The following is a 57671-nucleotide window of genomic DNA, read 5'->3' as shown; positions in this document are numbered from 1 at the left end:
CCGCGACGCCGGCCACCGGGCCGCACGGACCGCGCTGGCCAGTGGTCTGGTCCCCGGTCCGCCAATCGACCTGGTCGCGGTGGCCCCGACCACAGCGAGTTGGTCCTCGCCCTGCGAGGTGGATCCGCTCGGCGTCTCCCTCGCCGCGAAGGGTGACCTGCTGGTAGCGGCCACCAGCCTCATGACCGAGCACGGCGCCGACCTCACCGAGGGGCTCTACCAGATCTGGGACACCGCGAAATGGTTCGTCTCCAGTGAAGGGCACCGCATCGACCAGCGCATCCGCGAGTGCGGCGGCGGCATCTCGGCCACCTCCGTGGGTGACGGCGAGACCCAACGTCGGTCCTGGCCCAGCTACCGTGGCCAGTACGGCACCACCGGATGGGAACTGGTCGACTCGCTGGAGTTGACCGCGCACGCGGCACGGATCGCCGAGGAGTCGCGGGCGCTGTTGACCGCGCCGCTCTGCCCCACCGGCGAGACCGACCTGATTCTGGGTGGCGAGCAGTTGGCCCTGCAGATCCACGAGTCGGTCGGGCACGCCATCGAACTGGACCGCATCCTCGGCTGGGAGGCGGCCTTCGCCGGCACCTCATGGCTGGATCTCGCACAGCTCGGTTCACTGCGGTACGGGTCCGAGCTGATGAACATCACCATCGACCCGACCATCCCCGGCGCGCTGGGTAGTTTCGGCTACGACGACGAGGGTTCACCGGCGGTCAAGCGCGACGCGGTGCGCGACGGCCGCTGGGTGGGCGTGCTGGCGGGTCGGGACTCGGCCGCTGTGGCGGGTCTCGATCACGGCGGCAGCGTCCGTGCCGACGGGTGGGCGCGGCTGCCGATGGTGCGGATGACGAACGTGGGTCTGGAACCCGGCCCGCACACCCTGGAGGAGATCGTCGCCGCCACCGACGAGGGGGTGCTGATGGATGTCAACCGGTCCTGGTCCATCGACGACAAACGGCTGAACTTCCAGTTCGGCTGCGAGATCGGCTGGGAAATCCGTAACGGCCGCCGCGGACGGATGCTGCGCAACCCGACGTACACCGGCATCGGCCCGCTGTTCTGGCGTTCGATGGACATGCTCTCCTCCGAGACGGTCCCGTGGGGCACCCCGAACTGCGGCAAGGGCCAGCCGGGCCAGGTCGGGCACACCGGGCACCCGGCGGCACCGGCCCGCTTCCGCGACGTCCGGGTGGGGGTACGCGCGTGACCGAGCGCCAGTGGGCGAGTCGTCAACGCGGGGTGGGGGCGCCGGACGACATGGCCCATCACGAGGAGGCGGCGTGAGTGGCGCGCCGGCGCGAGCCGGTGCCGAGGAGTTGGAGATCGCCAGCCGCGTCGTGGATCTGGTCACCCGGCTGGCCGGATCGGCCGCGCAGGCGGAGGTGACGGTGACCCGCACCGAGTCGGCGTTGACCCGGTTCGCCAATTCGACCATCCACCAGAACGTGGCCGCGTCCTCGGTGGATGTCCGGCTGCGGGTCCACCTGGCCGGGCGTACCGCCGCCGGCAGCGGCGACACGATCACCGCCGACGGGCTGCACACGCTGGTGGAGCGGGTGCTGGCGGCGGCCCGGATCATTTCGCCGGATCCGGCGTGGCCGGGACTCGCCCCGTCGGCGCCGGTGACCGCCACGCCGGAGTGGGATCCGGCCACGGCCCACGCCGGGCCGGATGAGCGGGCCGCCCTGGTTCGGGCATTCGTCGACGCGGCCGACGGGTTGGAAACCGCGGGCTACTGCCGCACTGGTCACCGCGTGGCGGCGTTCGCCAACTCGGCCGGCCACTCCGCGCAGGGGCAGGCGGCCGAGGCGGCGATGGACGGGATCGCCCGGACCGGTGGCGCGGACGGCACCGCTCGGCAGCACGTCGACCGGCTCGCCGATCTCGACGGCGCCGGCCTGGGGTGGCGGGCCGCGGCGAAGGCGCGGGCGGCGACCCGACCGGTCGAGCTGTCACCGGGGCGCTACCCGGTGGTGTTGGAGCCGGCAGCCGTCGCGGACCTGCTGAAGAACCTGGCCTGGTACGGCTTCAACGGGCGGCGGTACGCCGAACGGCAGTCGTTCGCCGCCCCCGGGGTGGCCCAGTTCGACCGCACGGTGACCCTGGTCGACGATCCGCTGGCGGCCTCGGGCCTGCCGTTCGACCTGGAGGGCACGCCGAGCCGGCCGCTGACCCTGGTGGACGCGGGCACCACCAGCGCCGTGACCCACGATCGGCGCAGCGCCGCCGAGCTGGGTGTCGCCTCCACCGGTCACGCCTGGGCCGGCAGCGCGACCTTCGGCCCGATCCCCCGCAACCTGCGGCTGCGGCCCGCCGGGATGGCGGCCACCGCGATGGCGGCCACGGCAACCGTTCCGGCCGGCGCGACCGGGGGCACTTCGCTGGGCGACGCGATCGGCGATCCGGACACCGCCGCCCTGGTTTCCCGGATGGAGCGTGGGCTGCTGGTCAGTGACCTCTGGTACACCCGGGTCCTGGACCCGTTGAGCCTGGTCGTCACCGGTTTGACCCGCAACGGACTGTGGCTGGTCGAGGACGGTCGGGTCACTCGGGCGGTCCGTGATCTGCGTTTCACCGAGTCGTACCCCCGGGCGCTCGCGCCCGGCGCGGTGCTGGAGACGGGCCGGCACGCGGTACGCCTGCCGGACCACGTGGACGGTGTCTGGTGGGAGGCACCGTCGCTGCGGCTGGCCTCGTGGAACTTCACCGGCGGGGCGTCCGGCTGACCATCCGTCCGCCGCTGAACGATCTTTTCTGCGCACTCACAGATTGATCTTGGCGGGAGGCTTTCCAAAGAGCGGGACACACGGGACACTGCCTTGCGCGGACGGCCCGCCTAGATCGGCGTAACGTGTGTCACTTAGCTGCTCCGGTACGCCCGGTGCGGTCGTTGGTGTGCGCATGACGCGGCACGCGGAGGTGGGTTCGCCCGGTCCGTGCGCCGTCCGGAAGTGTTCCGCCCGCCCGTGACAGGGCCCCGTCAGGGAGACGACGCGAATGACATCATCGGCAACGAGACCGCAGGGTGTGCGCGCACGCGCCGCCATCGCGGCGAAGACGTTGCGGACGGACCGTTGGTGGTTTGCCCCGCTGATCACGGTCATCGGGCTCAGCGCGTGGGTTGCGTACGCGACGGTCCGGGTCTTCATGCACAAGTGGTACTGGGTCGAGGAGTTCAGCTACCTGACCCCGTTCTACTCCCCGTGCGTGACCGACCGGTGCATCCCGGAGGCCTCCCACTTCGGGCAGTACCTCCCCGGCTGGTGGATCATCCCGGACGCCGCGTTCACCCTGCCGTTCCTGCTGCTGTTCCGGCTGACCTGCTACTACTACCGCAAGGCGTACTACCGGTCGTTCTGGCTCTCGCCGCCGGCCTGCGCGGTGCCCGACGGCCACGCCTCCTACAGCGGTGAGACCCGGTTCCCGCTGATCGTGCAGAACTCGCACCGCTACTTCTTCTACTTCGCGGTGATCATCTCGCTGATCAACAGCTGGGACGCGATCCTCGCCTTCAACACCCCGCAGGGCTTCGGGATCGGCCTGGGCAACCTGATCCTGCTCGGCAACGTGATCATGCTCTGGGCTTACACGATCTCCTGCCACTCCTGCCGGCACATCATCGGCGGGCGACTCAAGCACTTCTCCAAGCATCCCGTCCGCTACCGGGCCTGGGGCTACATCTCCTGGCTCAACGTCCGGCACATGCAGCTCGCCTGGATCACGCTCGGCACGCTGGCGCTGACCGACTTCTACGTCATGTCCGTCGCCGCCGGGTGGATCTCCGACCTGCGGTTCATCAACTGAGGGCCCCTGACATGACGACCACTACCACTCGCATCGAACGACACCACTACGACGTCGTCGTGATCGGGGCCGGCGGCGCCGGCCTGCGCGCGGCGATCGAGGCGCGGCTGGCCGGCAAGAAGACCGCCATCATCTCCAAGTCGCTCTTCGGCAAGGCCCACACGGTGATGGCCGAGGGCGGGGCCGCCGCGGCCATGGGGAACGTGAACAGCCGGGACAGCTGGCAGGTGCACTTCCGGGACACCATGCGCGGCGGCAAGTTCCTCAACAACTTCCGGATGGCGGAGCTGCACGCCAAGGAGTCGCCGCAGCGGATCTGGGAGTTGGAGACGTACGGCGCGCTGTTCGACCGCACCAAGGACGGCAAGATCTCGCAGCGCAACTTCGGCGGCCACGAGTACCCCCGACTGGCCCACGTCGGCGACCGGACCGGCCTGGAGCTGATCCGTACCCTGCAGCAGAAGATCGTCTCGTTGCAGCAGGAGGACAAGCGCGAGCACGGCTCGTACGACGCCCGGATCCGGGTCTTCGACGAGACGACCATCACCGAGCTGCTGCTCGACGGCGATCGGATCGCCGGCGCGTTCGGCTACTACCGGGAGTCCGGCGAGTTCATCCTCTTCGAGGCGCCCGCCGTGGTACTCGCCACCGGCGGCGTCGGCCGGTCCTACAAGGTCACCTCGAACTCGTGGGAGTACACCGGGGACGGCCACGCGCTGGCGCTGCGCGCCGGGGCCACTCTGATCAACATGGAGTTTCTCCAGTTCCACCCGACCGGCATGGTCTGGCCACCGTCGGTCAAGGGCATCCTGGTCACCGAGTCGGTCCGCGGTGACGGTGGCATCCTGAAGAACTCCGAGGGCAAGCGGTTCATGTTCGACTACGTCCCCGACGTCTTCCGCAAGCAGTACGCGGAGACGCCCGAGGAGGCGGACCGCTGGTACACCGACCCGGACAACAACCGGCGCCCGCCGGAGCTGCTGCCCCGCGACGAGGTCGCGCGGGCGATCAACAGCGAGGTCAAGGCCGGTCGGGGTACGCCGGCTGGCGGCGTCTACCTGGACATCGCCTCCCGGCTGCCGGCCGAGGAAATCCGGCGTCGCCTGCCGTCGATGCACCACCAGTTCAAGGGACTGGCCGACGTCGACATCACCAAGGAGGCGATGGAGGTCGGACCGACCTGCCACTACGTGATGGGTGGCATCGAGGTCGACCCGGACAGCGGCGCCGCGTACGGCTCGGTGCGCGGCCTGTTCGCCGCCGGTGAGGTCTCCGGCGGCATGCACGGCTCCAACCGGCTGGGCGGCAACTCCCTGTCCGACCTGCTGGTCTTCGGCAAGCGGGCGGGTGGCCACGCGGCCACCTACGTCGACCAGCTCACCGGTCGGCCTCGGGTGGCGGTGACGGCGGTGGAGACCGCCGTGGAGACGGCGCTGGCGCCGTTGCACCGGGACACCGGCGAGAATCCGTACACCCTCCAGCAGGACCTGCAGGCGGTGATGGGGGATCTGGTCGGCATCATCCGGCGGGAGGCCGAGCTGGAGGACGCGTTGGTCCGCCTGGCGGAGCTGCGCGAACGGGTGGCGAAGGTCAGCGCCGCCGGCGGCCGGAAGTACAACCCGGGTTGGCACCTGGCGCTGGACCTGCGCAACATGCTGGTCGTCTCCGAGTGCACCGCGAAGGCGGCGCTGGAGCGGCGCGAGTCGCGCGGCGGCCACACCCGCGAGGACTTCCCCACCATGGATCCGCAGTGGCGGCGGGTCAACCTGGTCTGCTCGCTCGCCGGTGACGTCGTCCGGTTGGCGCGCAAGCCGCTGCCGAAGATGCGCCCGGAACTGGTCGGCCTGTTCGACCGCGCGGAGTTGGCCAAGTACCTCACCGACGAGGAACTCACCGAGTTCGACGCCCTCGTCGCGACCGACGCCGCTACCGGTGCCGCTGCTGACACCGCTGCCGACGCCGACGCCGAGAAGGAGCGCTGAGGAATGGGTACTGAAACGTCTGGGGCGCCCGGCAAGCCGGCCGCGAAGCGCCAGTTCCGGATCTGGCGGGGCGACGCCGAGGGCGGCGACCTGCAGGACTACATGGTCGAGGTCAACGAGGGCGAAGTGGTCCTCGACGTGATCCACCGGCTCCAGGCCACCGATGCGCCCGACCTGGCCTGTCGGTGGAACTGCAAGGCGGGCAAGTGCGGCTCCTGCTCCATGGAGATCAACGGGATGCCCAAGCTCGGCTGCATGACCCGGATGTCGACGTTCGAGGAGAACGAGACGATCACGGTGACCCCGCTGCGGACGTTCCCGGTCATCCGGGACCTGGTCACCGACGTGTCGTTCAACTACGAGAAGGCCCGGGAGACGCCGGCCTTTGCTCCCCCGACCGACCTGGCCCCCGGCGACTACCGGATGCAGCAGGTCGACGTGGAGCGCTCGCAGGAGTTCCGCAAGTGCATCGAGTGCTTCCTGTGCCAGACCGTCTGCCACGTGATCCGGGACCACGACGAGAACAAGCAGGCGTTCTCCGGACCCCGGTACTTCATCCGGGCCGCGGAACTGGACATGCACCCGCTGGACGCCCGGACCGACCGCAAGGACTACGCGCAGACCGAACAGGGCCTCGGCTTCTGCAACATCACCAAGTGCTGCACCGAGGTCTGCCCCGAGCACATCAAGATCACCGACAACGGGATCATCCCCATGAAGGAACGGGTCGTCGACCGCAGGTACGATCCACTCGTGTGGCTCGGTAGCAAGATCTTCCGGAGGGGTCAGGTGCCTCAGACCAGCGTGACCAGCGAACACTCCCCGGGCGCGGTGCGCTCCAGCGCCGCGGGTGGCGGTGTGCACTCCCACGCGGGCGGCTCGCACGACGCCCAGGCCGAGGTACAGGCCCAGCAGGGCGTCAACTGGCACCGCGAGGTGCCGCACCCCACCGCCCCGGCGGTCGACGCCAGCGGGAAGCTCCCCCTGACGGAGCTCACCTTCGACCGCGCCGCGGCGCCCTCGCCCTTCGGCGACGACGTCACCTTCCCCCTCCCCCCCGAGCACCTCAACTTCGCCCACCCCACCCAAGACGAGCGCAACCACTAAACCCACCCAGCACCACCCGCCTTTTTGCGCGTTGATCATGAGGTTGTTGCTACCGACACGCCGTACCGAGGGCGACAACCTCATGATCAATACGCGTTATCCACAGGGAGTGGGCCGGCCGCCCACGCGGTCCACGGGAGCGCCGCTGAAATCCTCGGCATAGCCCGCCCGCCCCTCCGCTTCACCTGGCGGGACACCCTCGACCCGGCCTACCTCCCCTGGGTCGTCCGCCAAGCCCTCTCCCCGTCCCAGCGCCGTTGATCATGCAGTGACGGCAGTTTGAGATCAAGACTGCCGTCCAGCTCATGATCAACGTGGTGGACGGGCAGAGTGGGAGGGGGTGGGTCAGGCGGCATGGGCCAGGATGGGACGGAGGGCGGCGACTATGGGGGCGTCGGCAGGCAGCCAGGTGACGGTGTCCAGCTCGGCGGCGGAGAGCCACCGTAGGGCGGAGTGTTCGAGGGCCTGCGGTTGGTCGTCGTGCAGCAGGCGGGCCGCGTACACCTTGAGCACCGACCGGCCGTGCGCCATCCGGACGTCACGGCCGATCCGCTCGCCGATCTCCACCCGTACGGCCAGTTCCTCGACGCATTCGCGGGCCAGCGCCGCCGTCTCACTCTCCCCCGGCTCCACCTTGCCGCCGGGGAACTCCCACATGCCCGCCACCTCCGGCGGGGCGGATCTGGCACAGGCCAGCACCCGCCCCTCCCGGATGATGGCCGCGCCGACGATCACCTTGGGATCGCGTCGTACGGCGTTTCCGCCGTCGTTCGCCCGTTCGGTCCGCACGGGCGTCCAGAGTGCCAGATCAATCAGCGGTTTGGGTAGCTTGGTCATCCGTCAGGCCAGGAATACCCGGAAGTGTGGGCGTGGACACACCCTCCGTGCGACGTAAGACTAGAAGCACCGACAAAGACACGGGGCGGCGACGATTTGGCCACAAGCCGGCAACGAAGCCTGGGAGGTGCGGTGATGCGTGCGCTGTTCGGCGGTCGGACGAAGCACGACTACCTCAGCGACGCTCTCACCCTACTGTCCGGTTGGACGCGTGAGGGTGAGCAGATCAGGCGCACTCTCCACATCGACGACACGCAGCACGCGGCGCTGACCGAGCGAGTGAAGGTGGTCGCCGACGCGCTGCACTTGCGGCCGGAGATCAGTCGGCGCGCCGATCACACCCAGATCCGGGTCGGGCACGGTCACGAGCCCCTCTCCGAGGGCGAGGTCCTGCTGGCCGCCCGCATCGAGGACGCCTACCGCGCGGTCACCGAAGGCTGACGCGAGCCCCACTCGGCGCAGGTGGCGGGTCCGAAAACACCTCCTCCGACGGCGGTCGTCCGCCGAGGCGATCCAGGAGTTGTCGCGCCCGAGCCGCCGCCTCGGAGACGACGAGCCAGTCGCGGCCTCTGCCGCGAAGCAGCAGCAGCGCCCAGACGTCGTCGCGAGTCAGTTCGGCGAAGGCCAGACCGACGGCCAGCGCGTGTGCACACGGCACCAGCCAGTCCGCGCAGTCGCACGTCGCCTCCAGGTCGGCCGGGTCGGGCACGAGCCTGGAGAGGATCTCCTCGACGTCTTGCGTACGGGCTGGGGCCTGGCTCTCCAGGAGTGCCTCCATGGTCACCGGATCAGCGTGGATCTCGCGCTCGATCTCCGCCCACCCGGCCTCGTCGATCGGTGCGATCCGCCAGTTGACGTGCCAGATCTCCGCGCCGTCCTGCACCACCCCGGACAGGGCGCCGGGTACCGAGCCCACCGAGCGGATCATCCCTCTGCGCTTGTGACGTCGCGCGCCCTTGACCACGTCATCATCCAGGGCGGTGCTGTTGAAGGCATCGCGAAGCAAACCGGGCCAGGCCGGGTAGGTCATGACGAGACTCCGTTGAACGTGACGAGCGAGGCGAGTGCGGCGTCGTCGAGGTCGGCGATCCGGAGCCCCGCGTCGTCATCGAGGATCGACTCCGACAGGGCCCGTTTGGCGTGCAGGATCGCATCGATGCGCTCCTCAAGTGTCCCTTCGCAGACGAGTCGATGGACCTGCACCGGATGCGTCTGGCCGATCCGGTGCGCGCGGTCGGTCGCTTGGTCCTCGACCGCCGGATTCCACCACTGGTCGTAGTGGATGACGTGCTCTGCGCGGGTGAGGGTGAGCCCGGTGCCGGCGGCGTGGGTGGAGAGCACCAGGTTGGCGAGCTCACCGCGCTGGAAGGCGTCGATCAGGTGCTGCCGTTGAGTGATGTCGAGTCCTCCGTGCAGGAAATCGACTCCGACACCTCGGTCGCGTAGGTGATCGACGATCAGCCGGCCCATCGCCACGAACTGGGTGAAGACGAGCGCCGGTGAGCCCTCCGCGCTGGTGATGTCGATGATGTCGGTGAGCGCGTCGAGCTTGCCGGATCTACCGGCAAGGTGCGGGCCGGTCTCCTTGAGGTACTGGGCGGGATGGTTGCAGATCTGCTTGAGCGCGGTGAGCAGGGCGAGTATTCGCCCTCTCCGGGCGTTCTCGTCGAGATCAGCGATGCGCGTCAGACTGTCGTCCACCACCGCCTGGTAGAGACCGATCTGCTCGTTCGTCAATGCGACCGCCTGGTGGGAGACGGTCTTCGCGGGCAACTCGGGAGCGATGTCGGGGTCGCCCTTACGCCGCCGGAGCACCACCAGGCCCGTGAGCCTGGCCAATCGGAGGCGAGGTGCCTCCGCACCGTTCCTGATCGGCCCGGAGTAGTGGCGCCGAAATGCCGACTTGCTGCTCAACAGGCCGGGTGTCGTCCAGTCGAGCAGTGCCCACAGGTCGTCGAGGCTGTTCTGGATCGGGGTGCCGCTGAGCGCGAGCCGGTGCGCGGTGGGAATGACGCGCAGCGCGCGCGCCGTCTTCGAGGAGTCGTTCTTCACCATCTGTGCCTCGTCGGCGATGACGAGACCCCATCGGGTGGCCTTGAGCAGGGCGTGGTCGTTTCGTACGGTGGCGTAGGTGGTGATCACCAGATCCGCGTCCTGATCGAGGGCCCGCGCCGCTCCGTGGTATCGGACCACGCGCTGGGTGGGGGCGAACCGTCGGGCTTCGAGTTCCCAGTTGCGCAGGACCGATGCGGGGCAGACGACCAACGTCGGCGCAGTGCCGCCACGTTCCCGCAGCGCGAGATGGAACGCGATGGCCGAGACGGTCTTTCCGAGGCCCATGTCGTCGGCGAGGCAGCTTCCGAGCCCGAGTTCGGCATTGCGCAGCAACCAGGCCAGACCGTCGAGCTGGTAGTTCCGCAGCGTGGCGCTCAGGGCCGCCGGTGGGGCGACGGCGGCCGGTGCGGCAGTCAGCACGGCGAGTTGCCGACGGGTGGCGGCCGATTCGGTGAGCGGCGCGACCTCGTCACCGCGGATCAGGCTGCCGGACAGGATCGTCGCGGCGCGCTCGCCCGGGGTCAGCCTGCGCGGCTTCTGTCGCTGGAACCTGGCCAACTGGCAGGGATCGTTGACGACCCAGTCGCCGCGGACCCGTACGAGAGGGCGCTGGGCGGCGGCGAGTTCAGCGATCTCCTGACGGGTCAGCCGGCCGGACGGGATGCGGAGCTGCCAGTGCAGGCCGTCGTCCTCGTCGACGCTGACAGCCACGGTGGCACTGGCGACACCGGACGCCCACTCGACCTGAATGTTCGCCTCGGACAGCGCGCCACGCCGCACCGGATCGAGCAACTCGGCCATTTCGGCACCGGTCAACTCGGTACGAGGGGTGCCGGCGGCGAGCCGCGCGACCGGATCCCAGATTTCCGCTGCGCGGCGCAGCGTGCCGCTGGTCTGACGATCGCTCGACCATCCGCTGAAGCAAAGTTGCGCTCGCCCGTCGTCGCTGACGTCAACCGACAACGTGAGCACCGGCCCGTCGCCACCGGTCTGGTCGGCCCCGGCCCCGGTCACGAAGGCGTCGACGAACAGGTCGACAGTCTCGCTGCCGCCGGCGTCGACCTGGTGCCAGCTGCCGCTCGCCGCGTTTCGCGCGATCCGGCGGGCGGCGACGGCCTGCAACGCCTGTAGCGCAGCGTCGCTCAGATCGAGGATCGACCGGGTGGCGATGCGCCCATCCCGGCGGGCCGTCACGAGTGGTTCGAGGAGTTGGGCGAGGGGCACCCGCCGCTGTGCGCCGTCGCTGGCGATCGTCGCCCACCGGCCCGCCACCGTGACGCGGGAGTCCGACCCGGCGAGCATCTGGTCGAGGTCGCTCACTTTCCCCCCTTTCGGAATCGACGAGCGGCCAGCGGCAGGTACACCGCGGTGAGCAGCAGCGGCCAGAACGCCGCCATCGCCACAGCCTGGTCCCCGGCGAAGCTCTGGGTCGGCCATGAGGTGGCGCCCAACAGGTCTCGAAGGGCGGTGGCCGTCGCGGAAATCGGGTTGAGCTCGGCCAGCGTGCCCAACCAGTCGGGCATCGTCGCCGGGTTCACGAAGACGCTGGAGAGGAAGGCGATGGGCCAGGTGACGATCTGGATGTACGCGACGGACTCCACCGACCTTGCCCCGTAACCGACGAAGATCCCGATCCACAGGAGCGCGAATCGCAGCGCGAGCAGCAGCATCAGCGCGAGGATCGCCCCCGCCACGCCGACGACGGGTCGCCATCCCATCGCGAGGGCGAAGGCGGCCATGAGCGTGAGGCTGATCAGTGAACTGATCAGGTCGGCGGTGGCTCGGCCCAGGACGATCGCGGCACCGTTGATGGGGTACGAACGCAGCCGGTCGTTGAGGCCACGGGTGGCATCGGCAGCCGCCGACAGCGTGGTGGACTCCAGCCCGAAGAGCATCGTGACGGCGAACATCCCCGGGATCAGGAAGTCGACGTAGGTCGAGTCGCCCGGCACGTCGAGTGCGCCGCCGAACAGCCCGAGGAAGAGCAGCGTGACGAAGATCGGGAAGAGCCACCCGGTTGCCATCGCCCCGAGCTGCTGACGCCAGGAGCTGATGCTGCGCCGGGCGATGATCCACGAGGCAGCGAGCAGCCGGGGAGCCGCGATGGCCGGGGCGGTCGTGACTGGTGCGGTCGTGGTCATGCGGCCTCCTCGGTAGCGGGCCCATCGCCCGTCAGGGTCAGGAACACTTCGTCCAGGGTCGGCTTGCGCAGGGTCACCTCGATGGCGGCGAGCCCCGCCACGGTCAGCGCGTCGACGGATCGGGCCAGCGCCTCGGGCGCTGTGGCGGGGAGGATCACCATCGACCCGGAGCTGTCCAGCCGCGCCCTGGCGTCGACCCGTGCGAGCGCGGGGAGCGCGGTGTCGGCGTCGTCAGCGGCGGCGAAGCGGATCTGGACTATCGGTGGGCCGACCATCGCCTTGAGGTCGTCGGAGGTGCCCTCGGCGACGACCTTTCCGCGAGCCAGCAGCACGATCTTGTCCGCTAGCTCGTCCGCCTCTTCGAGATACTGCGTGGTCAGGAGGATCGTCGTGCCCTGTCGGACGAGTTCGCGCAGCGCCTCCCACAGGTCGCGGCGGGCGGCTGGATCAAGACCGGTGGTGGGTTCGTCGACGAAGAGGACCTGCGGGGTGACGATGAGGCTGGCCGCCAGATCCAGCCGCCTGCGCATCCCACCCGAGTAGCCGCTGACCGCGCGGTTTGCCGCTGCGATGAGACCGAACTGCTCAATCAGCACCTCGGCCCGCGCGGCCGAAGCCGCCCGGCCCAGTCCCCGCAGGCGACCGAGGAACCGCAGATTCTGTACCGCGGTGAGCTGCTCGTCCACCGCCGCGTACTGACCGACCAGACCGATCCGCTCCCGCACCCGCTGGGCCTCGCGACCGAGGTCGTAGCCGGCGACGCGAGCGGTGCCGCGATCGAAGCTCAGCAGCGTCGCCAACCCGCGAACGGCAGTCGTCTTGCCCGCACCGTTCGGCCCGAGCAGGGCGAGCACCTGCCCCTGCTCGGCCTGCAGGCTGAGGTCGTGCAGGCCCACCTCGCCGCCCTTGCCGGCGTACAGCTTTCCGACCTGCTCGGCCTCGATCGCTCGGGTCATCGTTCCCGCCCTTCCCCTACAGCGTTCAGTACACCGTACGATACGTCGTACCGTAACGTAGGGTGGGTGGCGGTTCATTCCCGTACGGCAGGAGGCAACCGAGGATGGCCGAGCACACCGGAACGGGCGACCCGTTGCTGAGCATCGCGCTGCTGTGGCGGACGAACCCGAAGACCGGGCGTTCCGGCCTCACCCTCGACGGGATCGTGGAGGCCGCCATCGCGGTGGCCTCGGAGATCGGGATCGACAAGCTCTCGATGCGCAAGATCGCTGATCGCCTCGGCGTGGGAGCGATGTCCCTCTACGCCCATGTCCCGGGCAAGGGCGAACTGATCGACCTGATGGTCGACCACGTCAACGGCACCCTCTACCAGTCGCCGGACGACCTGCCGCTCGACTCGGGATGGCGGCCCGCACTGGAAGCCGTCGCCGAGCGGAACTGGGAACTCTTCGCGGCACACCGCTGGCTGCTGGGCATCGACGTCACCCGCCCGCCCCTGGGCCCCGGCACCACGTCAAAGTACGACACCGAACTACGACCCCTCGTCGGAATCGGGCTCAGCGATGTCGAGATCGACCAGGTGCTCACCCTGGTCCTCGATCACGTCAGGTCGGTGGCCCGGCTCTCCCTCGGGGTCGCGGAGACCACCCGGGCCACCGGGCACGACGATCGTGAGTGGTGGGCCACCGCCGGCCCGCTGCTCGCCGCCCTGATCAGCCCGGAGCGGTACCCCAACGCCGCCCGGATCGGCAACGCGGCCGGCGCCGAGTACGACGCCGCGATCGACCCCGACCGGGCGTACAGCTTCGGCCTACGCATGATCATCGACGGCGTCGAGCGCCTGGTCGCGAGCAAACAGACGTGAGACCGTCCCTGGCCAAGCTCGCGGCTGGCGCGCGCTGCCTACCGTGGGCACCATGGCCAACGCGACCTATGACCGCAAGGAACAGTTCCAACAGATCCAGAGCGGCCTGCTCGACGGCGAACAGATCATCGCCGTCTACGACGCCGTCGGCACCGGCACCGGGTTCATCGGGCTCACCGACCGGCGCGTGATCATCCAGGATCGTTCGTTCATCGGCAAGAAGTACGCGATCACCAGCATCCCGTACTCCAAGATCACCAGCGTGAGCGTGGTCAGCAACAAGTCGTGGGGCGGGTCGTTCTTCTCCACCGGCGCAATCGCCATCCACGTCGGTACGCACACCTACGAGGTGGAGTTCCGGGGCGACCAGAAGAGCCACCACGTGCACAACGTGATCCTGCACTACATCAGCTGACCAGCCCCAGCCCACACAGCGCGGCGTCGGGAGCGTCGCCGCGCTTCGCGCGGCGACGACCAGCGGAATCAGATCTTGGTGCGACAGCGCCCCCGGGAGGGCTCTTTCGCACCAAGATCTACTGCGCCTGGGTTCAGCTCACCACCACTGGCGGACCGTGACGGAGGGGCCGCCGCCATTGTCGCCGATTTTCGAGTCGTTGATGCTGAACTGGAGTTTCGGCGTTCCGGAACCGGCGAAGACGACGATGCCGAGGCAGCCGCTGTTGGCACCCACCGGGAACCACTCGTTCGGCACGTAGTAGCGCTCCCGCGCGTCATGCCAGACATAGCCGGTGGTGACCCGGGCGATCAGCATGTACTGCCGCTCGCCGGGTAGCGGCCACCCGGCGGGAGCCAGGGCGGTGTCACCCTGCACATTCTTGTTGGCGCCCCAGTGGTCGATGCGCGTGGTGCCCGTCGCGCTGACGCGCAGCGCGTCCAGACTCTCGATGCCGTACGGCGCCGGCCACGCGTCGATGTGGTTGCCCCTGGCCTGCCACGGGTTGACGTCCACATAGCTTGGCCGACTGTCGGCGCGACAGGCGTCGAGATTCGTCGGGTCCGCCGAGGCCGGCGCGGCGGGCAGGACAGCGAGGGCTGACGCGGTGAGCGCGGCGGTGACGGCGGCGAGGGTCCTCGCGAGCCGGCGTCCACGCCGCTGAGAAGTTGTCATCAACGGGAGCCTCCTGGGATGTGATGTCGATCGGATCTGTGGCGACCGCGTCACGCACCGTCGGCCGCCGTTCAGGCCGGAAGGTAGCTCCCTGTGTCAATCCCTCGATGTCCTGTGCCGTCAGGCAATCCGGTTGCCACCCGGCCAGCGAGGCCGGTTGACTGACGAGCAGGCTCGTGCGGTGTCCAGAGAGGTTCACCGGGCCGCGCCGGCCAACGCCGCACCAGACGAAGGGAGCGACGACATGAGGTACGCCACGGCGTCCGTCCAGCGAACAGCCGTCACCGACCTCTTCGAAACGAGGCTTCGTGCGTATGTGCACAGCGACGAACAAGGCGCCGCGCGGCGCCGGTAGCACCAACGGAGGCCGCTGATGTCGGTCTTCGATGATCCAGGACACTTCGGCCGACTCTGGGCCGACACGTACGACCTGCCGGGTGGGCTTCCCGACCCCACGGCAGCGGTGGAGTTTCTTGCCGATCTGGCCGGCGACGGTCGGGTGCTGGAACTTGCCATCGGCACCGGTCGGGTCGCCCTTCCACTGGCCGCCCGCGGTTGCGCCGTGGAAGGTGTCGAGGCGTCACCGGAGATGGTCGCGAAGCTGCGTGCCAAACCCGGCGGCGAGCATCTTCCGGTGGCCATCGGGGACATGGCCGACGTGCCGGACGCCACCGGTCCGTACCGGATGGCGTACCTGGTCTTCAACACCCTGTTCAACCTGACCCGCGAGGAGCGGCAGGCGGACTGCTTCCGCAACGTCGCGCGGGTCTTGGAGCCGGGCGGGGCGTTCGTCATCGAGACGTACGTGCCCAACCTTGCGGACATCGACCGGGACGAACAGGTCCGGCCCTGGTCGGTGACCGAGGACTCGGCCGCCATTCGGCTGCACCGCTACGATCGTGCGGCGCAGACGTTCCTCCGACAGACGATCACCTTCGACGGCACCGGGGTGCACCTGCACCCGTTCGCCATGCGGTACATGTGGCCGGAGCAGATCGACGAGATGGCAGGGCGGGCCGGTTTCCGCCTGACCGAGCGGTACGCCGACTGGGATCGATCGCCCTTCGACCCGACCAGCACCTCGCACATCTCGGTGTACCGGCTCGGGTGACGACAACGGTGTGACGCGGTGCGTGTGCCGAGCCTGGCACACGCACCGCCGCACGGTGGCGTCGACCCGGGATACTTGTACGCATGCCGAGCCGTACCGCCATCGTGGCCCGACTGCGACACATCCGCGACCGGGGTCGAGGGCGGTGGCTCCGCCGGACGCTGTTGGCCGGTGCGGCGGTCGCTCTGCTGCTGGCCACCGCCAGCTGGGCGAGCGTGAGCTGGCTCCGCTCGGGTGCCGAGGGGCGGACGTACCCGGTGGCGACGGTCCCCGAGGCACCGGTCGCCTTGGTCCTGGGCACCCGGGTGCAACCCGACGGCACTCCGGCACCGTTCCTCGCCGCCCGCCTGGAGATCGCCCGCGAGCTGTACGTCACCGGCAAGGTGCAGGCGATCCTGGTCTCCGGCGACAACATGCGCCATGACTACAACGAACCCGAGGCCATGCGGCGCTGGCTCGTCGATCGGGGCGTACCGACTGACAAGATCGCGCTGGACCATGCCGGCTTCGACACGTACGACTCGTGCGCCCGGGCGAAGCAGATCTTCGGGGTCGAGCGGGCAACCGTGGTGACCCAGCAGTTCCACCTGGCCCGCGCGGTCACGGTCTGCCGTCACCTCGGCATCGACGCCGTCGGCGTCGGCGACGAGACGGCCCGGGAGTACAGCCGGCCCTGGCAGGTCGCCTCCGCCCGGGAGTACGGTGCCGGCCTGAAGGCCGCGCTGGACGTGCTCTCCGGCCGCGATCCGGTGCACCTCGGTCACCGGGAGACCGCCGTCGACGACGCCCTCCGCGCCCGCTGAGCCCCGGGCCTCGCACGATCCGGCAGGACGCACTCAGACGTTGAAGCGGAACTCCACGACGTCGCCGTCCTGCATGACGTACTCCTTGCCCTCGATGCGGACCTTGCCCGCCGCCTTGGCCGCGGCCATCGAACCGGCCTCGACCAGGTCGGTGTAGGAGACGACCTCGGCCTTGATGAAGCCGCGCTGGAAGTCGGAGTGGATCACCCCGGCGGCCTCCGGGGCGGTCGCGCCGATCGGCACGGTCCAGGCCCGCGCCTCCTTGGGGCCGGCGGTGAGGTACGTCTGGAGGCCGAGCGTCCGGAAACCGACCCGGACCAGCTGGTTCAGCCCGGGCTCGGACTGCCCGATCGACTCCAGCAACTCCCGGGCCTCCTCGTCCGGCAGGTCCACCAGCTCAGACTCGATCTTGGCGTCCATGAAGACCGCCTCGGCCGGTGCCACCAGCGCGCGCAACTCGGCGAGGAACTCGGCGTTGTTCAGCTCGGCCTCGTCGACGTTGAAGACGTAGAGGAACGGCTTGGTGGTGAGCAGGTGCAGCTCACGCAGGTGCTCCAGCTCAATCTTGGCCGCTGCCGCGCCGGCGTAGAGGGTGGTGCCACCGTCCAGGACCTCAACGGCCCTACGGGCGGCGTCCACCGCGGCGGCCCGGTCCTTGCGGAGCTTGGCCTCCTTCTCCAACCGGGGCAGCGCCTTCTCCAGCGTCTGGATGTCGGCCAGGATCAGCTCGGTGTTGATCGTCTCGATGTCGTCGGCGGGGGAAACCTTGCCGTCGACGTGCACCACGTTCGGGTCGGAGAACGCCCGTACCACCTGGCAGATCGCCGAGGCGTCGCGGATGTTGGCCAGGAACGCGTTGCCCCGCCCCTGTCCCTTGGACGCACCGCGCACCAGACCGGCGATGTCGACGAACGAGACCGGGGCGGGGATCACCTTCTGCGAGCCGAAGATCTCGGCGAGCTTGTCCAGTCGTTCGTCGGGCAGTCCGACCACACCGACGTTGGGCTCGATGGTCGCGAACGGGTAGTTCGCGGCGAGCACGTCGTTCTTGGTCAGCGCGTTGAACAGGGTGCTCTTGCCGACGTTGGGCAGGCCGACGATGCCGATGGTGAGGCTCACGGCGAGCCAGCTTACGCCGGTGCCGCTGGGCCACCGGCAGGCAGGCGGGCGTCACCGGTCGTGTTGCGGCTGCTGCTGGCGCGGCACCAGCAGGTCGATCCGCAACGCACCCGGGACGAGCTCGGCTGCGGCGGCCAGCGGCAGCGTGAACCGCCCTTCGGCCGCGGGGCCGGCCTGCTGCGACTCACCGAGCATCCAGTGGACCTCGTCGGCCGTCCAGCCGAGCGTCGGCCGGGCCGCGATCTCCCGGAGCAGCCGCAGTGCGGACCGGGTGTCGTCGTCGTAGAAGCGCATGCACCAGTGGTGCACCCACATCCCGAGCGCGCGGATCCCGTCCTGGTCGAGCGACCCGACCAGTCGACCGCAGGCGGTGTCGCCGAAGGCACGTCCCGGGTCGTCGGCGCGGTCCCGCTCGATCGCACCGACCGCGGCGGGGGCGACGGCGCGCATCCGGCAGTAGAAGCGTTGGACCACTGTCGGGTCGAGCGGTGGGTGCTCGTGTCTCGACGTCGCCCGACCCGCCACGCTGACCATTGCCGCACCCTTCTGGAGTTGGTGGCCGCACGCTACCCATGACAACCGACAATTCCCGCTCCCCGTCGACGAGGGTGTGGTCCGAATTCCGCGAGCCGAGCGGGTGGAGGCAGGCGCATCATCGGTGACGTGGAACTGGACTTCGAGCGGTGTTACCGGGCCGTCGACAGCCGTGACCAGCGGTTCGACGGCTGGTTCTACACGGGCGTGACCTCGACGGGAATCTACTGCCGGCCGTCCTGTCCGGCGATGACCCCGAAGCGGCGGAACGTACGGTTCTTCCCGTCGTCGGCGGCGGCCCAGCGGGCCGGGCTACGCGCCTGCCGTCGCTGCCGCCCGGACGCCTCCCCCGGCTCACCCCAGTGGGACGTACGGGCCGACGTGGTGGGCCGGGCGATGCGACTGATCGCCGACGGTGTGGTCGACCGCGACGGGGTACCCGGACTGGCCGCCCGGCTCGGCTACACCGAGCGGCACCTGCACCGGATGCTGCGGGCGGAACTCGGCGCAGGCCCGCTGGCACTGGCCAGGGCGCAACGTGCGCAGACCGCCCGCACCCTGATCGAGACGACCGGGCTGGGCCTGGCCGAGATCGCGTTCGCGGCCGGGTTCGGTAGCGTCCGGCAGTTCAACGACACCGTACGCGCGGTCTACGGCGTTCCGCCGTCGCAGCTGCGGACCGACACGGGCACGCCGGTCGGCGGCGCGGGCACGGTCACCCTGCGGCTGGCGTACCGACCGCCGCTGCATGCCACCGCGTTGCTCGACTTTCTCGCCCAGCGGACGCTGCCGGGGGTCGACGAGGTGGTCGACGGGGCGTACCGCCGGGGGTTGCGCTTGCCGCACGGCTTCGGCGAGGCCACGCTGACCCCGGCGGCCGGTTACGTGGCAGCGACGCTGCGGCTGACGGACCTGCGCGACCTTGCCCCCGCCGTGGCCCGGTGCCGGCGTCTGTTCGACCTGGACGCGGATCCGGTCGCCGTCGACCAGACGCTCGCCGCCGACCCCGCGCTGGCCGCGGCGGTGGCGGCCGAGCCCGGGGTACGCGTACCCCGCGCGGTGGACGGTTTCGAGACCGCCGTCCGCGCCATCGCCACCCAGCAGGTCTCCCTCGCCTCCGCCCGCACCACGCTCACCCACCTCCTCCGCGAGGCTCGGGATGATCAGGACGTCCTGGAGACCGGAGCGCTGTCCGGATTCGCCACGGCGGAGCAACTGCTGAGGGTGGCGGATTCGGGGTTCCGGATGCCGGCGGGGCGGCGCGAGACGATCCGGGCGGTGGCGCGGGCGGCCTCGTCCGGAGAGCTTGACCTGGAGCCGGGTGGGGACCGGGAGGAGACGACGCGACGCCTCACCGCGATTCCGGGCATCGGCGCGTGGACCGCCGGCTACCTGAGCATGCGTGCGCTCGGCGACCCCGACACGTTCCTCCCCACCGACCTCGCGGTCCGCCGGGGCGCCGTCGCCCTCGGCCTCACCAACGACCCCAAAATCCTTGACGAGTACGCCGCCCGCTGGCGCCCCTGGCGGTCGTACGCAGTGATCCGTCTGTGGCGGTCAGCATGAACCCGTCCGACGGCCAGACCGGGGCCCGCTTCCGCCGGTCACCATCAGTCCCGACCATGGAGAGCCGAATGAGCAGCATGAACACCACCAGCATGATCGACAGCACGGTCGTCGACACTCCCGCCGGGCCGTTCGCCGTCCTGGTCGGTCCGGACGGCTCGGTACGGGCGTCAGGTTTCACCGCGGACCCGGCGACCCTGCTGCCACTCATGCACCCGAGCCTGCGTGGCGAGCCGCGGCATCGGCCGGACCTCGGCCCGGTCACCGCCGCCGTCGCCGGATACCTCTCCGGCGACCTGACCGCGATCGACGACATCCCGGTCGAGCAGCACACCGGCGGGGCGTTCATGTCCCACGCCTGGCAGGTGCTGCGCGACGTCAAACCAGGCGCGCCGGTCACCTACACCGGGTACGCCGCACTGGCCGGCCGTCCCGCGGCGGTACGCGCCGCCGCAGCGGCCTGCGCCCGCAATGCCGCAGCACTCTTCGTTCCCTGCCACCGGGTACTGCGGACCGACGGCACCCTCGGTGGTTATCGCTGGGGGTTGCCGGTGAAACGCTGGCTCCTCGACCACGAACAACTCGGCTAGCTCCAGAGGCCTGCACTCACCCACCGTAGTCATTACCCTGGGTGACGTTTCTCGTCTGCCGCCCGTCGACCAAAGGTCTCCACTTCGCACGCTTTGCTCTGCTTCACTCCACGCAGTAGGCCCTCAGCAGCGACGACGTACCGGGGCGTTTCGATCACAAAGCTGTTGCCCGATGCGGACGGTAACCGTTGCGTGGAGTGAAGCAGAGCAAAGGGAGCAATGAGCGATAGGCGGGAGCGCTTGAGCACACGTAGCGTCAGCAGCGCCGGGAACGGAGTGGCAACCAGCGGGACGACAAGGGCGGAACACCGGCCGGCGGGCCAGTGGGCCGTGGGCCGTGGGCAGGACAGCCAACACGGGTGGTCAGCAAACGCGAACAGTGCGTAGCATGGACCGCGCAGCTGACAGCAAGCCGACAGCGGCGTCGTGGCCAAATGCGGCTACCGTCGGGTAGTGGCTGCGGGGAGCGGCGGCGGCCCGGCCGACCGGGGCGAGATCCGTCGACATCCCCTGCGCAACCTCTGGCGACTGCGCCGCTACCTGCGTCCTCACGCATTCGAGTTCGGCTGGCTGATGCTCGCCGGGCTGGCCGCCACCGGCGCCGGCATCGCCGTGCCCCTGGTGGCGCAGCAGGTGGTCGACGGACCGGTGGCCCGGCGTGACCCGAACGGGCTGTTCCTGCTGGCCGGGCTGGCACTGCTGCTCGGAGTGGCCGAAGCCCTGCTGATCTTCGTTCGTCGGTGGGTGCAGTCGTCGTCCTCGGTGGCGATGGAGGCAGCCATTCGCACCGACGTCTACGCCCACCTGCAACGGCTGTCGGCCGATTTCCACGATCGGTGGCCGTCCGGGCAGTTGCTCTCCCGGATCACCAGCGACCTGTCGGTGCTGCGTCGGTTCCTCTCCTTCGGCCTGTTCTTCCTCATCCTCAACGTGGTCACCTATCTGGTCGTCGTGGTGCTGCTGATCCGGCTGCACCCCGCGCTGGGCCTGCTGGTGACGGCCAGCGCGGTGCCGCTCTTCCTGATCGCCCGACGCTTCGGCCGGCACTATCACGTCGCGTCCCGTCGGATGCAGGACCAGCAGGGCGACGTGGCCACGCTGGTCGAGGAGACCGCGCAGGGCCTCCGCACGATGAAGGCGTACGGGCGGGGACCGCAACTGGCCGCCCGGTTCGCCGCCGGCACCGAGGCGGTGCACGACACCGGGATCGGCAAGGCGAGGCTGCTCGCCCGCACGTCCGCGCTGCTCGATCTGGTGCCGAACCTGACCCTGGGCATCGTTCTGGTGGCCGGTGCCGCCGCGGTCGCCGGTGGACGGCTCACCATCGGTCAGCTCGTCGCCTTCGTCAGCCTCCAGTTGATGCTGATCTGGCCGGTGCAGTCGCTGGGATGGATCATCGCCAACGGGCAGGAGGCGGCCACCGCCGCCGACCGGATCCAGGAGGTGCTGGACACCCAGCCCTCCATCGTGGACGGTCCGGTCGCCATCGCCCTGGCGCGCTCGGCGGTGCGCGGTCGACTCCGCTTCGAGGGGGTGGTCTTCCGCTATCCGGGTAACGCTGTCCCGGTGTTGCGGGACCTCGACCTCACCGTCGAGCCCGGCGAGACCCTGGCCGTGGTCGGCGCCACCGGCAGTGGCAAGAGCACCCTGTTGTCCCTGGTGCCCCGACTGCACGAGGTCAGCGCCGGCCGCATCACCCTCGACGGGCACGACCTGCGTGACCTGCGGCTGGCTGCACTGCGCGGCCTGATCGGGGTCGCCTTCGAGGAGCCGACGCTGTTCTCCATGTCGGTGTGGGAAAACCTGACGCTGGGCCGGCCCGACGCCAGCGAGGACGAGGTCCGGGCCGCCCTGACCCTGGCCCAGGCCGGGTTCGCGTACGACCTGCCGTGGGGGCTGCGTACCCGGCTCGGAGAGCAGGGCCTGTCGATCTCCGGCGGCCAGCGGCAACGACTCGCCCTCGCCCGCGCGGTGCTGATCCGTCCCGCTGTGCTCGTCCTCGACGATCCACTGTCCGCGCTCGACGTGCACACCGAGGCGTTGGTGGAGTCAGCGCTCAAACGGGTGCTGCGGAACACCACAGCGCTGCTCGTGGTGCACCGCCCCTCCACCATCGCGCTGGCCGACCGGGTGGCGTTGCTGGAGCACGGACGGATCACCGCTGTCGGCACCCACACCGAGTTGCTCGCCAGTGTGCCCACGTATCGTGGGCTGCTCGCCGCCGAGCCGGTCGTACCGCCGGCCGCGCGGACCCGGACCGGTCCGGCGCCCGGCGGCTCTCCCCTGGTGCGCTCGTGACCGCCGCGTCGGCCGTGCCGGATCCACCATCCGAGGCGGACCCGGCCCACTGGCGGGGGGTGCCACCGGACCCGCACGCCGACCGCAGTCTCGCCGAGGACACCGATCCGGCCGCGGTGGCCCGGCTCCGAACCCGCAGCCGGGCGTTGCTGGCGGAGGTGGTGCGCCCACACCGGACCCGGCTGGGCATGGCGGTCGCGCTGCTGTTGACCCAGAACGCCGCGGCCATGTCCGGGCCGTACCTGGTCATGCTCGGCATCGACCGGGCGATCGAGCCGCTGCGGGCCGGCGAGCCCGGCCCGCTGATCACCGTGGCCGTGTCGTTCGCCGTGGCAGCCGGCATCGAGTACGCCGCCCGGCGCGGTTTCCTCACCATCTCCGCCCGCATCGGCCAGGCCGTCCTGCTCGACCTGCGCCGACGGGTGTACGCACACTTCCTGCACCTGCCGGTGGCCTTCCACGAGAGGTACACATCGGGCCGAATGATCTCGCGCCTGACCAGCGACATCGACTCGATCGCCGAACTGGCCGACGGGGGTGTCGAGAGCTTGGTGATGGCGGCCCTGACGATCGTCTCGGTGGCCGGCATCCTGCTCTGGCTGGACCTGCCGCTGGCCTCGGTGACCCTGCTCGCCTTCCCGATGCTGTTCTGGCTGTCCCGCTGGTTCGCCCGTGCCTCGGCCATCGCATATCGGCGCACCCGGGAGGCGATGGCGCTGGTCATCGTCCATTTCGTCGAGTCGATGCGGGGCATCCGGGCGGTTCAGGCGTACCGCCGCCAGGACCGCAACCAACAGATCTTCGACTCGGTCAACGACGACTACCGTCGCTCCAGCCGGCACGCCTTCCAGCTGATCGCGACGTACTCACCGGGCATCAAGCTGATCGGCAACGTCGCCGTCGCGGTGGTGCTCTGCTACGGCGGTGCCCGGGTGCTGGGCGGCGACACCGGGGTCGGGGTGCTCGCGGCCTTCCTGCTCTACCTGCGCCGGTTCTTCGAACCGATGCAGGAGCTGAGCCAGTTCTACAACTCGCTCCAGTCGGCGACTGCGGCGCTGGAGAAGCTCGCCGGGGTGCTCGACGAGCGACCGTCGGTCGCCGAACCGGGCCGGCCGGTGCCACTGCCCGACGGTCCGAACCGTGGTGCCGTCCACTTCCACGCGGTGTCGTTCGGGTACCGCCCGGACTCGCCGATCCTCGCCGGGCTGGACCTCACCATTCCCGCCGGGCAGACCGTGGCCCTGATCGGGCCGACCGGCGCCGGCAAATCCACCGTCGCCAAGCTGCTCGCCCGGTTTCACGACCCGGGTACCGGCACGATCACGCTCGACGGGGTGGACCTGCGCGAGGTGGCCGACGCGGACCTCCGCCGGGCGCTGGTGCTGGTCACCCAGGAAACCCACCTGTACGGCGGCACCGTGGCGGACAACATCCGGTTCGGTCGCCCGGACGCCGACGACACCGCCGTCGAGGCCGCCGCTCGGGCGATCGGCGCGCATGACTTCATCTCGGCGCTGCCCGACGGGTACGCCACACAGGTGCACCGGCGCGGTGGTCGGCTCTCCGCCGGGCAGCGCCAACTGGTCGCCTTCGCGCGGGCGTTCCTGGCCGACCCGGCGGTGCTGATCCTCGACGAGGCCACCTCGTCGCTGGACGTACCGACCGAACGTCTGGTGCAGCACGCGCTCGGCAGCATCCTGCGGGACCGGACCGCGCTGGTGATCGCGCACCGGCTCTCCACGGTGGCGATCGCCGACCGGGTCCTGGTCCTCGACCGGGGTCGGATCGTCGAGGACGGGCCGCCGGCCGATCTGATCGCCGGTGGCGGTCGCTACGCCGACCTGCACCGCAAGTGGCGCGACTCGCTGCTCTGACCCGTTCCCGACGAGGTAATGGCGTGCTCACCACTGCCCCGGTGCCTACGATCGGCGAATGACCGATACGGATAGGACGGCCCGCGCCGGCGTCCCCGATCGTCCGATGCTGGACGGGCTCGAGGAGACCTGGTCGCGCCGTTGGCAGGAGGAGGGCACGTACACGTTCGACCGCACCAGGCCGGCTGTCCGGGGGCGTGGCGAGGCGTCAGACTCGCCCCGCCCGGGTGGCCGTAGGTCGGACGTGTACGCGATCGACACCCCGCCACCGACCGTATCCGGCGAGTTGCACATGGGGCATGTCTTCTCGTACACGCACACCGACCTGGTCGCCCGCTTCCAGCGGATGCGGGGGCGCATGGTCTTCTACCCGATCGGCTGGGACGACAACGGCCTGCCGACCGAGCGTCGGGTGCAGAACGTTTACGGGGTGCGCTGTGACCCGGCCCTGCCGTACGACCCCGACTGGCAGGCACCGCAGGAACCGGCGGACGACGCCGCCCGGAAGAATCCGACCCCGATCTCCCGGCGAAACTTCATCGAGCTGTGCGAGCGGTTGACGGCCGACGACGAGCAGGTCTTCGAGGCGCTGTGGCGGCGGCTCGGCCTGTCGGTGGACTGGTCGTTGATGTACACCACCATCGGGCTGACGGCTCGGGCCACCTCTCAGCGGGCGTTCCTGCGCAACCTGGCCCGGGGCGAGGCGTACCAGGCCGAGGCACCGACGCTGTGGGACGTCGGTTTCGCCACCGCCGTGGCGCAGGCCGAGTTGGAGGACCGGGAACGCCCCGGCGCGTACCACCGGTTGCGCTTCCACGCGCCCGGCGGGCGGGAGGTGCTGATCGACACCACCCGACCGGAGCTGCTGCCGGCCTGCGTCGCGCTGGTCTGTCACCCCGACGACGAGCGGTACGCGGACCTGGTCGACACCTCCGTGCGTACCCCCGTGTTCGGGGTGGAGGTGCCGGTGCGCGCGCACCCGCTGGCGGATCCGGCCAAGGGCACCGGCATCGCGATGGTCTGCACCTTCGGCGACCTGACCGACGTGACCTGGTGGCGGGAACTGGCCCTGGACACCCGGGTGGTGATCGGCCGGGACGGTCGCCTGTTGCCGGAGCCTCCGACGGGGGTGCCCGCACAGCCGTACGCGGTGCTGGCCGGGCAGACCGTGAACGGTGCCCGGCGGAGGGTGGTGGAGCAGCTCACCGAAGCGGGTGACCTGGTCGGCGAGCCGCGCCCGATCAGCCACCCGGTGAAGTTCTACGAGCGGGGTGACCGGCCCCTGGAGATCGTCTCGACTCGGCAGTGGTATCTGCGCAACGGCGGCCGTGACACCGATCTGCGGGAGGAACTGCTGGCCCGTGGCCGGGAACTGCGCTGGGTGCCGGAGCACATGCGGCACCGCTACGAGCACTGGGTGGGCGGCCTCACCGGCGACTGGTTGGTGAGCCGGCAACGCTACTTCGGGGTGCCGGTGCCGGTGTGGTACCGGCTCGACGACGCTGGCGAGCCGGACTGGAGCCAGCCTCTCACGCCGGAGGAGTCCACGCTGCCGATCGACCCGTCCGAGGACGTCCCACCGGGGTACGACGAGTCGCGGCGTGGCGTGCCGGGCGGCTTCATCGGTGACCCGGACGTGCTGGACACCTGGGCCACCTCGTCGCTGACCCCACAGATCGTCGGCGGCTGGGAACGTGACCCTGACCTGTTCGCCCAGGTCTTCCCGATGGACCTCCGTCCGCAGGGGCACGACATCATCCGTACCTGGCTGTTCGCCACGGTGGTCCGGGCGCACCTGGAGCACGGCGTGCTGCCCTGGCGGACGGTGGAGTTGTCCGGCTGGATCCTCGACCCGGACCGCAAGAAGATGTCGAAGTCCAAGGGGAACGTGGTCACCCCGATGGCGCTGCTGGAGCAGCACGGCTCGGACGCGGTGCGTTACTGGGCGGCCAGTGGCAAGCCCGGCACCGACCTGGCCTTCGACCCGGCCCAGATCCGGATCGGCCGGCGGTTGGCCACCAAGCTGCTCAACGCGTCGAAGTTCGCGCTCGGACTGGGCGCCGCCGACGCGCTGCGCGCACCGGCGACCGAACCACTGGACCGGGCCATGCTGGCCGAACTCTCCGCCGTGGTGACGGCCGCGACAACGGCGTTCGAGGGGTACGACCACACGGCTGCGCTCCAGGCCACCGAGTCGTTCTTCTGGCGGTTCTGTGACGACTACATCGAGCTGGTGAAGGAACGCGCCTACGCCAGCGGGGCCGCGGCCGAGTCGGCCCGGGCGGCACTGGCCAGCGCGCTGTCGGTGCAGTTGCGGCTCTTCGCCCCGGTGCTGCCCTTCGCGACCGAGGAGGTGTGGTCGTGGTGGCGGTACGGCTCGGTGCATCGCGCGCCGTGGCCGACCCCGTACGAGGTGGGTCGGAGCATCCAGGGCGACGGTGCTCCGCACCTGCTGCGACTCGCCGCCGACGCGTTGGGGCAGGTCCGTCGGGCCAAGTCGGAGCGGAAGCTGTCGATGAGGGCGGAGGTGCCGTTGGCTGAGGCGCTCGGCCCGGCCGCCCTGCTCGACCAGCTCACACTGGTCATCGACGACCTACGCGCGGCCGGCCACATCGGCAAGCTCGACCTGCTTCCCGACCGCACCCCCGAACTCGTCATCGCCTGCGCCTTCTGACGAGGTGCAAGGAAGGGCACCTTATTAACGTCTGGTGCATAGGAAGGGCCCCTTATTAACGCGGGCCGAGCCGGCTCGTTAACAAGGGGCCCTTCCTATACCGGAGGCGTTAATAAGGTGCCCTTCCTTACGGCTCAGCTGGTTTCGCCGGCGACGGAGAAGGAGCGGAGGCGGTTCACCGCCAGGAGGGTGAAGGCGATGATGATCAGCGCGGTCATCACCGCCGCCACCGACACGGAGACCGTGGTGCCGAGCAGGTCGGTCGGGGCGAGCCGGTCGGCCAGGGCGATCACGTAGTGCTGGATCGACAGCACCCGGGTGCCGCTGATCACGTTGCTGAGCAGCCCCTCCCAGATCAGCACGTAGACCAGACCGAGCAGGACCGGCCGCCGGGTGAGCAGGCTGGCCGCCACGAACAGCGCCGAGTAGGCCAGCGCACCGGCGGACGCGGCGAGGACGAGCGCCACGCCGAGCCGTACCGAGTCGGCCAGTAGGCCGGCGGCGAACAGTGGGACCGCGACGGTGACCGCGGTGACCCCGGCTGCGACGGCCAGCTTCGGCAGCACGATCTGCCAGCGTGGTAGTGGCGTGGTGAGCACGTGCACCACCGTGCCGTCGTCGATCTCGGCCCCGAGCACTCCGGTGCCGACGATCAGGGCGACCACCGGCAGCACCACCGCCAGCCCGAGGCCGACCAGCACCGGCGGCCCCCAGTCGGCGGGTGCCACCCCGAGCCCTCGGGCGAGAACGGCCAACGTCACCAGCAGTACGGGCAGCGGCAGCAACAGCAGGAACCGGCGACGCCCGAACAGGCCGCGCACGGTGATCCAGGAGACAGTGGACATCAGGCCTCCACCAGGTAGGAGAAGACGCTCTCCAGGGACTCGTCCTCGGGTATCAGGTGCCGAACCCGTACCCCTCGGGCCAGGGCGACCTTCGGCAGCACCCGGGTGAAGGCGCCGTAGTCACCGGCCCGTACGGTCAGGCCGTCGCGCCCCAGCTCGACCCCGGTGACGGACGCTTCGGCCATCAACGCGACGGCCAGCGCCCGGTCGTCGGTGGAGCGGATGGCGAAGACGTGCGGTCGGTTGGTCATCAGCCGCCGGATGGTCCGGAAGTCGCCGGAGGCGGCGAGCCGACCGGCGACCATCACCTGGACGGTGCCGGAGACCTGCTCGACCTCCTCCAGGATGTGCGAGCTGAACAGGATCGTCCGGCCCTCGTCGCCGAGGGCGTGCAGCAGCTCCATCATGTGCAACCGCTGGCGCGGGTCCATGCCGTTGAACGGCTCGTCGAGCAGCAGCACCTGCGGGTCGTGCACCAGCGCCGCAGCCACCCGGGTGCGCTGCCGCATGCCCTTCGAGTACGTGCCGATGCGGCGATCCTGGGCGTCGGCCATCTCGACCAGGTCGATGGCGCGACGCGCCGCGGCTGGTGGATCCGGCAACCGGTGCAGCTTCGCGGTGGCCAGCACGAACTCGTAGGCGGTGAGGAAGCTGTGCACCGCCTCCCGCTCGCTGACCAGGCCGAGCCGTCGGTAGACCTCCGGGTTGCGCCAGGTGGGTCGACCATCCAGGGTCACCTCGCCCCGGGACGGGGCGAGGAAACCGGCCATCATGTGCAGCAGGGTGGTCTTGCCCGCGCCGTTCGGGCCGAGCAGTCCGGTCACCCCGGCTCCGAGGCTCATGCTCACGTTGTTGACCGCGACCACGTTGCCGTACCAGCGGGAGACCCCGGCGAGGTCGAGGGTGCTGGTGGCGGTGGCCGCCGGTGCGGCGGTGTTCGTCGTGGTCATCGTGCGGCCACCTTCTTGTAGCGGGCCAGCAGCAGGGCGACGCAGCCGGCCACGAGCGCGACGGCGACCAGCGCGTACACCGGGCCGAAGGCCCCGAGGTCGAGGTCGGCGGTGTTGGATTCGGTGACCAGCAGGTCGTGCATCGTCCAGAGGCCGACCCCCTGCACCAGGGTGGGCGGCGAGGCGATGCCGGCGAGTTGGTTCGCCGCCTGCGAGGGCAGCACCGACAGGATGCCGACGATCGGCGTGGTCATCAGGAAGACGGCGACGATCCCGCCGGCGGCGAAGGCCCGCTTGCCGGTCATCGAGGCGACCAGCAGGCCGATCGAGGCGAAGACCACCGCCCACAGCCCGGCGTAGAGCAGCCCGGGCAGCAGGTCGAGCAGCTCGTCCCAGACCCCGGAAATCCCGTCGGCGGTGAACGCCGCGCCGAGGAACATCAGCAGCTGCGGCGCGCCGAGCAGCAGGAAGAGCGCGGTGACCAGCGCGAGCAGCTTGGCCAGCGGGTAGTCGGCGTGCGGCAGGGGCCGGGAGAAGTACAGCGGGAGGACACCGCTGCGCAGGTCACGGGAGACCAGTTCGGGCGCGGCCACCGCGACGAAGAAGATGACCAGCCAGCTCATCGCGTCGGCGAACTGGGCGTACGTCATGATCACTTCGCCGATCTGGCTGCGGATCGCGGTCACCGCGGCGGCCACCATCAGCACGATGCCGACCACCAGCCAGGGGAAGATCTTGGCCTTGGCGCTGCGGCCCAGCCCGAACGCGGTCCGTACGCCGTGCAGGTAGAGCGCGCCGAAGACCTCCCGACGACCCAGCCGGGGGCCGGTGTAGCGCTGGTAGCCGATGTCGTGGATGACGCCGGTCGGCTCAGACATGGCTGTTCTCCCTCCGGGCGAAGAGTTCGGCCACCCGGTGCCGGCGCTGGTCCAGCCGGTGCAACGGCAGGTCCAACTCGGCCACCGCACCGAGGATCAGGTCGTACGTACCCTGGTCGGCCAGCGGCACCAGCAGCAGCCGTCCCTCGCGGCCCACCGGCAGGTCGAGCGCGGCCAGCCGGGCGGCCAGCGCCTCGGTGCCCTCGCTGACCTCCACCGCGAGCACGTCGGTGGCCGTGGTCATCGCGGCGATGTGGTCGGCCCGCAGCAACCGGCCGCCGTCGATGGCGACCAGGGTGTCGCAGATCCGCTCGACCTCGCCGAGCAGGTGCGAGCAGACCAGTACGGAGATGCCGAACTCGGTGCCGATCCGCTGCACCAGAGCCAGCATGGCGTCCCGGCCGGCCGGATCGAGGCCGTTGGTGGGCTCGTCGAGCAGCAACAGGTCGGGATCGTGCACCAGCGCCTGAGCGAGCTTGACCCGCTGTTTCATGCCGGTGGAGTAGCCGCCCACCGGCCGGTGGCGTTCCTCGTGCAGGCCCACGTGGCGTAACGCCTCGGAGGCCCGTTCCCGGGCGATGGTGCGCGGCAGGCCGCTGATCCGCCCCAGGTGGGTGACCAGTTCGGCGGCGGACAGGTCGGGCGGCAGGCAGTCGTGCTCCGGCATGTAGCCGACCCGGGCCCGCACGGCCGCCGTGTCGACGGTCGGGTCCAGCCCCAGCACCTGTATCCGGCCGCGAGTGGGAGTGAGCAGGCCGAGCAGCAGCTTGATCAAGGTCGACTTGCCGGCGCCGTTGGCGCCGACCAGACCGACGATCCCTGGTTCCACCGCGACCGTCAGATCGGACAGTGCGGTGACCTCGCCGCCGTAGACCTTCGTCAACGACTCGGTTGCGATCAGTGTCACGTGGTCAGCCTAGAGCCGCCGGACATCGCGGCGGGCTCCGGAACCACCCCCGTTTCCCCTGATACCGGCGCACCGGCTCCCCTAGGGTGACCGGCTGCACCCCGGGGTTTCCGGCGGGCGGGTACGGGTCGACGGCCGACGGACATCCTGTCCCCCGAGACCGGACTCTTTGGTACACAATGGACCTCATCGTCCGCCTCAGGCGGCGGCACGCCGGGTGACGGGAGAACCATGACCGCTGATGCCCTCAAGGTGAGTGTGGTGGTGCCGACGTACAACCCCGGCGACTGTCTGGACCGGCTCGTCGCGTCGCTACTGCGTCAGTCGCTACCGGCGAGTGAGTTCGAAGTGATCTTCGTCGACGACGGTTCCACCGACGCCACGCCGGCCCGACTCGACGCCCTGGCCGCCACCCATCCGCACTTCCACGTGCTGCACACCAAGCATGCCGGCTGGCCGTCGCGCCCGCGCAACCTGGGCGTGGCACGGGCCAGCGGTGAGTACGTCCAGTTCGTCGACGACGACGACTGGCTCGCCGACGAAGCCCTGGCCCGGCTGTACGGATACGCGGCGGAGAACGGCGCGGACATCGCCATCGGCAGGATGGCCGGCCATGGCCGCTCGGTGCCCCGCGAACTGTTCCGGGTCAACCGGCCCGACGCCACGCTTGCCGACGCACCGCTGATGGAGAGCCTCACCTGCCACAAGATGTTCCGCCGGGCGTTCCTGTCAGAGCACGACCTGCGGTTCCCGGAGGAGGGTCGCAAACGGCTGGAGGATCATCACCTGGTCACCCGCGCCTACCTCCTCTCCCGCCGCACCTGTGTGCTGGCCGACCACACCTGCTATCACCACTCCCGACGCCCCGACGGCGACAACCTCACCGCGGCACGGATCGAGCCGGAGGCCTACTTCCGCAGCCTGCGTGAGGTTCTCGACATCGTCGACGCACACACCGAGCCGGGTCCGTTCCGTGATCGGTTGCACCAACGCTGGTTGCGGATCGAGATGGTCCGCCGGCTGCGTGGCACCCCGTTGCGCGACGCGCCCCGAGACTGGGTCGACCAGGTGGCGGCGGAGGTCGGGCGGACCATCCGGGAGCGCTTCGCGCCGGGGGTGGCCGCCGGGCTGCCGACGTTGGAACGGACCATCGCCGGCCTGGCCGAACGGGGACGCGTCGAGGACCTGTTCCGCATCGCCGAGTGGGAGGCCGACATCCAGGCGAGGGTCCGGCTCAAGACGTACGAACTGACGGACCACACGCTGACCGTGACGGTCACCGGCCGACTCCGCGCCGGGGACCGACCCGTCTCGTACGACCACACCCCGGACGGTCGGGACCTGCTGGCCCTGCCGATCGAGAAGGTCCCGGCCGAGTTGCTCGACTGCTCGGACGAGTTGCGGGCGGGCACCGACGAGCTGCGTCGACCCCGGCTCGACGTGGTCGCCCGGCGGGTCGTCGACGGCGAGGAGTTCTACCTGCCGGTGAGTTTCGAGGTGGATCGCGTACCGCATCGATGGGGCGGGCTGCGCCTGATGTGGCGGGGGCGGACGACAACCGACTTCCGCACCCTGAACGGCGGCCGTACCCAGGGCGAATGGCTTCTCAAGGTGCGGCTCACCGGTTCCGGGTGCGAGGTCGACGCGACACTGCCGCTGGCGGTGTCGTGTGCCGCCGACGGCGACCGTCCGCTGGTGGTCGACAAGCGTCCGCCGCCGCGTCCCGCTCCGCCTGCTCCCCGGACCGGGCCGTGGCAACGCCTGAAGCGGGCCGTGCGGCAACGACTCGGCCGCAGCGCCGGGCAGCCGGTTCGCACTTCGTAAGGTGTGCGTGGTGGCGGCCTCGACCGATCGGCGACCGGCTGCGAAACTGTGTGCCGGTCGCCGGAGTTGGGGGTCTGATGAGCAACGGGTGGGTGCTGCCCGACGAGGTGCTGCGGGAGGCGCCGACGTACACGCCGCGTCCTGGCGAACTCGCGGATCTGGAGTTGCTGCTGATCGGTGCCTACGCGCCGCTGGCCGGCTTCATGACCCGGGCTGACCTGGTCTCGGTCAGTCGCCGGGGTCGGCTCGTCGACGGGGCGTCCTGGCCGGTCGCCGTCTCCCTCCAGGTGCCCGCGACGCTGGTGCAGCAACTCGACCTCACCGACCCGGAGCGGCGGACGCTCGTCCTCACCGACGGTGAAGGTGCGCCGATGGCAGCCCTGGAGGTCACCGACGCCTGGACGATCCGGGACGGAGTGGCCGGGGTCGGTGGCACCGTGCACCGGTTGGGCGACGGCGGGCACGGCCCGTTCCGGCGATTGCGGCGTACGCCCGAGGAGATCCGGGCGTTGCTGCCGCCCGGCCGGGTGCTCGGGGTGGTCGCCGACCGTCCGCTGCACCGGCCGCAACTGGCCCAGATCGCGCACGCGGTACGCACCCTGAGCGCCCATCTGCTGATCATGATCCCGGTGGGCGAGGACGGCACCGGTGCGCTTCCGCCGGAGGCGCTGGTACGCAGCGTGTTCGCCGCGCGGGACCGGATGCCACCGGCGACCCTGGTCACCGTGCCGTTCTCCCGGCGACGTGACGAGATCAGTGATGCCCTGCTGTTGGCCCGGGTCTCCGCCGCGTACGGCGTGACGCACCTGCTCTCCACCGGCGAGATGCTCTCCGGCGCCGGGCTGCGGGTGCTGGTGCCCCGCGAGTTGGCCTACGACAATCGGGACGGCCAGTGGCGCTGGCGCGATGACATCCCGCCCCGCAACCGGCGGCTGGCGCTGAGCCAGGCGGAGATCGACGATCTGCTGGACCGGGGCTTCCCGCTGCCCGAGTGGCACACCCCTCCAGCAGTGGCGAAGGAGCTGAGCCGGGCCCGGCCGCCCCGGCGGCACCGTGGCCTGGTGGTGTTCCTGACCGGGCTCTCCGGTTCCGGCAAGTCGACAGTCGCCCGAGGGCTCGCCGACGCGCTGCGCGAGGAGGGCGAGCGCACGGTCACCCTGCTCGACGGTGACGTGGTGCGCCGCGAGTTGACCGCCGGGCTGGGTTTCAGCAAGGCCGACCGGGACACCAACGTGCGCCGGATCGGCTGGGTCGCCGCCGAGATCGCCCGGCACCACGGGATCGGCATCTGCTGCCCGATCGCCCCGTACGCCCAGGCCCGGGCGACCGCCCGGGAGATGGCGACGGCGGCGGGCGCCGGATTCGTGCTGGTGCACGTCGCCACGCCGCTCGAGATCTGCGAGCGACGCGACCGCAAGGGTCTGTACGCCCGGGCCCGGGCGGGGCTGCTCACCGGAATGACCGGCATCGACGACCCGTACGAGGAGCCGACCGACGCGGATCTGGTGCTGGACACCACCGACATCACCGTCGACGAGGCGGTGCAGCGGGTCCTGCACCATCTCACCGAGACCGGTTGGGTGGAGCCTCGCCTGCCCCCGCACTGATATCGAGCACTCGCTCTTCCGGTGCTCGAACCTGGGCGCTAATGTTTGTTTCTGATCGGATGTGTTCGTTCAGGTGAGATGCGGAAGGGTCCGATGCTCGCGCAGCAGCGCCACGCGGCGATCCTCGACCGCGTCCGGGCGACCGGCGCCGCGCGGGTCGGTGAGCTGGCGGCCGAGTTCGGCGTCTCCGACATGACCATCCGCCGCGACCTGGATCTGCTGCACGAACGTGGCCTGCTCGCCAAGGTGCACGGCGGTGCCACCGTCGCCGGCGTCACCGACGAGCCGGGATTCCGGGTGAAGTCGGTGCGTCAGCAGGCCGAGAAGACGGCCATCGCGGCGCGTGCCGCGCAACTGGTCCGGCCCGGGTCGGCGATCGCGCTCTCCGCCGGCACCACCACCGCCGAACTGGCCCGGCATCTGGTCGACGTGCCGGCCCTGACCGTGGTGACCAACTCGCTGCGGGTCGCCGACATCCTGCACGAGCGGGGCCACGCCGACCAGACGGTGGTGCTGACCGGCGGGGTACGCACCCCCTCCGACGCCCTGGTTGGGCCGTTGGCCGTTGGCGCCATCCGTACCCTGCACCTGGATCTGCTCTTCCTCGGCGTGCACGGGATAACCGAGCGGACCGGTTTCACCACTCCGAACCTGACCGAGGCCGAGACGAACCGGGCGCTGGTCGCGGCGGCGGACCGGCTGGTGGTGCTCGCCGACCACACCAAGTGGGGAACGGTCGGGATCTCGGCCATCACGGACCTGGGTACGGCCGACGTCCTGATCACCGATGACCGGCTGACGCCGGATGCTCGACGACTGCTCACTGACCGGGTCGGCGAGCTGATCGTCGTACCAACACCCCGAGGCGGGACACCACGATGAAGCGTACGGCGATCAGCCTGGCCGACGGCCGCGAACTGATCTACTTCGACGAGCGCGACGACGCCGTCCGGGACCAGCCGGACCGACGCCCGCTGCCACCTCCCCCACCGGCCTCCCAACTTCGCTACGACCCCCTCACCGACGAGTGGGTGGCGCTGGCGATACACCGGCAGACCCGGACCTTCCTTCCTCCCGCCGACCAGTGCCCGCTCTGCCCCTCGACGGCGGAGCGACTCAGCGAGATCCCGGCCCCGGAGTACGCGGTCGCGGTCTTCGAGAACCGGTTCCCGGCGCTCAGCGAACGGGTGGTGGCGGAGCCGGCGGCGATCACCCCGTTCACCGCGGTCCGACCGGGACAGGGGCGCTGCGAGGTGGTCTGTTTCACCGACGACCACGATGCTTCCTTCGCCACGCTGCCGCCGAGCCGGGTGCGTACCGTGCTGGACGCGCTGGCCGACCGGACCACAGTGCTCGGCGGGCTGCCCGACGTCGAGCAGGTGTTCTGCTTCGAGAACCGGGGCGTGGAGATCGGGGTGACGCTGCACCACCCACACGGTCAGGTCTACGCGTATCCGTTCGTCACCCCACGGACCCGGTCGCTGCTGGACGCGGCCCGTCGACACGCCGAGCGCACCGGCGGTGGCAATCTCTACGCCGACGTGCTGGCCGCCGAGCGCGCCAGCGGCGAGCGGGTGGTGGCGACCAACCAGCACTGGACGGCGTACGTCCCGGCAGCCGCCCGGTGGCCGTTCGAGGTGCACATCGCGCCGCACCGGGTAGTGCCGGACATCCCGGCGTTGACCGACGCGGAACGCGACGCGTTCGGGCCGCTCTACCTGGATCTGCTCCGCCGCTTCGACGGGTTGTTCGGCACGCCCATGCCCTACATCGCCGCCTGGCACCAGGCGCCGGTACGCGTCGATCGCGAGCTGGGACATCTGCACCTGCAACTGTTCAGCATCCGACGGGCGGCGGACAAGCTGAAGTACCTGGCCGGCTCGGAGTCGGCGATGGGGGTCTTCATCAACGACATCGCCCCGGAGCAGGCCGCCGCCCTGCTGAAAGGAAGGGCCCCTTATTAACGCCTGCGGTAGAGGAAGGGCCCCTTGTTAACAGCCCACTGAGCGCAGCAGGGCGCGGGGGGCCCGGGACAGGGCCCCCCGCGGGGAAGGGACGGCTGGCTGTACTCGACAGCCGGGAAGGCTGGCTGCTGGGCACGCGTGCCGCGCGGTGGCGACGGTCAACCTTCCAGGACGGGACTGGCATCTCGTCCACCCAGGTCAACGAGGCGCGCCGGACGAGGTGACGCCGGCTGGCGCGTCCTGCCGCGACACGCCGCCCGCCGGTCCCCCTCAGGCAGCGAGACGGCGTGCCAGGTTCTCGTCGAGCGTGTTCATGAACTCGTCGGTGGTCTGCCACGGAGCGTCCCGCGAGATGAGCAGCGCGAGGTCCTTGGTCATCTGGCCGCCCTCGACGGTGTCGACGATGACCTGCTCCAGGGTGTTGGCGAACTCGCTGACCGCCGGGGTGTTGTCCAGCTTGCCCCGGTGGGCCAGGCCACGGGTCCAGGCGTAGATCGAGGCGATCGGGTTGGTCGAGGTCTTCTCGCCCTTCTGCCACTGCCGGTAGTGCCGGGTGACCGTGCCGTGGGCGGCCTCGGCCTCGACGGTGCGCCCGTCGGGCGAGAGCAGGACCGAGGTCATCAGGCCGAGCGAGCCGAAGCCCTGGGCGACGGTGTCGGACTGCACGTCACCGTCGTAGTTCTTGCAGGCCCAGACGTAGCCGCCCTCCCACTTGAGCGCGGCGGCGACCATGTCGTCGATGAGCCGGTGCTCGTAGGTGAGGCCGGCGGCGTCGAACTCGGCCTTGAACTCGTTCTCGAACACCTCGGCGAAGATGTCCTTGAACCGGCCGTCGTACGCCTTGAGGATGGTGTTCTTGGTCGACATGTAGACCGGGTAGTTGCGGTCCAGGCCGTAGCGGAACGAGGCCCGGGCGAAGTCCCGGATCGACTCGTCGAAGTTGTACATGCCCATCGCGATGCCGCCGCCGGGGAAGTTGGCGACCTCCATCTCGACCGGCTGCGAGCCGTCGGCGGGCGTGTAGGTGATGGTCACCGTGCCCGGGCCGGGAACCACGAAGTCGGTGGCCTTGTACTGGTCGCCGTGGGCGTGCCGGCCGATGATGATCGGCTTGGTCCAGCCGGGGACCAGCCGCGGCACGTTGGACATGATGATCGGCTCACGGAAGACGACGCCGCCGAGGATGTTGCGGATGGTGCCGTTCGGCGACCGCCACATCTTCTTCAGGCCGAACTCCTCCACCCGCGCCTCGTCCGGGGTGATGGTGGCGCACTTGACGCCGACGCCGTGCTCGGAGATGGCGTTGGCGGCGTCAATGGTCACCTGGTCGTCGGTGGCGTCGCGGTGCTGGATCGAGAGGTCGTAGTAGTGCAGGTCGACGTCGAGGTAGGGCAGGATCAGCTGCTCCCGGATCTGCTTCCAGATGATCCGGGTCATCTCGTCGCCGTCGAGCTCCACGACCGGGTTGTTTACCTTGATCTTCGCCATCGGCCGGCGCTCCTCTCAGGGGACATGCTCAAGCAGTACGAGCGTACTGGATCGGCTCGGACGAGGAACGTCGCGCCCACCGGTCGACCCACGCCGGCAGGCCGCAGGCATGGCAGTGCGCCGGGTCGGCGAAGCAATACCCCACCGGACCCGGCGCACACCACCTGTCGGATCAGCCAGCGGCCCGGACCGCTCGGACAACCCGCGAGCGCGGGTGGCGGCGGTAGCGGCCGACAACCGGAACCTCTTCACCGCCCACCCCTGGGCGGCCGAGGTCGCCACCGGCCGACCGCCGCTGGGGCCGGGCCAGATGGCGAGGTACGAGTACGAACTGCGCGCCTTCGACGACACCGGCCTGGACGATGTGGCCCGGGACGCCGTTGTTGACCTACGTCCTCGACTTCGTCCGGGCCGCGTCCCGAACGGCGGCCGAGGCGCGGTCCGCCAATCGGGACAGCGCCTGGACCGATGACCAGTGGTGGGCGGCGACGCCCCGCTGTTGGCGCAGGTGCTCGACGGGCTCGGCGTGCTGATCGAGGCCGGACCCGGCACGGACACCGACGGTTGATGCCGCCGTAACGCCGAGCGCCCCACGACCCGGGGTCGTGGGGCGCTCGGCAGGGAGTGGATCACATGTTGGCGACGTCGGACTGCTTGGCGCGGACGGCCTCGGCGGCCTCCTTGAGCGCGGCCAGCTCGTCGGCGTCGAGGTCGGTCTGCACCACGCGCTTGATGCCCTGGGCGCCGATCTCGGCCTCCACACCCAGGTAGACACCGGAGATGCCGTACTCGCCGTCGACCCAGGCGCAGACCGGCATGACGTCGCCGGAGTCCTCCGCCACGGCCTTCGCCATCCGGGCCGCCGCCGCCGAGGGGGCGTAGTACGCCGACCCGGTCTTCAGCAGCGCCACCACCTCGGCGCCACCGTTGCGGGTACGCACGACCAGGTCCTCGATCTGCTCGGCCGGCATGACCTCACGCAGCGGCTTGCCGTTGACGGTGCTCTTCGACGGAACCGGAACCATGGTGTCGCCGTGCGAGCCGAGGGTGAGGGTGCGTACCGACTTCACCGGCACGTCCAGCGCCTCCGCCACGAAGTTGGTGAACCGGGCGGTGTCCAGCATGCCGGCCTGGCCGAGCACCCGGTGGTGCGGGAACTGGGTCGCGATCTGGGCCAGCGCGGTCATCTCGTCGAGCGGGTTGGAGACCACGATGACGACGGCGTTCGGGGCGTACTTGGCGACGTTCTCGGCGACCTGACGCACGATCTTGGCGTTGGTCTCCAGCAGGTCCATCCGGCTCATCCCGGGCTTGCGCGGCAGGCCGGCGGTGATGACGACCACGTCCGAGCCCTCGATACCCTCGTAGCCCTCACCGTTCGGACCGGTCGTGACGCCGACGACCTTGGTCTCGAAGCCCTCCACAGCACGCGACTGGTTGAGGTCGAGGGCGATACCGGCGGGCTTTCCCTCGATGATGTCGGTGATCACGACGGTGTCGAAGACGTCGTACTCGGCCAGGCGCTGCGCGGTGGTGGAGCCGTAGAAACCAGCCCCGACGACAGTGACCTTCTTACCCATGGTCGTCCCACTCCCTGATGCCAGTCGGTTTTCCGGACCGTATCAGCCATCCTGGCACCGAGCGGGCCAGGGGCGGACGATTATGAGCACTCCGGGGTTTTCATTCCGCTTACGCCCCGAGCGTTAAGAAGGGGCCCCTGCTCTACCGGAGCCGTTAAGAAGGGGCCCTTCCTTGCGACTCAGCCGCGTTCGGCCCGCTCCACGACGTTGCTGAGCAGCATGGCGCGGGTCATCGGCCCGACCCCGCCGGGCATCGGCACCAGCTTGCCGGCCACCTCGGCGACCTGCGGGTCCACGTCACCGGTGTAGCGGCCCTTGCCGTCCGGGCCGATCACGCGGGTGATGCCCACGTCGACCACGACCGCGCCCGGGCTGACCATGTCCGCGGTGAGCAGACCGGGTACGCCCGCCGCCACGATGACGATGTCGGCGGCTCGGGTGTGCGCGGCCAGGTCGAGGGTGCCGGTGTGGCAGAGGACGACCGTGGCGTTCTCGCTACGCCGCGTCAGCAGGAGCCCCAACGGGCGTCCGACGGTGTTGCCCCGGCCTACCACCGCCACGTTGGCACCGCGCAGCGGGACGTCGTGCCGGCGGAGCAGTTCCACGATGCCGCGCGGGGTGCAGGGCAGCGGCGCGTCGTAGCCGAGCACCAGCCGACCCAGGTTGACCGGGTGCAGGCCGTCAGCGTCCTTGTCCGGGTCGATCAGTTCCAGCACCCGCTGCGTGTCCAGGTGGGCCGGCAACGGCAGCTGGACGATGTAGCCGTGACAGGACGGGTCGGCGTTCAGCTCGGTGAGGACCCGGTCGACCTGCTCCTGGCTGGCGTCGGCCGGCAACTCCCGGCGGATCGAGGCGATGCCGACCTCGGCACAGTCCCGGTGCTTGCCGTTGACGTACGCCTGGGAGCCGGGATCGGACCCGACCAGCACCGTGCCGAGTCCGGGTACGGTGCCCCGTTCCGCCAGCGCCTTGACCCGCGCCCGCAGCTCGTCCTTGATTTCGGCCGCGGTCGCCTTGCCGTCCAGAAGCGTCGCCGTCACCAGCAGATCGTCTCACGCCCGTCGTCACCGACTCCCCCGCCCTCGACGACCCGACGACCCGACCACACAGACTACTTTGCGTGAAGTGTTGTTACTCACGCAGAGTGACGTAATGTGGAGCGCCCCACAGCAGTTCCGGACGCCAAGGCACGAAGACCCACAATTTGGTGATCATGACGAGCCGCCCCCACGCCACCCCCGCCGACCCCTGACCCACCCAAACCAGCCACATCTCTGCACGTCAGGGCGTAATCGCGACAGTGCGCGTAGCACGCAGCCATCAGCCCGACAAGGCCGGGGTGGCGTTCCGTTACTCCTTCGCAACCGCTACGTTGCCGACTCGCGGCATACGACCTACCGTTGCCGATCGTTGCGCAGCGTTACCCAATGCCGGGCCCGATTGCGCAGCGTAATGGAGATGAGGAGGCTAGATGCGTGTTCGTAGGCTCGCCGCCTGGACCGCCCTCCCGCTCGCGGTGACCCTGGGCCTGGTGGCCTGCGGCTCGGGCGGCGACGGTGGATCCGGCGAGAGCGACCCCAACGCGGCCGTGCGGATCGAGATCGCCGAGCCGCAGCACCTGGTGCCGACCAACACGAACGAGACGAGCGGTTCCCAGGTGCTCGCCGCCCTGTTCAGCCCGCTGGTCGACTACGACGAGGCTCACAAGCCGTACGAGGTGGCCGCCGAGTCGATCACGTCCGAGGACAACACCACCTGGACGATCAAGCTCAAGGACGGTTACACCTTCCACAACGGCGAGGCGGTCACCGCCGACAGCTACATCGACGCCTGGAACTACGGCGCGTACGCCCCGAACGGCCAGAACTCCAGCTACTTCTTCGAGAAGATCGCCGGCTACGACGACCTGCAGGGCGAGAGCCCGAAGGCCGAGACGCTCAGCGGACTGAAGAAGGTCGACGACCTGACCTTCACCGTCGCGCTGTCCCAGCCGTACAGCGAGTTCAAGGCGATGCTCGGCTACACCGCCTTCTACCCGCTGCCGAAGGCCGCGTTCTCCGCGCCCGGCACCCTGGCCGAGGGCTATGAGCAGGCGCCGATCGGCCAGGGCCCGTTCAAGATGAAGGGCACCTGGCAGCACGACGCCAAGGTCGAGGTCGAGCGGTACGACGCCTTCCCCGGCGAGCAGCCGAAGGTGGCCGGCGTCGAGTTCCGGATCTACCAGCAGCTCACCGCGGCCTACGCGGACGTGCTGTCGGACAACCTCGACGTGATCAAGACCATCCCGACGGAGAACCTCTCCACCGCCGACACCGACCTGGGCGACCGGTTCCTGCAGAGCCCGGCGTCGTCGCTGCACTTCCTGGCGTTCCCCACCTTCCAGGATGAGTTCAGCAACCCGGACGTGCGCAAGGCCATCTCGATGGCGATCGACCGCGATGAGATCACCCGGTCGATCTTCAAGGACTCGCAGCAGCCGGCCCGCTCGTTCGTCTCCCCGGCCGTCGCCGGCTACCGGGAGAACACCGTGGGCGCCGCGGGCGAGTTCGACCCGGCCAAGGCCAAGACGCTCTACCAGGCCGCGGGCGGCCCCTCGAAGATCACCCTGTCGTACAACGGCGATGGTGGCCACAAGGACTGGATCGACGCCACCTGCAATCAGCTCAAGGCCAACCTGGGCGTGGACTGTGTCGGCAGCGCCGAGCCGAAGTTCGCCGACCTGCTGACGAAGGTCAAGGACAAGCAGCCGATCGGCCTGTTCCGGCTGGGCTGGGTGATGGACTACCCGTCCATGGAGAACTACCTGGGCCCGCTGTACAGCAGCAACGGTTCCTCGAACTACTACGGCTACCGCAACCCGGACTTCGACCGTCTGCTCGCCGAGGGGGCCAAGGCCCCCAGCGAGGAGGAGGCGATCAAGAAGTACCAGGAGGCCGAGGACCTGCTGGCCGAGGACCTGCCGGTCGTGCCGCTGCGGTTCGGCCAGAACAACTTCGGCCACTCGACCAAGGTCAAGAGCGTCGAGATGGATCTGTTCGACCGGATCAACCTGGTCAAGATCGAGGCCATCAAGTAACACCCACGCAGGCGGGTCGGGTCATCGCGAGGTGACCCGACCCGCCACGCGGTTCGCCCCTTTTCAGGGAGACTGCCAAGTATGTTCCGCTTCATCGTGCGGCGTCTGCTCCAGATGGTCCTGGCGTTCTTCGGGACCACGCTGATCGTCTACGCCCTGATGTTCGCCGGACAGGGCGATCCGATCCAGGCTCTCGCGGGTGAACGCCCGGTCACCGCCGCACAGCGGGCCTACCTCACCGAGAAGTACCACCTGGACGCGACCGGGGTCGGTGGCTTCTTCTACCGGTACTTCGACTACATCTCGAATCTGCTCCGGGGCGACCTGGGCGAGTCGCTCACCGGACGGTCGATCGGTGACATCCTCGCCGCCGCCTGGCCGGTCACGATCAGGCTGGCCCTGATCGCCATCGCGGTCGCGGTCGTCTTCGGTGTCACCGCGGGCGTGCTCGCCGGCATCCGGCGGGCCAGCATCTTCGACAATGCCACCCTGCTGCTGACCCTGCTGGTGCTCGGTATCCCCACCATCGTGCTCGCCCCGCTCGCGCAGTACTTCCTGGGGGTCAGGTGGCAGCTCTTCCCGCCCACCGCCGGCGCCGATCCCGACTTCTTCGCGCTGCTGCTACCGGGCATCGTGCTCGGATCGCTCTCCCTGGCCACCGCGCTGCGGCTGACCCGTACCTCGGTGGCGGAGAACCTACGCGCCGACTACGTGCGCACCGCGCGGTCGAAGGGCCTGCCGAATCGGCGGGTGGTCAGCGTGCACGTGCTGCGTAACTCGCTCATCCCGGTGATCACCTTCCTCGGTGTCGAGGTCGGCAACCTGATGAGCGGCGCGATCATCACCGAGGGCGTGTTCAACATTCCCGGCGTCGGCTTCAACCTCTTCCGCGGCATCCGCACCGAGGACGGCCCACTGGTGGTGGGCATCGTCAGCGTGCTCGTCGTGGTCTACCTGGTCTCCAACCTGGTGGTCGACATCCTGTACGCCGTCCTGGACCCGAGGATCCGCTATGAGTGAGTACCGCGGGGTGGCGGCGTGAGCGACTTCGAGACGGTGGCGGCGTCGGAGAACCAGGCCGCCCGGCGCGGCCTCTCCGGAGAACCGGGTACGCCGAACCAGGTGGGCAAACCCGGTAAGCCGCGCAGTCTGGCCCGCGACGCCTGGCGCGACCTGCGCCGCAAGCCGATCTTCTGGATCAGTCTGGTCCTGGTGCTGCTGGTCACCGCGATGGCCGCCGTGCCGGGCCTGTTCACCAGCAACGACCCGGCCGACTGCGTACTGTCCCGGCAGCACGCGGCACCCTCCGGCGGAGCCATTTTCGGGTACGACTTCCAGGGCTGCGACACGTACGCCCGGGCGGTCTACGGCGCTCGCGCCTCGCTGCAGGTGGGCGCGCTCTCGGCCCTGTTCACCGGCCTGATCGCGCTGGTCGTGGGGATGCTGGCCGGATTCTTCGGCGGCTGGGTCGACGCGGTGCTGTCCCGAGTGATCGACATCGTGCTCGGTATCCCGCTGCTGCTGGCCGCGATCGTCCTGCTCAAGCGCGTCGGCAGCGACAGCGCCACGGTACGCATCGCCGCGGTCATCTTCGTGCTCGCGGTGCTCGGCTGGACCACCGCTGCCCGGGTGGTCCGTTCCTCGGTGATCACCGCCCGGGAGCAGGACTACGTGGCCGCGGCCCGGATGCTCGGGGCCGGCAACGGCCGCATCATGTGGCGACACATCCTGCCGAACGCTCTCGCCCCGGCCATCGTGGTGCTGACCATCGCGCTCGGCTCGTTCATCGCCGCCGAGGCGACGCTCTCCTTCCTCGGCATCGGGCTGCGGGAGCCGACCATCTCCTGGGGCATCGAGATCAACAACGGTCGGGTGCACATGCGGGAATCGGCGACCCCGCTGGTGGTCCCGTCGACCTTCCTGGCGCTGACCGTGCTGGCCTTCATCATGCTCGGCGACGCGATCCGCGACGCCTTCGACCCGAAGCTCCGGTGACCGGATCGTGCGAGCGCGAGGAGTGAGCGCAGCGAGCCCCGCAGTCGCGAGCGAAAGGCAGGAACCGTGAGTCAGCACGCCGTCCGGCCGACGCCGGCCTCACCCACCCCGCCCGGCGGACACCTGCTGGAGGTACGCGACCTGCACGTCGAGTTCCGCACCGGCGAGGGCCTCGCCAAGGTGATCAACGGGGTGAGTTACCACCTGGACCCGGGCGAGACGCTCGCCGTGCTGGGCGAGTCCGGCTCCGGCAAGTCCGTCACCGCCCAGGCCGTCATGGGCATCCTGGACACCCCGCCGGCGCACATCAGCTCGGGCGAGATCCGCTACCAGGGCCAGGATCTGCTGGGTCTTCCGGAGGCGCAGCGCCGGCAGATCCGGGGCAGGGACATCGCGATGATCTTCCAGGACGCCCTCTCCGCGTTGAATCCGGTCTTCCCGGTCGGCTGGCAGATCGGCGAGACCCTTCGCCAGCGGCTCGGGATGTCCCGCGCGGACGCCCGCCGCCGCTCGGTGGAGCTGATGGACCTGGTGCAGATTCCGGCAGCGTCGGAACGTCTCGGTGACTACCCGCACCAGTTCTCCGGCGGCATGCGGCAGCGGGTGATGATCGCGATGGCGCTGGCGATGGAGCCGAAGGTGCTCATCGCCGACGAGCCCACCACCGCGCTGGACGTCACCGTGCAGGCCCAGATCATGGACCTCCTCGCCGACCTGCGGCGGGACCTGGACATGGCGATGATCCTGATCACGCACGATCTCGGTGTGGTCGCCGACGTCGCGGACCGGATCGCGGTCATGTACGCCGGCCGGATCGTCGAGCACGCCGATGTCCGGTCGCTGTACCGGGCACCTGCCCATCCGTACACCAAGGGTTTGCTGGACTCGATTCCCCGCCTGGACCAGCGGGGCGGGAAGCTGTCCACGATCCGCGGCCTGCCGCCCAACCTGATGCGGATTCCCAGCGGGTGCCCCTTCCACCCCCGGTGCCCGTACGTGCAGCAGGTCTGCGTGGACGTGGTGCCGCACGACCTGGTCCTCGACGACGGCCGGACCAGCGCGTGCCACTTCGCCCAGGAGGTCCGTGATGACCGCGTCAGCTAGCTCCACCAGGGTGCGCGGCGAGACGATCCTCGACGTCAACCACGTGGTCAAGCATTTCCCGATCACCCAGGGCGTGCTGTTCCAGAAGAAGGTCGGTGCGGTCAAGGCGGTCGACGGGGTGAGCTTCCAGCTGCGCCGGGGAGAGACACTGGGCATCGTCGGCGAGTCGGGCTGCGGCAAGTCCACCCTGGCCCGGTTGCTGATGCGGCTGGAGAAGCCGACCGCCGGCCGCGCCACCCTGGCTGGCCAGGACCTGTTCGCCGCCTCCGGCGGCGAGTTGCGCCGGATCCGGCGCAACATGCAGATGGTCATGCAGGACCCCTACACCTCGCTGAATCCGCGCATGACCGTCGGCGACATCATCGGCGAACCGTTCGAGATCCACCCGGAGGCGGCCCCGAAGGGCAGCCGCCAGCGCCGCGTCCAGGAACTGCTCGACGTCGTCGGGCTGAACCCGGAGCACATCAACCGCTATCCGCACCAGTTCTCCGGGGGTCAGCGGCAGCGCATCGGCATCGCCCGGGCGTTGGCGCTACGTCCCGAGGTGATCGTCTGCGACGAGCCGGTCTCCGCGCTGGACGTCTCCATCCAGGCCCAGGTGATCAACCTGCTGGAGGAGCTGCAGGACGAGTTGGGACTGTCCTACATCTTCATCGCGCACGATCTGTCGGTGGTCCGGCACATCTCCGACCGGGTCGCGGTGATGTACCTGGGTCGGATCGTGGAGATCGGCACCGAGGACGAGATCTACGACCGAGCCACCCACCCGTACACCCAGGCACTGCTCTCGGCGGCACCGGTGCCGGACCCGGACGCCCGGGACCATCGCACCATCATCCGATTGCGCGGCGACGTGCCGAGCCCGGCCGATCCGCCGAGCGGCTGCCACTTCCGGACCCGCTGCTGGAAGGCCCAGGAGATCTGCGCCATCCAGGACCCGCAGGCGGTGCTCCGCGCCGCCGACCCGCACCCGTCCGCCTGCCACTTCGCCGAACTGCGCCCCACGGCGACGTGACCCCGTCCGGCCCGGCCTCCCTCCATCGGAGGCCTTCGGCGGTTACCTGTTGCTCGATGCATACTCGATATGCATACTCAGTATCCGTGACCGCTTGGGATGAACCGCGCACCTCGTACGCTCGCCTGCGGAGTGGACACCGACCTCCGCTGTCCACTCCACCGCAGGCTGGGCACACCGGCTCGACGGCAGGCGGCCCCGCGCACCTGCTGGAGATCCGCGACGCGTACCGGACGCACGGCAGCGGCGACACGACGGTGACCGCGCTGGGCGGCGTCAGCCTCGTCGTACGCCCCGGCGAACTCGTCGGCGTCATGGGCCCCTCCGGCTCCGGTAAGTCGACGCTGCTCAATCTGGCCGGCGGGCTGGACCGGCCGACCCGGGGCGAGGTGTGGGTCGAGGGCCAACGCCTCGACACCCTCGACCGGGCACGGCTCTCCGCGCTGCGTCGGCGCTCGATCGGCTACGTGTTCCAACACCTCAACCTGCTGCCCGGCCTCACCGCGGTGGAGAACGTCGCGCTCCCGCTGGAACTGGACGGCGCCTCGGTACGCCGGGCCCGTCGCCGCGCCGCCGCCGCACTCGACGAGGTGGGCATGGCCGACCTCGCCCAACGCTTCCCCGACGAACTCTCCGGCGGCCAGCAGCAGCGGGTCGCGATCGCCCGGGCCCTGATCGGCCAGCGTCGGCTGGTGCTCGCGGACGAGCCGACCGGGGCGCTCGACTCGCAGACCGGCGAGGCGGTGCTCCGGGTGCTGCGTTCCCGGGTGAACGCCGGTGCCGCCGCCATCCTGGTCACCCACGAGGCGCGACACGCGGCCTGGGCCGATCGGGTGGTGTTCATGCAGGACGGGGTGGTCACCGACACCTCCGGCCCGTTGCAACACCCCGAGCGCCTACTGGACGGGACGATCCGATGATCCGGCAACGCGTGTCGAAAGCGCTGGTCTCCTGGCGTACGGCGCTGCGCATCGCATGGCGTGAGACCCGCCGGGCCAAGGGCCGCAGCGCCCTGGTGGCAGCGATGATCGCGACGCCCGTGCTGGCGCTCAGCTTCGCTGCCGCGTCCTACGACATGTTCCAGCTCACCCCGAGCGAACGGCTGGAACGCACCCTCGGCACCGCCGACGCCAGGGTGACCTGGGACTACCAGGGCGCCATCGAGCAGAGTCCCACCGGCGACGTGCTGAACGTGACAGGTCTCCACCGCAGCGCCAGCGGCGATCCCGAGCCGGTGACCACCGCCAAGGTCACCGCGGCACTCCCCACCGGCAGCCGGGTCGTCCCGGTCTGGAACGAACAACTCTGGGACTGGCGGACCGCCGACGGCATCGGCCCCGTCCCGTCGTACGGGCTGGATCTGGCCGACCAGATCACCGAGGGAATGGCACGCCTGCGGGCGGGGCGCGCGCCGACCAACGCGACCGAGGTGACCGCCAGCGAGGCGGCGCTGCGCCGGCTCGGCGTGGACCTCGGTGGGACCGTCGAGTTGGTCGAGGGATCGCGGCGGTTCACGGTGGTCGGGATCGTGGAGATCCCGGACAACCTCGGTGAGGCCGTGGTGCTGCCACCGAACGCCCGTACCGACCCGCCGAGCGCCTGGTTGGTCGACGCCCCGGACCCGGTCGGTTGGGACCAGGTCCGGCAGCTCAACGCCGACGGCATCCTGGTGGTCTCCCGGGCCGTGACCCTCGACCCGCCACCGGTGGAGCAGGCCCCGCCATCCGATCTGGACGCCCGAACGGTCGCCATCGGCGTCGTGCTCGGCGGGCTCGGCGCCATGCAGATCGTGCTGCTGGCCGGGCCGGCGTTCGCCATCGGTGCCCGGCGTCGCCAGCGCGACCTCGCCCTGGTGGCGGCCAACGGCGGCAGCCCCGCCCATCTCCGCCGGATCGTGCTCGCCGACGGCGTGGTGCTGGGCCTGGTCGGGGCCGTCGCCGGCATCCTGGTCGGCGCGGCCCTGGCGGTCGCCGCACGCCCCCTCGTCGAGGAGTACCTGGCCCAGGCGCGGGCCGGTGGGTACCGGATCTTCCCCCTCGCGCTGCTCGCCGTCGCCGGGTTGGCCGTACTCACCGGGGTGGCCGCGGCACTGGTGCCCGCCTTCGTGGCGGCACGGCAGGACGTGGCCGTCGCGCTGACCGGACGTCGGGGCGCGACGCGGTCGCGGCGGCGGTGGGTGCTCCTCGGTCTCATCCTCACCACCGCTGGTAGCGGGCTGGCCGCGTACGCCGCCGTCCACGTATCGACGAACCTGCTGCTGACCGGTCTGGTGCTGACCCAACTCGGCCTGGTGCTCTGCACCCCGGCCCTGGTCGGTCTGCTCGCCCGACTCGGCCAACATCTGCCGCTGGCACCACGGATCGCGCTGCGCGACGCCAGTCGTAACCGGGCGGCGACGGCTCCGGCGATCTCGGCCGTGATGGCCGCCGTCGCCGGCACGGTCTGCCTGGGCGTCTACCAGAACAGCAGCGACGCCCGGTCCGCCGCGGCCTACCGTCCGAGCACGCCGCCCGGCTACGTGACCCTGGTGAATCCACTCGGACCCGAGCAACGGAAGATCCCGGCCGAGCGGCTCGCCGCGATCGCCGACACCACCCTGGCCGCCACGGAGGTGGCCGAGATCGGCGTCCCCGGTTGCCGTGGCTGGGATCCCGGCACCTGTCCCAACCCCTTCATCGAGGTGGTGCTGCCGCCCGGACAGCTGTGCCCCTTCTTCGACATCCAGCGGCCGCTCACCTCGCAGGAGCAGCGTCAGGCCCGCGCCGACGCCCGCTGCCGGTCGGGACGGGCGACGTACTCGCGCAGCCACGTCGGACTCGTCGTCGACGACGGCAGCGCGCTGGCACCGCTCACCGGGGCCCACGGCGATGACCTCGCCCGGGCCGTCGCCACGCTGCGGGCCGGCGGCGTGGTCGTCACCGATGCCCGGTACGTGGTGGACGGCACGGTGACGGTGCAGCCGCCGGCGGTGCCGAAGCAGGGAGGGCCCCTGAAGTCAGCCGAGCAGCCAGCCGCCCTCACGCTGCCGGGATACGCCCTCACCACCGGGATCGGCTCGGACCGGACGATCATCTCGCCGAAGGCGCTGGCCCGCGCCGGGCTCGTCGAACACCAGTGGGGCTTCGTGATCGCCGCGCCGGCACCCGATGCGGTGGCGGAGGACCGCTTCCGCGCCGAGGTCAGCGCACTCGCCTCCGGCCTGAGGGTCAGCGTGGAGCGGGGCCCGGCGACGTCCGGTGACCCGATCCTGCTCATCCTGACGGTGGCGGCCGGGCTGATCACCCTCGGCGCGGTCGGGATCGCGACCGGGCTCACCGCCGCCGACAGTCGACCCAACCTGTCGATCCTGGCCGCCGTCGGTGCCAGCCCCCTGCTCCGGCGAAAGCTGTCGCTGAATCAGTCCGGGGTGATCGCCGGACTCGGGTCACTGCTCGGCATCACCGTCGGCCTGGTGGCTGTCGTCGCCGTCCTCACCGCGATCAACCGGACACACCTGGGGACCTGGCCCGGCGCGGACCCGTACCCGATCGTCGTCCCCTGGTCCATCCTCGGCCTGCTGGCCGTGGTGCCGCTGGTCGCCATGCTCGGCGCCGGCACGCTGACCCGGTCCCGCCTACCGATCGAACGTCGACTCGACTGAACGCCGCACCGATCCTTTGTAGAAGAACCACCCGATGAAGGATGTCGTTCCGCTGCCCGCTCACTAGGGTCAGTGCCGTGACACAGGTGGCGCTTCGGCCGACGACGAGCCCCACGGTCGGGGTCACCACGAGGAACAGCCGGATCGCCCGACGATATGTGCAGGCCACTGTCGCGGTCGCCGCCCTCGGCGCCGCCTGGTGCGTCGCGAACTTCACGGTCGGCGCCGGCACCGAGGCGCTCGCGTACACCTTCGTTCCCGTCGGTGGGGTCTTCGCCGCCGGGGCCGTCGTACACCTGATCCGCGGCGCCGACCTCGACCCGGTCACCCGGCGCTTCTGGCGCGCGCTCCTCGTCGCGGCGGTCACCATCACGATCGGGTACGGCTGGTTGGCGTTGGACATGCTGACGCATCCCGCCGAGGCCCGTACGCGAAGCATGCCGTTGCCGGCGGCGGCCTGCGTGGCGATCGGATTCGTCATCGCCATCTGGGCGGTTGCCCGGGTGCCCGTCGTCGAGGCCGGCGGCGTCGAGCGATGGCGACTCCTGCTCGACCGCATGATCGCGTTCCTCGGCTGTGCGGCCCTGCTCTGCTACATCGGGCTGGCCCCGATGCTCGCCGCCGACGAGCCGTGGAGCCCGCAGGCGATGGCGCTGGTCGGGCTCGCGTTCCTGGTCGCGGTCGGCGCCGCGACCAAGGTGTCCTTCGTCTGCGGTGGCCCGGTGGATCGCGTCGCCCTACGATTCGTCGCGGCCAGCGGCGGCGTCACCGCCGGGATCGTCGCCGTGCTCGCGGTCCGGTACGGGTACGTCGCCGCCATCCCCTCCCAGGCGATCGTGATGCCGCTGACCCCGGTGTTCTTCACCCTCGGCGTCACGGCGCAGTGGCGGGCCGAACTCGGTAGCCGGCGCGATCAGGCCCGCCACGGCATGCTCCTGCCGTACCTGGCCGTGGTGGCGGTCGACGTGCCACTGCTCGCGGTCGCGTTCGGCGCCCCCCTGACCTGGCCGGTCCGGGTGGTCCTGATCGCCGCCGTGGTGGTGACCGCGCTGGTCAGCGCCCGGCAGTTCATCGCCTACCAGGAGAACGCCCGGCTGCTGCGGAACACCCGCATCCAGGAGGAGCGCCTCCAGTACGAGGTCAGCCACGACGGGCTCACCGGGCTGGCCAACCGGGTGCTCTTCCGGGACCGGCTCGCGGCTGCGCTCACCGCGACGACACCCGCGTCGGTGCTCCTGGTCGATCTGGACGACTTCAAGACCGTCAACGACCTGCTCGGGCACGGCGTCGGCGATCGGCTGCTCGTCTCGGTCGCCGAGTTGCTGCGTGCCGAGGTCGGCGACCACGGCCTGCCGGTACGGGTCGCCGGTGACGAGTTCGCCGTCCTGCTCACCGGCGCGGACGCCGATCCCGAAGAACTGGCCGGTCGGCTGCTCGCCGCGCTCGACCACCCGATCAGCCAGCACCGCCTGCTGGTGCAGGCCAGCATCGGCATCGCCGACGCCGCGCCCGGGGCCACCGTCGACTCGGTGCTGCGGGACGCCGACATCGCCATGTACACGGCCAAGCAACGCGGAAAAGCGAGCTTCGTACGCTATGTGGACGGCATGGGTGAGCCGGTGCTGAAGCACATGCAACTCGGCGGCGAGCTGCGGCGGGCCCTGGACCACAACGAACTGCGAGTGGTCTACCAGCCGATCCGGCGGCTCGACGACAACCGGTTGGTCGGGGTCGAAGCGCTGGTCCGCTGGCACCACCCGAGTCGCGGCGTGGTCAGCCCGGCCGAGTTCATCCCGGCGGCGGAGCGGACCGGTCTGATCGTGCCGCTGGGCCGGTTCGTGCTGCGTGAGACGTGCCGCCAGGCGGTGGCGTGGTCACGGGAGTTCGGGCCGGACGCACTCCAGGAGGCGGGCCTGAACGTCTCCGCGCGGCAACTGCACGACCCCGACTTCGTCTCCGACGTGGCGGCCGCGCTCGCCGAGAGCGGGCTGGGATGCGAGCGGCTGGTGCTGGAGGTGACCGAGTCCGCAGTACTCCGTGGTCAGCAGGTCTCCCGAACTCTCTTCGAGCTCGACCGGATGGGGATCCGTCTCTCACTGGACGACTTCGGCACCGGCGAATCGTCGCTGAGCCTGCTGCGGGCCTTCCCCGCCTCGATCGTGAAGCTCGACAAGTCCTTCGTCGACGGAATCGAGATCGACGACGGGCAGGCCGCGGCGGCCGCCGCCCGGCAGGCGGTGGCCCGGGCGGTGATCCAACTCGCTCACGCGCTCGGGCTGGAGACGGTCGCGGAGGGCGTCGAGAGCGCCGAGCAGGTCGCCGTGCTCCGCGACCTCGGATACACCCGTGGCCAGGGCTACCATCTGGGCCGGCCGATGACCGCCGACGGCATCTCCTGCCTGCTGGCCCGACAGCGGACCGTGGCGGCTCTCCAGCCGCGACCGGGCGGCTGACCGCAACGGCGAACGCCTCGCCGGGGTGAAGGCCGGACTCCGCCCTAGTGGAAGAAGTGGCGGGTGCCGGTGAGGTACATCGTGACGTCGGCCCGCTTGCAGGCGTCGATCACCTCGTCGTCGCGGATCGAGCCGCCGGGCTGGACGATCGCCCGGATGCCCGCGTCGATGAGGATCTGCGGTCCGTCGGCGAAGGGGAAGAAGGCGTCCGAGGCGGCCACCGCGCCGCGTGCCCGGTCGGCCCCGGCCCGGCTGACCGCGAGACGGGCCGAGTCCACCCTGTTCACCTGGCCCATGCCGACGCCGACGGTCGCGCCGTCGCGGGCCAGCAGGATCGCGTTGCTCTTCACCGCGCGTACCGCCCGCCAGGCGAAGGCCAGGTCGGCCAGAGTAGCGGCGTCGGCAGCCTCGCCGGTGGCCAGCCGCCAGGTGGCCGGGTCGTCGCCCTCGGCGTCGATCGCGTCGCGCGACTGCACCAGTACGCCGCCGGTGACCTGCCGCCACTCCGCTGGACGCGGCCGGTGGTCGGGTGCGCGCAGCAGCCGGATGTTCTTCTTGGCCTGGAGCGTCTCCGCCGCGCCAGGCTCGTAGCCGGGTGCCACCACGACCTCGGTGAAGATCTCGGCGATCTGCCCGGCCAGCTCGACCGAGACCGGCCGGTTGACGGCGATGACGCCACCGAACGCGGAGACCGGGTCGCAGGCGTGCGCCTTGCGGTGCGCCTCCGCCACGTCCGCCCCGATCGCGATGCCGCACGGATTGGCGTGCTTGATGATCGCCACCGCCGGCTGGTCGACGAAGTCGTTCGCGGCCCGCCAGGCGGCGTCCGCGTCGACGTAGTTGTTGTAGGACATCTCCTTGCCGTGCAACTGCTCGGCCTGGGCCAGCCCGGCCGGCCCGGCCGGGTCGGTGTAGAGCGCGGCGGCCTGGTGCGGGTTCTCGCCGTAGCGCAGCACCGCCTGCCGGCGCAACGCCAGCCCGGCGAAGTGCGGCCAGCCGTCGTCGGCCGGGACGACCGACGCGGCGAACCATTCGGCGACCGCCACGTCGTACTCGGCGATGTCGGCGAAGGCGCGGGCGGCCAGCGCCCGACGCTGCGCCAGCGTGAAGCCACCGCCGTCGAGGGCGGCCAGCAGCATCGGGTACGCCTCAGGGTCGGTCACCACGGCCACCGAGGCGTGGTTCTTGGCGGCCGCCCGGACCATCGCCGGACCACCGATGTCGATCTGCTCGACGCACTCGTCCTGACCGGCGCCGGAGGCCACGGTGTCCTGGAAGGGGTACAGGTTGGACACCAGCAGGTCGATCCCGGCGATGCGGTGCTCGTCGAGCTGTGCGGTGTGCGCGTCCTTGCGCAGGTCGGCGAGGAGCCCGCCGTGGATGGCCGGGTGCAGGGTCTTCACCCGCCCGTCGAGGATCTCCGGGAAACCGGTCACCTGCTCCACCGGGGTCACCGGCACCCCGGCTGCGGCGATCGTCGACGCGGTGCTGCCGGTGGAGACGATCTCCACACCGGCGGCGTGCAGCGCCGTGGCCAGCTCGGCCAGGCCGGTCTTGTCGTAGACGCTGACCAGCGCCCGCCGGATCGGGCGACGCCCGTCCTGAATGGAGTCCACTCCGACCCTGACCTTTCTTCCAGTGATCGTCCAACCTTCGCGGACCAGCCGGCCCACCTGCTCGACGAGCTGACGCCGTTCCGCTTCCTTGATGCGTTCGGTGAGCGTGTCGACGTCGTCGTCCTCGTGTACCGGCACCGCCACCTGCGCGACGATCGGGCCGGTGTCCATCCCGGCGTCGACGAAGAAGAGGGTCGCCCCGGTCACCTTGACCCCGTAGGCGAGGGCGTCACGCGGGCCGTGGATGCCGGGGAACGCCGGCAACAGCGTGTTGTGCGTGTTGAGGTACCGGTCGCCGAAGGCGGCGAGGAACCGCGGACCGACCAGCTTCAGGAAGCCGGCGGAGATGACCAGATCGGGTCGGTGCTCGGTGACCCGTGCGGTGAGGGCGGCGTCCCACTGTGCCCGGTCCGGGTGGTCCTTGACCCGCTCGACGAAGGTCGGTACCCCGGCGGCGACGGCCCGGTCCAGGCCCGCGATCCCGTGGCGGTCCGCCCCGACCGCCACCACCCGTGCCCCGTACGCCGGGTCGGCGGTCGCGTCCAGCAGAGCCTGCAGATTGCTTCCGGAGCCGGAGACAAGGACGACGATACGGGCGGACTGGGTCACCGGCACACCCTATCCGGCACCCCGGCACTGCCCATCCGCTGGGCGGCGCACCTCGCGTGATCGCCGGGGTCGCCCAGACCAGGTACGCTGCCGGTCGCTCGGGACCGGCGCCTGTCGGGCCCGCACCCGTCAGCGAACAACCGTGAGGAGCGTGTCGTCATGCAGCCCGACTATCCGTCGCAACCGCAGCAGCCGGTCGACAACAACATGACAATGTCGATCGTCGCGATCATCCTGTTCTGGCCGCTGGCCATCCCGGCGATCATCAACGCCTCGAAGGTCAACACGCTGCTTGAGCAGGGCGACTACGCCGGTGCCCAGGTCGCGTCGGCCGAGTCGAAGAAGTGGTCCAAGTGGGCCCTGATCGTCGGCATCGCCTGGATCGCGATCGTCCTGGTGTGCTGCGTGGGCGGCAGCCTGATCGGCGCGATGAGCAACAACAGCGCCAGCGGTTACTGAGCAGCGGATGCAGCCCGGTCACCCCGCCCAGGACCCGTACGGCCAGCAGCCGCACGGGGACCCGAACACACCGCCACCGGCCAACCCGTACGCTCCGCCGCCGGCCAATCCGTACGCTCCGCCACCGGCCAACCCGTACGCTCCGCCGGCTGACCCCTACGGTCAGCAGCCTCCGGTCGACCCGTACGCGCAGCACCCGGAACAGCCGGAGGCATATCCGCCGACCTCGCCCGCGCCCCACGACCCGTACGCGCCACCGGCCGGACAGCCCCCGGCGTACGGACAGCCGGGCTACGGACAGCAGCCCGGCTACGGACAGCTGGCGTACGGACAGTCCTACGCCGACCCGCACGCCCCCCAGCCGTACGGCGGCGCACCGATGTACCCGAATGCGGGCTTCTCCGGCCCGCCGGCACAGCAGAACGCCCTCGCCCTGGCTGGGATGATCATCGGTATCGCTTCGATTCCGCTGAGCTGCTGCTATCTCGGCATCCCGCTGGGACTGGCCGCAGTCATCACCAGCTGGCTCGGCAAGCAGAAGGCCGACCAGGGATTGGCTGGCGGTTCCGGCCAGGCGCTCGCCGGTCTGATCTGCGGCGCGTTGGGACTACTGCTGGGCCTGCTTCAGATCGTGGCGGTGGTGCTCAACCTGGGCGCGTCAATGTATCCCTGACCAGCGCATGCCCGCTTCGAGGGGCGTCCCGGATGTTCCGGGGCGCCCCTCGGCTCGTCAGGTGCCGTCTCCCAGGGCGGCAACCTCACTGGGCGAGTCGGGTGAGCCAGCGGGCGGCGGCGGCACCGAGCAACGCGCCGCCGCCGGTGACCAGGAGTGCCGCGAGCGCCACCTGCCAGCCGACCGGCCCGACCTCGGCCAACCGGCCGGCACCCAGCGGCCCGCCGGACGCCGTCGTCGCCGCGCCCAGCAGCAGGCCGGCCACCGGTCCGGCGAGCGCCGCCGGTACGAGCAGCCGCCGCCACGACAGCCGTGCCCGTTCGGCAACGGCCATTCGCAGCAACCGGCGCGCGAGCAGCCCGCCGGTGGCCATCCCCACGAGGACGGGTAGGGCGAGCACGGCGACCGCCCCGAGCCCGTCGACCGGTCCGCCGGGCAGACCCGCGAACAACGGCAGCGCCGGTAGCGCGCCGACCGAGACCTCGCTGGTGCGTACCGCCGTGTCGGTGCCGACCGCGAAGCCGGGCCCGAGCAGGTAACTGGCCGACCACACGCTGACGTTGGGCGCGTACGCGAGACTGACCAGGGTGATGCCGGCCTGCCCGGCGACACCGGTGCGGTAGGCGCCGATCAGGTCGGCCGCGTCACCGCCACCGGTCGCCACCGCCAGCCCCGCCACCGCGGCCCCCGCACCGAGCAGCACCAGCGTGGCGGCCAGGCCGGCGCGGACACCTTCGCGCAGCGGCATCGGCGTCTGTTCGGCGAAGATCTCCGCCACCCCGGTCGTGCGGGCAGCGCCCACACCGGCCGCGAGCGTCCCGACGGTCACGAGTGTCAGCCCGGCACGTACCGGCGACATGCTCTGCCCACCGGTTTCGACCAGCAGTGCGGCGAGTGCCCCCAACAGCCCGTACGCGACGCCGACGGCCGTCGCGGCAGCGATCGTACGGCCCGGCGACCGACCACCGCGGGCACCGATGGCTCGGCTGACGTGCACCCCGGCCCGAGTGAGCCGCCACACCGCCAGTGCGGTCACCGCGAGCGGCGCCAGACCCAGCGGGCCGGTGGCCGTGGCCAGGGGCACCCAGTGCCCGAGAAGCCAACCGGCCGCTCCCGCCCGGGCGGCGTCGACCAGGCTGCCGGCGCCCTCGCTGAGCTGGAACAGCCACAGCGCCAGCGCCACCGGCAGCCAGGTGGTGACGGCCGCCCCGCCGGCCGCGACCAGTGCGGCGACCGCGAGCGGCGGGTGGCTGCGACCGGAGGGTGTCGTACGCGCGGCGGGCACCCGGCGCGGCGGGCCGGCCCGGCCGGGCGGCCTGGCACCGGCTCCGCGGGCGTCGGCGGCCCGGCGAGGCTGGTCAGGGGTGACAAAGGACATTGGCTCTACTCTGGCATGCCTGGTCGGCGGCGGCTGCCCGACACCCGCCCCCAACTGACGCTCAGCCGGGCGGGCCGGACCAGTTCGCCTGATCCGGTGTGCGGGCGCACCGGCTCCTCTAGCCTCGGCACCAGGGGCCGCGACCACCGTCGCGGCAG

The 57671-nt window shown here is 70.4% G+C and carries 47 protein-coding genes and 1 pseudogene (1 of these 48 cut by a window edge); 30 read left to right on the top strand and 18 right to left on the bottom strand.

Annotation, left to right across the window (positions count from 1 at the left end):
• From Vlu01_RS18885 to Vlu01_RS18865, 5 genes are all read left to right on the top strand, one after another.
• Positions 1-1213: the 3' portion of a TldD/PmbA family protein gene (locus Vlu01_RS18885; RefSeq protein ID WP_204001333.1), read on the top strand. 224 nt of this gene lie to the left of the window's left edge; only the last 1213 of its 1437 coding nucleotides appear in the window; its start codon lies beyond the left edge, outside the window; the stop codon is at positions 1211-1213.
• Between the two features lie 73 nt (positions 1214-1286).
• Complete coding sequence (locus Vlu01_RS18880) at positions 1287-2732, top strand: TldD/PmbA family protein (protein WP_239095986.1); 1446 nt, start codon at positions 1287-1289, stop codon at positions 2730-2732.
• Positions 2733-3003: 271 nt separating this feature from the next.
• Positions 3004-3810, top strand: coding sequence for a succinate dehydrogenase subunit SdhC (gene sdhC / locus Vlu01_RS18875; protein WP_204001331.1), 807 nt, complete (start codon positions 3004-3006; stop codon positions 3808-3810).
• Between the two features lie 11 nt (positions 3811-3821).
• Positions 3822-5792 carry a fumarate reductase/succinate dehydrogenase flavoprotein subunit gene (locus Vlu01_RS18870; protein WP_204001330.1) on the top strand — a complete coding sequence of 657 codons (1971 nt, stop codon included), beginning with the start codon at positions 3822-3824 and terminating at the stop codon, positions 5790-5792.
• Between the two features lie 3 nt (positions 5793-5795).
• Positions 5796-6899: a succinate dehydrogenase/fumarate reductase iron-sulfur subunit gene (locus Vlu01_RS18865; protein WP_204001328.1), complete on the top strand. Its 1104-nt coding sequence runs from the start codon at positions 5796-5798 to the stop codon at positions 6897-6899.
• 345 nt (positions 6900-7244) lie between these two features.
• On the opposite strand, the gene Vlu01_RS18860 is transcribed toward Vlu01_RS18865, so the two are convergent.
• Complete coding sequence (locus Vlu01_RS18860) at positions 7245-7688, bottom strand: (deoxy)nucleoside triphosphate pyrophosphohydrolase (RefSeq protein WP_239095985.1); 444 nt, start codon at positions 7686-7688, stop codon at positions 7245-7247.
• A 183-nt stretch (positions 7689-7871) separates the two neighbouring features.
• On the opposite strand from Vlu01_RS18860, the gene Vlu01_RS18855 reads away from it, so the two are divergent.
• Entirely contained in the window at positions 7872-8177 is a 306-nt protein-coding gene (locus Vlu01_RS18855; protein WP_204001324.1) for a 4a-hydroxytetrahydrobiopterin dehydratase, read from the top strand.
• Here Vlu01_RS18855 and Vlu01_RS18850 read toward each other — a convergent pair.
• Genes Vlu01_RS18850 through Vlu01_RS18835 form a run of 4 tightly spaced genes read right to left on the bottom strand, consistent with a single transcriptional unit; the run spans position 8164 to position 12888 of the window.
• A complete protein-coding gene (locus Vlu01_RS18850; RefSeq protein WP_204001322.1) occupies positions 8164-8766 on the bottom strand; it encodes a hypothetical protein in 603 nt (200 codons plus the stop codon). The two genes, Vlu01_RS18855 and Vlu01_RS18850, sit on opposite strands and share 14 nt — an antisense overlap.
• Positions 8763-11111 (bottom strand): DEAD/DEAH box helicase, encoded by a 2349-nt coding sequence (locus Vlu01_RS18845; RefSeq protein ID WP_204001320.1) that lies wholly within the window; start codon positions 11109-11111, stop codon positions 8763-8765. Before Vlu01_RS18845 ends, Vlu01_RS18850 begins: the two co-directional genes overlap by 4 nt.
• Entirely contained in the window at positions 11108-11932 is an 825-nt protein-coding gene (locus Vlu01_RS18840) for an ABC transporter permease (RefSeq protein WP_204001316.1), read from the bottom strand. The genes Vlu01_RS18845 and Vlu01_RS18840 overlap by 4 nt, the downstream gene beginning before the upstream one ends.
• Entirely contained in the window at positions 11929-12888 is a 960-nt protein-coding gene (locus Vlu01_RS18835; RefSeq protein WP_204001313.1) for an ATP-binding cassette domain-containing protein, read from the bottom strand. The genes Vlu01_RS18840 and Vlu01_RS18835 overlap by 4 nt, the downstream gene beginning before the upstream one ends.
• A 104-nt stretch (positions 12889-12992) precedes the next feature.
• Between Vlu01_RS18835 and Vlu01_RS18830 the strand changes: the two genes are divergently transcribed.
• Positions 12993-13754, top strand: a complete 762-nt coding sequence (locus Vlu01_RS18830) for a TetR/AcrR family transcriptional regulator (RefSeq protein ID WP_204001311.1) — start codon at positions 12993-12995, stop codon at positions 13752-13754.
• Positions 13755-13806: 52 nt separating this feature from the next.
• The gene (locus tag Vlu01_RS18825; protein WP_204001308.1) at positions 13807-14169 is read left to right on the top strand and encodes a PH domain-containing protein; all 363 of its coding nucleotides are present in this window, start codon (positions 13807-13809) and stop codon (positions 14167-14169) included.
• A gap of 138 nt (positions 14170-14307) precedes the next feature.
• On the opposite strand, the gene Vlu01_RS18820 is transcribed toward Vlu01_RS18825, so the two are convergent.
• Positions 14308-14883 carry a hypothetical protein gene (locus Vlu01_RS18820; RefSeq protein WP_204001302.1) on the bottom strand — a complete coding sequence of 192 codons (576 nt, stop codon included), beginning with the start codon at positions 14881-14883 and terminating at the stop codon, positions 14308-14310.
• Between the two features lie 373 nt (positions 14884-15256).
• Here Vlu01_RS18820 and Vlu01_RS18815 point away from each other — a divergent pair, with 373 nt between their 5' ends.
• On the top strand, positions 15257-15994 hold the full coding sequence (locus Vlu01_RS18815) for a class I SAM-dependent DNA methyltransferase (protein ID WP_204001301.1): 738 nt from the start codon (positions 15257-15259) through the stop codon (positions 15992-15994).
• A gap of 83 nt (positions 15995-16077) precedes the next feature.
• Positions 16078-16797, top strand: a complete 720-nt coding sequence (locus tag Vlu01_RS18810; protein ID WP_204001300.1) for a SanA/YdcF family protein — start codon at positions 16078-16080, stop codon at positions 16795-16797.
• 33 nt (positions 16798-16830) lie between these two features.
• On the opposite strand, the gene ychF is transcribed toward Vlu01_RS18810, so the two are convergent.
• Together ychF and Vlu01_RS18800 are read right to left on the bottom strand one after the other, a co-directional pair.
• Positions 16831-17916, bottom strand: coding sequence for a redox-regulated ATPase YchF (gene ychF, locus Vlu01_RS18805; RefSeq protein ID WP_204001299.1), 1086 nt, complete (start codon positions 17914-17916; stop codon positions 16831-16833).
• Between the two features lie 51 nt (positions 17917-17967).
• Entirely contained in the window at positions 17968-18450 is a 483-nt protein-coding gene (locus Vlu01_RS18800) for a hypothetical protein (protein ID WP_204001298.1), read from the bottom strand.
• 129 nt (positions 18451-18579) lie between these two features.
• Here Vlu01_RS18800 and Vlu01_RS18795 point away from each other — a divergent pair, with 129 nt between their 5' ends.
• From Vlu01_RS18795 to valS, 5 genes are all read left to right on the top strand, one after another.
• On the top strand, positions 18580-20016 hold the full coding sequence (locus Vlu01_RS18795) for an AlkA N-terminal domain-containing protein (RefSeq protein ID WP_204001297.1): 1437 nt from the start codon (positions 18580-18582) through the stop codon (positions 20014-20016).
• Positions 20017-20093: 77 nt separating this feature from the next.
• Positions 20094-20606 carry a methylated-DNA--[protein]-cysteine S-methyltransferase gene (locus Vlu01_RS18790; protein WP_204001419.1) on the top strand — a complete coding sequence of 171 codons (513 nt, stop codon included), beginning with the start codon at positions 20094-20096 and terminating at the stop codon, positions 20604-20606.
• 453 nt (positions 20607-21059) lie between these two features.
• Positions 21060-22904 (top strand): ABC transporter ATP-binding protein, encoded by a 1845-nt coding sequence (locus Vlu01_RS18785; protein WP_373307445.1) that lies wholly within the window; start codon positions 21060-21062, stop codon positions 22902-22904.
• Positions 22901-24778 (top strand): ABC transporter ATP-binding protein, encoded by a 1878-nt coding sequence (locus Vlu01_RS18780; protein WP_204001296.1) that lies wholly within the window; start codon positions 22901-22903, stop codon positions 24776-24778. The genes Vlu01_RS18785 and Vlu01_RS18780 overlap by 4 nt, the downstream gene beginning before the upstream one ends.
• 58 nt (positions 24779-24836) lie before the next feature.
• Positions 24837-27452, top strand: a complete 2616-nt coding sequence (gene valS / locus Vlu01_RS18775) for a valine--tRNA ligase (RefSeq protein ID WP_204001295.1) — start codon at positions 24837-24839, stop codon at positions 27450-27452.
• A gap of 134 nt (positions 27453-27586) precedes the next feature.
• Here valS and Vlu01_RS18770 read toward each other — a convergent pair whose 3' ends face one another.
• From Vlu01_RS18770 to Vlu01_RS18755, 4 genes are read right to left on the bottom strand one after another with little or no spacing between them, the layout of a single operon-like run.
• Positions 27587-28297 carry an ABC transporter permease subunit gene (locus tag Vlu01_RS18770; protein ID WP_204001294.1) on the bottom strand — a complete coding sequence of 237 codons (711 nt, stop codon included), beginning with the start codon at positions 28295-28297 and terminating at the stop codon, positions 27587-27589.
• The gene (locus tag Vlu01_RS18765; protein WP_204001291.1) at positions 28297-29247 is read right to left on the bottom strand and encodes an ABC transporter ATP-binding protein; all 951 of its coding nucleotides are present in this window, start codon (positions 29245-29247) and stop codon (positions 28297-28299) included. The genes Vlu01_RS18770 and Vlu01_RS18765 overlap by 1 nt, the downstream gene beginning before the upstream one ends.
• Positions 29244-30125 (bottom strand): ABC transporter permease, encoded by an 882-nt coding sequence (locus Vlu01_RS18760; protein WP_204001288.1) that lies wholly within the window; start codon positions 30123-30125, stop codon positions 29244-29246. The genes Vlu01_RS18765 and Vlu01_RS18760 overlap by 4 nt, the downstream gene beginning before the upstream one ends.
• Positions 30118-31032: an ABC transporter ATP-binding protein gene (locus tag Vlu01_RS18755; RefSeq protein ID WP_204001285.1), complete on the bottom strand. Its 915-nt coding sequence runs from the start codon at positions 31030-31032 to the stop codon at positions 30118-30120. Before Vlu01_RS18755 ends, Vlu01_RS18760 begins: the two co-directional genes overlap by 8 nt.
• 231 nt (positions 31033-31263) lie before the next feature.
• Between Vlu01_RS18755 and Vlu01_RS18750 the strand changes: the two genes are divergently transcribed.
• The 4 genes from Vlu01_RS18750 to galT all read left to right on the top strand — a co-directional run bounded on the left by Vlu01_RS18750 (position 31264) and on the right by galT (position 36427).
• Complete coding sequence (locus tag Vlu01_RS18750; RefSeq protein WP_204001282.1) at positions 31264-32856, top strand: glycosyltransferase family 2 protein; 1593 nt, start codon at positions 31264-31266, stop codon at positions 32854-32856.
• A gap of 77 nt (positions 32857-32933) precedes the next feature.
• The gene (gene cysC / locus Vlu01_RS18745) at positions 32934-34463 is read left to right on the top strand and encodes an adenylyl-sulfate kinase (RefSeq protein WP_204001280.1); all 1530 of its coding nucleotides are present in this window, start codon (positions 32934-32936) and stop codon (positions 34461-34463) included.
• 93 nt (positions 34464-34556) lie between these two features.
• Positions 34557-35345 carry a DeoR/GlpR family DNA-binding transcription regulator gene (locus Vlu01_RS18740; protein ID WP_204001277.1) on the top strand — a complete coding sequence of 263 codons (789 nt, stop codon included), beginning with the start codon at positions 34557-34559 and terminating at the stop codon, positions 35343-35345.
• On the top strand, positions 35342-36427 hold the full coding sequence (gene galT, locus Vlu01_RS18735) for a galactose-1-phosphate uridylyltransferase (protein WP_204001274.1): 1086 nt from the start codon (positions 35342-35344) through the stop codon (positions 36425-36427). The genes Vlu01_RS18740 and galT overlap by 4 nt, the downstream gene beginning before the upstream one ends.
• A gap of 270 nt (positions 36428-36697) precedes the next feature.
• Here galT and Vlu01_RS18730 read toward each other — a convergent pair whose 3' ends face one another.
• Complete coding sequence (locus Vlu01_RS18730; RefSeq protein WP_204001271.1) at positions 36698-37915, bottom strand: NADP-dependent isocitrate dehydrogenase; 1218 nt, start codon at positions 37913-37915, stop codon at positions 36698-36700.
• Here Vlu01_RS18730 and Vlu01_RS27965 point away from each other — a divergent pair.
• The gene (locus Vlu01_RS27965; RefSeq protein WP_373307442.1) at positions 37851-38387 is read left to right on the top strand and encodes a TetR/AcrR family transcriptional regulator C-terminal domain-containing protein; all 537 of its coding nucleotides are present in this window, start codon (positions 37851-37853) and stop codon (positions 38385-38387) included. The two genes, Vlu01_RS18730 and Vlu01_RS27965, sit on opposite strands and share 65 nt — an antisense overlap.
• Positions 38388-38544: 157 nt before the next feature.
• On the opposite strand, the gene Vlu01_RS18720 is transcribed toward Vlu01_RS27965, so the two are convergent.
• Both Vlu01_RS18720 and Vlu01_RS18715 read right to left on the bottom strand, forming a co-directional pair.
• Complete coding sequence (locus Vlu01_RS18720; RefSeq protein ID WP_204001268.1) at positions 38545-39495, bottom strand: malate dehydrogenase; 951 nt, start codon at positions 39493-39495, stop codon at positions 38545-38547.
• 179 nt (positions 39496-39674) lie between these two features.
• A complete protein-coding gene (locus tag Vlu01_RS18715) occupies positions 39675-40535 on the bottom strand; it encodes a bifunctional methylenetetrahydrofolate dehydrogenase/methenyltetrahydrofolate cyclohydrolase (RefSeq protein ID WP_204001266.1) in 861 nt (286 codons plus the stop codon).
• 431 nt (positions 40536-40966) lie between these two features.
• On the opposite strand from Vlu01_RS18715, the gene Vlu01_RS18710 reads away from it, so the two are divergent.
• From Vlu01_RS18710 to Vlu01_RS18675, 8 genes are all read left to right on the top strand, one after another.
• On the top strand, positions 40967-42571 hold the full coding sequence (locus tag Vlu01_RS18710) for a peptide ABC transporter substrate-binding protein (protein WP_204001264.1): 1605 nt from the start codon (positions 40967-40969) through the stop codon (positions 42569-42571).
• Between the two features lie 81 nt (positions 42572-42652).
• Positions 42653-43591 (top strand): ABC transporter permease, encoded by a 939-nt coding sequence (locus tag Vlu01_RS18705; protein WP_204001262.1) that lies wholly within the window; start codon positions 42653-42655, stop codon positions 43589-43591.
• A gap of 18 nt (positions 43592-43609) precedes the next feature.
• Complete coding sequence (locus tag Vlu01_RS18700; protein ID WP_204001260.1) at positions 43610-44566, top strand: ABC transporter permease; 957 nt, start codon at positions 43610-43612, stop codon at positions 44564-44566.
• A 66-nt stretch (positions 44567-44632) separates the two neighbouring features.
• Positions 44633-45670 (top strand): ABC transporter ATP-binding protein, encoded by a 1038-nt coding sequence (locus Vlu01_RS18695; RefSeq protein ID WP_204001258.1) that lies wholly within the window; start codon positions 44633-44635, stop codon positions 45668-45670.
• The gene (locus Vlu01_RS18690; RefSeq protein ID WP_204001256.1) at positions 45654-46685 is read left to right on the top strand and encodes an ABC transporter ATP-binding protein; all 1032 of its coding nucleotides are present in this window, start codon (positions 45654-45656) and stop codon (positions 46683-46685) included. Before Vlu01_RS18695 ends, Vlu01_RS18690 begins: the two co-directional genes overlap by 17 nt.
• A gap of 149 nt (positions 46686-46834) precedes the next feature.
• On the top strand, positions 46835-47605 hold the full coding sequence (locus tag Vlu01_RS18685) for an ABC transporter ATP-binding protein (RefSeq protein ID WP_373307450.1): 771 nt from the start codon (positions 46835-46837) through the stop codon (positions 47603-47605).
• Complete coding sequence (locus tag Vlu01_RS18680; protein ID WP_204001251.1) at positions 47602-50325, top strand: FtsX-like permease family protein; 2724 nt, start codon at positions 47602-47604, stop codon at positions 50323-50325. The genes Vlu01_RS18685 and Vlu01_RS18680 overlap by 4 nt, the downstream gene beginning before the upstream one ends.
• 77 nt (positions 50326-50402) lie before the next feature.
• A complete protein-coding gene (locus tag Vlu01_RS18675) occupies positions 50403-52778 on the top strand; it encodes a putative bifunctional diguanylate cyclase/phosphodiesterase (protein WP_239095983.1) in 2376 nt (791 codons plus the stop codon).
• Positions 52779-52822: 44 nt separating this feature from the next.
• Here Vlu01_RS18675 and purH read toward each other — a convergent pair whose 3' ends face one another.
• A complete protein-coding gene (gene purH / locus Vlu01_RS18670) occupies positions 52823-54394 on the bottom strand; it encodes a bifunctional phosphoribosylaminoimidazolecarboxamide formyltransferase/IMP cyclohydrolase (protein WP_204001413.1) in 1572 nt (523 codons plus the stop codon).
• 3 nt (positions 54395-54397) lie between these two features.
• Positions 54398-55009 (bottom strand): annotated as a pseudogene (purN, locus tag Vlu01_RS18665) (phosphoribosylglycinamide formyltransferase); the annotation flags it as partial.
• Between the two features lie 153 nt (positions 55010-55162).
• Between purN and Vlu01_RS18660 the strand changes: the two are divergent.
• The gene (locus Vlu01_RS18660; RefSeq protein ID WP_204001244.1) at positions 55163-55462 is read left to right on the top strand and encodes a CD225/dispanin family protein; all 300 of its coding nucleotides are present in this window, start codon (positions 55163-55165) and stop codon (positions 55460-55462) included.
• Between the two features lie 7 nt (positions 55463-55469).
• Entirely contained in the window at positions 55470-56135 is a 666-nt protein-coding gene (locus tag Vlu01_RS18655) for a DUF4190 domain-containing protein (RefSeq protein ID WP_204001241.1), read from the top strand.
• Between the two features lie 85 nt (positions 56136-56220).
• Here Vlu01_RS18655 and Vlu01_RS18650 read toward each other — a convergent pair whose 3' ends face one another.
• A complete protein-coding gene (locus tag Vlu01_RS18650; protein WP_204001238.1) occupies positions 56221-57513 on the bottom strand; it encodes a cell division protein PerM in 1293 nt (430 codons plus the stop codon).
• Positions 57514-57671: the final 158 nt, after the last annotated feature.

Origin of the sequence: Micromonospora lutea (genome assembly GCF_016863535.1) — a bacterium.
GTDB lineage: Bacteria > Actinomycetota > Actinomycetes > Mycobacteriales > Micromonosporaceae > Micromonospora > Micromonospora lutea.
The sequence above is the reverse complement of the archived record's forward strand: the minus strand, read 5'-3'. Positions and strand labels throughout refer to the sequence as shown.

What these genes read in the sequence shown, in the direction of transcription:
- sdhC (WP_204001331.1), top strand. Translation starts at nt 3,004, where the DNA reads ATGACATCATCGGCAACGAGACCGCAGGGTGTGCGCGCACGCGCCGCC.
- Vlu01_RS18870 (WP_204001330.1), top strand. Translation starts at nt 3,822, where the DNA reads ATGACGACCACTACCACTCGCATCGAACGACACCACTACGACGTCGTC.
- Vlu01_RS18865 (WP_204001328.1), top strand. Translation starts at nt 5,796, where the DNA reads ATGGGTACTGAAACGTCTGGGGCGCCCGGCAAGCCGGCCGCGAAGCGC.
- Vlu01_RS18855 (WP_204001324.1), top strand. Translation starts at nt 7,872, where the DNA reads ATGCGTGCGCTGTTCGGCGGTCGGACGAAGCACGACTACCTCAGCGAC.
- Vlu01_RS18850 (WP_204001322.1), bottom strand. Translation starts at nt 8,766, where the DNA reads ATGACCTACCCGGCCTGGCCCGGTTTGCTTCGCGATGCCTTCAACAGC.
- Vlu01_RS18840 (WP_204001316.1), bottom strand. Translation starts at nt 11,932, where the DNA reads ATGACCACGACCGCACCAGTCACGACCGCCCCGGCCATCGCGGCTCCC.
- Vlu01_RS18835 (WP_204001313.1), bottom strand. Translation starts at nt 12,888, where the DNA reads ATGACCCGAGCGATCGAGGCCGAGCAGGTCGGAAAGCTGTACGCCGGC.
- Vlu01_RS18830 (WP_204001311.1), top strand. Translation starts at nt 12,993, where the DNA reads ATGGCCGAGCACACCGGAACGGGCGACCCGTTGCTGAGCATCGCGCTG.
- Vlu01_RS18825 (WP_204001308.1), top strand. Translation starts at nt 13,807, where the DNA reads ATGGCCAACGCGACCTATGACCGCAAGGAACAGTTCCAACAGATCCAG.
- Vlu01_RS18820 (WP_204001302.1), bottom strand. Translation starts at nt 14,883, where the DNA reads ATGACAACTTCTCAGCGGCGTGGACGCCGGCTCGCGAGGACCCTCGCC.
- Vlu01_RS18815 (WP_204001301.1), top strand. Translation starts at nt 15,257, where the DNA reads ATGTCGGTCTTCGATGATCCAGGACACTTCGGCCGACTCTGGGCCGAC.
- Vlu01_RS18810 (WP_204001300.1), top strand. Translation starts at nt 16,078, where the DNA reads ATGCCGAGCCGTACCGCCATCGTGGCCCGACTGCGACACATCCGCGAC.
- Vlu01_RS18800 (WP_204001298.1), bottom strand. Translation starts at nt 18,450, where the DNA reads ATGGTCAGCGTGGCGGGTCGGGCGACGTCGAGACACGAGCACCCACCG.
- Vlu01_RS18790 (WP_204001419.1), top strand. Translation starts at nt 20,094, where the DNA reads ATGAACACCACCAGCATGATCGACAGCACGGTCGTCGACACTCCCGCC.
- valS (WP_204001295.1), top strand. Translation starts at nt 24,837, where the DNA reads ATGACCGATACGGATAGGACGGCCCGCGCCGGCGTCCCCGATCGTCCG.
- Vlu01_RS18770 (WP_204001294.1), bottom strand. Translation starts at nt 28,297, where the DNA reads ATGTCCACTGTCTCCTGGATCACCGTGCGCGGCCTGTTCGGGCGTCGC.
- Vlu01_RS18765 (WP_204001291.1), bottom strand. Translation starts at nt 29,247, where the DNA reads ATGACCACGACGAACACCGCCGCACCGGCGGCCACCGCCACCAGCACC.
- Vlu01_RS18760 (WP_204001288.1), bottom strand. Translation starts at nt 30,125, where the DNA reads ATGTCTGAGCCGACCGGCGTCATCCACGACATCGGCTACCAGCGCTAC.
- Vlu01_RS18750 (WP_204001282.1), top strand. Translation starts at nt 31,264, where the DNA reads ATGACCGCTGATGCCCTCAAGGTGAGTGTGGTGGTGCCGACGTACAAC.
- cysC (WP_204001280.1), top strand. Translation starts at nt 32,934, where the DNA reads ATGAGCAACGGGTGGGTGCTGCCCGACGAGGTGCTGCGGGAGGCGCCG.
- Vlu01_RS18740 (WP_204001277.1), top strand. Translation starts at nt 34,557, where the DNA reads ATGCTCGCGCAGCAGCGCCACGCGGCGATCCTCGACCGCGTCCGGGCG.
- galT (WP_204001274.1), top strand. Translation starts at nt 35,342, where the DNA reads ATGAAGCGTACGGCGATCAGCCTGGCCGACGGCCGCGAACTGATCTAC.
- Vlu01_RS27965 (WP_373307442.1), top strand. Translation starts at nt 37,851, where the DNA reads ATGATCCGGGTCATCTCGTCGCCGTCGAGCTCCACGACCGGGTTGTTT.
- Vlu01_RS18730 (WP_204001271.1), bottom strand. Translation starts at nt 37,915, where the DNA reads ATGGCGAAGATCAAGGTAAACAACCCGGTCGTGGAGCTCGACGGCGAC.
- Vlu01_RS18720 (WP_204001268.1), bottom strand. Translation starts at nt 39,495, where the DNA reads ATGGGTAAGAAGGTCACTGTCGTCGGGGCTGGTTTCTACGGCTCCACC.
- Vlu01_RS18710 (WP_204001264.1), top strand. Translation starts at nt 40,967, where the DNA reads ATGCGTGTTCGTAGGCTCGCCGCCTGGACCGCCCTCCCGCTCGCGGTG.
- Vlu01_RS18705 (WP_204001262.1), top strand. Translation starts at nt 42,653, where the DNA reads ATGTTCCGCTTCATCGTGCGGCGTCTGCTCCAGATGGTCCTGGCGTTC.
- Vlu01_RS18690 (WP_204001256.1), top strand. Translation starts at nt 45,654, where the DNA reads ATGACCGCGTCAGCTAGCTCCACCAGGGTGCGCGGCGAGACGATCCTC.
- Vlu01_RS18680 (WP_204001251.1), top strand. Translation starts at nt 47,602, where the DNA reads ATGATCCGGCAACGCGTGTCGAAAGCGCTGGTCTCCTGGCGTACGGCG.
- Vlu01_RS18660 (WP_204001244.1), top strand. Translation starts at nt 55,163, where the DNA reads ATGCAGCCCGACTATCCGTCGCAACCGCAGCAGCCGGTCGACAACAAC.
- Vlu01_RS18655 (WP_204001241.1), top strand. Translation starts at nt 55,470, where the DNA reads ATGCAGCCCGGTCACCCCGCCCAGGACCCGTACGGCCAGCAGCCGCAC.
- Vlu01_RS18650 (WP_204001238.1), bottom strand. Translation starts at nt 57,513, where the DNA reads ATGTCCTTTGTCACCCCTGACCAGCCTCGCCGGGCCGCCGACGCCCGC.